This window comes from Rhodococcus sp. JVH1 (assembly GCF_000280725.2).
Taxonomy (GTDB): domain Bacteria; phylum Actinomycetota; class Actinomycetes; order Mycobacteriales; family Mycobacteriaceae; genus Rhodococcus_F; species Rhodococcus_F jostii_A.
This window is the reverse complement of the sequence record NZ_CP166289.1, coordinates 7287686-7345356: the sequence shown is the minus strand read 5'-3', so window position 1 is coordinate 7345356 and position 57671 is coordinate 7287686. Positions and strand designations below refer to the sequence as shown.

General features: G+C 65.9%; 47 protein-coding genes, 9 pseudogenes and 1 other annotated feature (2 of these 57 running past the window's edge). Of the genes and pseudogenes, 34 read left to right on the top strand and 22 right to left on the bottom strand.

What is annotated here, in order from left to right:
• Positions 1-305, bottom strand: partial view of a hypothetical protein gene (locus JVH1_RS34465; RefSeq protein ID WP_043777852.1) — the start only. 328 nt of this gene lie to the left of the window's left edge; the window shows 305 of its 633 coding nt (coding positions 1-305); it begins with the start codon at positions 303-305; its stop codon lies off the left edge, out of view.
• Positions 306-1613: 1308 nt separating this feature from the next.
• Here JVH1_RS34465 and JVH1_RS34460 point away from each other — a divergent pair.
• Positions 1614-3119 (top strand): diguanylate cyclase domain-containing protein, encoded by a 1506-nt coding sequence (locus JVH1_RS34460; RefSeq protein WP_009473313.1) that lies wholly within the window; start codon positions 1614-1616, stop codon positions 3117-3119.
• Positions 3120-3604: 485 nt separating this feature from the next.
• Here the strand turns inward: JVH1_RS34460 and JVH1_RS34455 are convergent, their stop codons facing one another.
• On the bottom strand, positions 3605-4405 hold the full coding sequence (locus tag JVH1_RS34455) for a GvpL/GvpF family gas vesicle protein (protein WP_009473315.1): 801 nt from the start codon (positions 4403-4405) through the stop codon (positions 3605-3607).
• Positions 4402-4767, bottom strand: coding sequence for a gas vesicle protein GvpJ (gene gvpJ, locus JVH1_RS34450; protein WP_009473316.1), 366 nt, complete (start codon positions 4765-4767; stop codon positions 4402-4404). Before gvpJ (JVH1_RS34450) ends, JVH1_RS34455 begins: the two co-directional genes overlap by 4 nt.
• A gap of 586 nt (positions 4768-5353) precedes the next feature.
• Between gvpJ (JVH1_RS34450) and JVH1_RS34445 the strand changes: the two genes are divergently transcribed.
• Positions 5354-6658 (top strand): serine/threonine-protein kinase, encoded by a 1305-nt coding sequence (locus JVH1_RS34445; protein WP_009473317.1) that lies wholly within the window; start codon positions 5354-5356, stop codon positions 6656-6658.
• 520 nt (positions 6659-7178) lie between these two features.
• Here JVH1_RS34445 and JVH1_RS34440 read toward each other — a convergent pair.
• Entirely contained in the window at positions 7179-7466 is a 288-nt protein-coding gene (locus JVH1_RS34440) for a hypothetical protein (protein ID WP_009473318.1), read from the bottom strand.
• A 188-nt stretch (positions 7467-7654) separates the two neighbouring features.
• Here JVH1_RS34440 and JVH1_RS34435 point away from each other — a divergent pair, with 188 nt between their 5' ends.
• On the top strand, positions 7655-7930 hold the full coding sequence (locus JVH1_RS34435) for a hypothetical protein (RefSeq protein ID WP_009473319.1): 276 nt from the start codon (positions 7655-7657) through the stop codon (positions 7928-7930).
• Between the two features lie 276 nt (positions 7931-8206).
• A complete protein-coding gene (locus JVH1_RS34430) occupies positions 8207-8683 on the top strand; it encodes a DUF4190 domain-containing protein (RefSeq protein ID WP_009473320.1) in 477 nt (158 codons plus the stop codon).
• Positions 8684-8757: 74 nt separating this feature from the next.
• On the opposite strand, the gene JVH1_RS34425 is transcribed toward JVH1_RS34430, so the two are convergent.
• The 3 genes and pseudogenes from JVH1_RS34425 to gvpJ (JVH1_RS34415) form a co-directional block, all read right to left on the bottom strand.
• On the bottom strand, positions 8758-9153 hold the full coding sequence (locus tag JVH1_RS34425; protein WP_009473321.1) for a hypothetical protein: 396 nt from the start codon (positions 9151-9153) through the stop codon (positions 8758-8760).
• Positions 9154-9296: 143 nt separating this feature from the next.
• Positions 9297-9677 (bottom strand): annotated as a pseudogene (locus JVH1_RS34420) (CHAD domain-containing protein); the annotation flags it as partial.
• A gap of 223 nt (positions 9678-9900) precedes the next feature.
• The gene (gene gvpJ / locus JVH1_RS34415; RefSeq protein ID WP_009473324.1) at positions 9901-10263 is read right to left on the bottom strand and encodes a gas vesicle protein GvpJ; all 363 of its coding nucleotides are present in this window, start codon (positions 10261-10263) and stop codon (positions 9901-9903) included.
• Between the two features lie 989 nt (positions 10264-11252).
• Between gvpJ (JVH1_RS34415) and JVH1_RS34410 the strand changes: the two genes are divergently transcribed.
• The 11 genes and pseudogenes from JVH1_RS34410 (at position 11253) to JVH1_RS34360 (ending at position 18054) form a co-directional block, all read left to right on the top strand.
• Positions 11253-11666, top strand: a complete 414-nt coding sequence (locus JVH1_RS34410) for a PAS domain-containing protein (protein WP_009473327.1) — start codon at positions 11253-11255, stop codon at positions 11664-11666.
• A gap of 169 nt (positions 11667-11835) precedes the next feature.
• Entirely contained in the window at positions 11836-12735 is a 900-nt protein-coding gene (locus JVH1_RS34405) for a hypothetical protein (RefSeq protein ID WP_371113063.1), read from the top strand.
• Positions 12736-13198: 463 nt separating this feature from the next.
• On the top strand, positions 13199-13927 hold the full coding sequence (locus JVH1_RS34400) for a hypothetical protein (protein ID WP_371113062.1): 729 nt from the start codon (positions 13199-13201) through the stop codon (positions 13925-13927).
• A gap of 5 nt (positions 13928-13932) precedes the next feature.
• Complete coding sequence (locus JVH1_RS34395; protein WP_371113061.1) at positions 13933-15168, top strand: SRPBCC family protein; 1236 nt, start codon at positions 13933-13935, stop codon at positions 15166-15168.
• Complete coding sequence (gene gvpJ, locus JVH1_RS34390) at positions 15165-15539, top strand: gas vesicle protein GvpJ (protein ID WP_009480807.1); 375 nt, start codon at positions 15165-15167, stop codon at positions 15537-15539. Before JVH1_RS34395 ends, gvpJ (JVH1_RS34390) begins: the two co-directional genes overlap by 4 nt.
• Positions 15539-16345, top strand: coding sequence for a GvpL/GvpF family gas vesicle protein (locus JVH1_RS34385; RefSeq protein ID WP_009480808.1), 807 nt, complete (start codon positions 15539-15541; stop codon positions 16343-16345). The genes gvpJ (JVH1_RS34390) and JVH1_RS34385 overlap by 1 nt, the downstream gene beginning before the upstream one ends.
• 4 nt (positions 16346-16349) lie before the next feature.
• Positions 16350-16601 carry a gas vesicle protein GvpG gene (locus tag JVH1_RS34380; protein ID WP_011593954.1) on the top strand — a complete coding sequence of 84 codons (252 nt, stop codon included), beginning with the start codon at positions 16350-16352 and terminating at the stop codon, positions 16599-16601.
• 7 nt (positions 16602-16608) lie between these two features.
• Positions 16609-16887, top strand: a complete 279-nt coding sequence (gene gvpO / locus JVH1_RS34375) for a gas vesicle protein GvpO (RefSeq protein ID WP_009473333.1) — start codon at positions 16609-16611, stop codon at positions 16885-16887.
• Positions 16884-17286 (top strand): annotated as a pseudogene (gene gvpJ, locus JVH1_RS34370) (gas vesicle protein GvpJ). Before gvpO ends, gvpJ (JVH1_RS34370) begins: the two are co-directional and overlap by 4 nt.
• A 218-nt stretch (positions 17287-17504) precedes the next feature.
• Positions 17505-17714, top strand: a complete 210-nt coding sequence (locus JVH1_RS34365; RefSeq protein WP_009473335.1) for a gas vesicle protein — start codon at positions 17505-17507, stop codon at positions 17712-17714.
• A 62-nt stretch (positions 17715-17776) separates the two neighbouring features.
• Positions 17777-18054 (top strand): annotated as a pseudogene (locus tag JVH1_RS34360) (gas vesicle protein K).
• 359 nt (positions 18055-18413) lie between these two features.
• Here the strand turns inward: JVH1_RS34360 and JVH1_RS34355 are convergent.
• Positions 18414-18689: a hypothetical protein gene (locus tag JVH1_RS34355; RefSeq protein WP_043777870.1), complete on the bottom strand. Its 276-nt coding sequence runs from the start codon at positions 18687-18689 to the stop codon at positions 18414-18416.
• A 771-nt stretch (positions 18690-19460) separates the two neighbouring features.
• Between JVH1_RS34355 and JVH1_RS34350 the strand changes: the two genes are divergently transcribed.
• Complete coding sequence (locus JVH1_RS34350; RefSeq protein WP_009473339.1) at positions 19461-20150, top strand: TetR/AcrR family transcriptional regulator; 690 nt, start codon at positions 19461-19463, stop codon at positions 20148-20150.
• Between the two features lie 109 nt (positions 20151-20259).
• On the opposite strand, the gene JVH1_RS34345 is transcribed toward JVH1_RS34350, so the two are convergent.
• Both JVH1_RS34345 and JVH1_RS34340 read right to left on the bottom strand, forming a co-directional pair.
• Positions 20260-20472 (bottom strand): hypothetical protein, encoded by a 213-nt coding sequence (locus JVH1_RS34345; RefSeq protein WP_009473340.1) that lies wholly within the window; start codon positions 20470-20472, stop codon positions 20260-20262.
• Positions 20473-20922: 450 nt separating this feature from the next.
• A pseudogene (locus tag JVH1_RS34340) lies at positions 20923-21359 on the bottom strand (aldolase/citrate lyase family protein); the annotation flags it as partial.
• 14 nt (positions 21360-21373) lie between these two features.
• Between JVH1_RS34340 and JVH1_RS34335 the strand changes: the two are divergent.
• The 5 genes and pseudogenes from JVH1_RS34335 (at position 21374) to JVH1_RS34315 (ending at position 27705) form a co-directional block, all read left to right on the top strand.
• Positions 21374-21502, top strand: coding sequence for an SDR family oxidoreductase (locus JVH1_RS34335; RefSeq protein WP_009473343.1), 129 nt, complete (start codon positions 21374-21376; stop codon positions 21500-21502).
• 709 nt (positions 21503-22211) lie between these two features.
• Entirely contained in the window at positions 22212-23462 is a 1251-nt protein-coding gene (locus tag JVH1_RS34330; RefSeq protein ID WP_009473345.1) for a CdaR family transcriptional regulator, read from the top strand.
• 125 nt (positions 23463-23587) lie between these two features.
• Complete coding sequence (locus tag JVH1_RS34325) at positions 23588-25597, top strand: fatty acid desaturase (RefSeq protein ID WP_009473346.1); 2010 nt, start codon at positions 23588-23590, stop codon at positions 25595-25597.
• 568 nt (positions 25598-26165) lie between these two features.
• A pseudogene (locus JVH1_RS34320) lies at positions 26166-26558 on the top strand (transposase); the annotation flags it as partial.
• Positions 26559-26652: 94 nt separating this feature from the next.
• Positions 26653-27705, top strand: a complete 1053-nt coding sequence (locus tag JVH1_RS34315) for a site-specific integrase (RefSeq protein WP_009473348.1) — start codon at positions 26653-26655, stop codon at positions 27703-27705.
• Between the two features lie 72 nt (positions 27706-27777).
• Here JVH1_RS34315 and JVH1_RS34310 read toward each other — a convergent pair whose 3' ends face one another.
• Positions 27778-29319, bottom strand: a complete 1542-nt coding sequence (locus tag JVH1_RS34310; protein WP_009473349.1) for an alpha/beta hydrolase — start codon at positions 29317-29319, stop codon at positions 27778-27780.
• Between the two features lie 324 nt (positions 29320-29643).
• Between JVH1_RS34310 and JVH1_RS34305 the strand changes: the two genes are divergently transcribed.
• Entirely contained in the window at positions 29644-29862 is a 219-nt protein-coding gene (locus JVH1_RS34305) for a hypothetical protein (RefSeq protein WP_009473350.1), read from the top strand.
• A gap of 385 nt (positions 29863-30247) precedes the next feature.
• Here the strand turns inward: JVH1_RS34305 and JVH1_RS34300 are convergent, their stop codons facing one another.
• Positions 30248-31369, bottom strand: a complete 1122-nt coding sequence (locus JVH1_RS34300) for a helix-turn-helix transcriptional regulator (RefSeq protein ID WP_009473351.1) — start codon at positions 31367-31369, stop codon at positions 30248-30250.
• Between the two features lie 107 nt (positions 31370-31476).
• Between JVH1_RS34300 and JVH1_RS34295 the strand changes: the two genes are divergently transcribed.
• The 3 genes and pseudogenes from JVH1_RS34295 to JVH1_RS34285 all read left to right on the top strand — a co-directional run.
• Positions 31477-32496 (top strand): methyltransferase, encoded by a 1020-nt coding sequence (locus JVH1_RS34295; protein ID WP_009473352.1) that lies wholly within the window; start codon positions 31477-31479, stop codon positions 32494-32496.
• Positions 32497-32523: 27 nt separating this feature from the next.
• Entirely contained in the window at positions 32524-33651 is a 1128-nt protein-coding gene (locus tag JVH1_RS34290; RefSeq protein ID WP_009473353.1) for an NAD(P)/FAD-dependent oxidoreductase, read from the top strand.
• Positions 33652-33793: 142 nt separating this feature from the next.
• Positions 33794-34069: pseudogene (locus tag JVH1_RS34285) on the top strand (recombinase family protein); the annotation flags it as partial.
• A 423-nt stretch (positions 34070-34492) separates the two neighbouring features.
• Here the strand turns inward: JVH1_RS34285 and JVH1_RS34280 are convergent.
• On the bottom strand, positions 34493-34738 hold the full coding sequence (locus tag JVH1_RS34280; protein ID WP_081437514.1) for a DUF2630 family protein: 246 nt from the start codon (positions 34736-34738) through the stop codon (positions 34493-34495).
• A 186-nt stretch (positions 34739-34924) separates the two neighbouring features.
• Positions 34925-35098: pseudogene (locus JVH1_RS34275) on the bottom strand (hypothetical protein); the annotation flags it as partial.
• A gap of 1519 nt (positions 35099-36617) precedes the next feature.
• On the opposite strand from JVH1_RS34275, the gene JVH1_RS34270 reads away from it, so the two are divergent.
• Positions 36618-37058, top strand: coding sequence for a VOC family protein (locus tag JVH1_RS34270; protein WP_043777887.1), 441 nt, complete (start codon positions 36618-36620; stop codon positions 37056-37058).
• Between the two features lie 101 nt (positions 37059-37159).
• Positions 37160-37345 (top strand): hypothetical protein, encoded by a 186-nt coding sequence (locus JVH1_RS34265; RefSeq protein ID WP_009473359.1) that lies wholly within the window; start codon positions 37160-37162, stop codon positions 37343-37345.
• Between the two features lie 27 nt (positions 37346-37372).
• Here the strand turns inward: JVH1_RS34265 and JVH1_RS34260 are convergent.
• Positions 37373-38535 (bottom strand): annotated as a pseudogene (locus tag JVH1_RS34260) (IS3 family transposase).
• Positions 38243-38372, bottom strand: a sequence feature (AL1L pseudoknot). (Overlaps the previous pseudogene by 130 nt.)
• A gap of 136 nt (positions 38536-38671) precedes the next feature.
• Here JVH1_RS34260 and JVH1_RS34255 point away from each other — a divergent pair.
• The 3 genes and pseudogenes from JVH1_RS34255 to JVH1_RS34245 all read left to right on the top strand — a co-directional run bounded on the left by JVH1_RS34255 (position 38672) and on the right by JVH1_RS34245 (position 40679).
• Positions 38672-39163: an SRPBCC family protein gene (locus JVH1_RS34255; RefSeq protein WP_009473362.1), complete on the top strand. Its 492-nt coding sequence runs from the start codon at positions 38672-38674 to the stop codon at positions 39161-39163.
• Between the two features lie 718 nt (positions 39164-39881).
• Positions 39882-40304: pseudogene (locus tag JVH1_RS34250) on the top strand (carotenoid oxygenase family protein); the annotation flags it as partial.
• A 6-nt stretch (positions 40305-40310) separates the two neighbouring features.
• A complete protein-coding gene (locus tag JVH1_RS34245) occupies positions 40311-40679 on the top strand; it encodes a carotenoid oxygenase family protein (RefSeq protein WP_083849709.1) in 369 nt (122 codons plus the stop codon).
• A gap of 307 nt (positions 40680-40986) precedes the next feature.
• Here JVH1_RS34245 and JVH1_RS34240 read toward each other — a convergent pair whose 3' ends face one another.
• Entirely contained in the window at positions 40987-42378 is a 1392-nt protein-coding gene (locus JVH1_RS34240) for a DUF2252 domain-containing protein (protein WP_051033649.1), read from the bottom strand.
• A 792-nt stretch (positions 42379-43170) separates the two neighbouring features.
• On the opposite strand from JVH1_RS34240, the gene JVH1_RS34235 reads away from it, so the two are divergent.
• The 4 genes from JVH1_RS34235 to JVH1_RS34220 all read left to right on the top strand — a co-directional run bounded on the left by JVH1_RS34235 (position 43171) and on the right by JVH1_RS34220 (position 50620).
• Positions 43171-43644, top strand: coding sequence for a nitroreductase/quinone reductase family protein (locus JVH1_RS34235; protein ID WP_009473370.1), 474 nt, complete (start codon positions 43171-43173; stop codon positions 43642-43644).
• A 536-nt stretch (positions 43645-44180) separates the two neighbouring features.
• Positions 44181-45887 carry an alpha/beta hydrolase gene (locus JVH1_RS34230; RefSeq protein WP_043777877.1) on the top strand — a complete coding sequence of 569 codons (1707 nt, stop codon included), beginning with the start codon at positions 44181-44183 and terminating at the stop codon, positions 45885-45887.
• A gap of 474 nt (positions 45888-46361) precedes the next feature.
• Positions 46362-47189 carry an alpha/beta fold hydrolase gene (locus JVH1_RS34225; protein WP_043777880.1) on the top strand — a complete coding sequence of 276 codons (828 nt, stop codon included), beginning with the start codon at positions 46362-46364 and terminating at the stop codon, positions 47187-47189.
• A gap of 167 nt (positions 47190-47356) precedes the next feature.
• Positions 47357-50620 carry a protein kinase gene (locus JVH1_RS34220; protein WP_009473374.1) on the top strand — a complete coding sequence of 1088 codons (3264 nt, stop codon included), beginning with the start codon at positions 47357-47359 and terminating at the stop codon, positions 50618-50620.
• A 432-nt stretch (positions 50621-51052) separates the two neighbouring features.
• Here the strand turns inward: JVH1_RS34220 and JVH1_RS34215 are convergent, their stop codons facing one another.
• The 6 genes from JVH1_RS34215 to JVH1_RS34190 form a co-directional block, all read right to left on the bottom strand.
• Positions 51053-51802, bottom strand: a complete 750-nt coding sequence (locus tag JVH1_RS34215) for an MBL fold metallo-hydrolase (protein WP_043777882.1) — start codon at positions 51800-51802, stop codon at positions 51053-51055.
• Positions 51799-51924: a hypothetical protein gene (locus JVH1_RS34210; RefSeq protein WP_272943921.1), complete on the bottom strand. Its 126-nt coding sequence runs from the start codon at positions 51922-51924 to the stop codon at positions 51799-51801. The genes JVH1_RS34215 and JVH1_RS34210 overlap by 4 nt, the downstream gene beginning before the upstream one ends.
• 517 nt (positions 51925-52441) lie before the next feature.
• Positions 52442-53661 (bottom strand): IS3 family transposase gene (locus JVH1_RS34205; RefSeq protein WP_085998427.1). Its coding sequence is split into 2 segments (ribosomal slippage): positions 52442-53409 and positions 53409-53661, totalling 1221 coding nucleotides; the frame shifts between segments, so codons are not numbered across the junction.
• A 688-nt stretch (positions 53662-54349) separates the two neighbouring features.
• Complete coding sequence (locus tag JVH1_RS34200; protein WP_009473377.1) at positions 54350-55513, bottom strand: acyl-CoA dehydrogenase family protein; 1164 nt, start codon at positions 55511-55513, stop codon at positions 54350-54352.
• Complete coding sequence (locus JVH1_RS34195) at positions 55510-57324, bottom strand: acyclic terpene utilization AtuA family protein (RefSeq protein WP_043777900.1); 1815 nt, start codon at positions 57322-57324, stop codon at positions 55510-55512. The genes JVH1_RS34200 and JVH1_RS34195 overlap by 4 nt, the downstream gene beginning before the upstream one ends.
• Positions 57321-57671: the 3' portion of a MaoC/PaaZ C-terminal domain-containing protein gene (locus JVH1_RS34190; RefSeq protein ID WP_009473379.1), read on the bottom strand. 60 nt of this gene lie beyond the right edge of the window; the window shows 351 of its 411 coding nt (coding positions 61-411); its start codon lies beyond the right edge, outside the window — the gene reads right to left on this strand; it ends in the stop codon at positions 57321-57323. The genes JVH1_RS34195 and JVH1_RS34190 overlap by 4 nt, the downstream gene beginning before the upstream one ends.

Genomic DNA, 57671 nt, shown 5'->3' with positions numbered 1-57671 from the left:
AGGTGGAGGTCTCCCCCGCCCGACTGCAACCGGGAGCTGAGCGAGTCGATGCGACGACTGGCCGCGGTCACCGCGGCGGTCTTCGCCGCCCTCATCAACTCCTTGCGGACCGTCTCGCCGAGCTTGGCGACCTCGGGTGAATTCGCGAGCAACTTTCCCCCCTGTCCGAGAACGCCCAGTGAGCCGGAAGGAAACCGACTGGATGCTCCGGCGCCCGCGAGCATCAACGCCAACTTCATCTTGTGCGAGCGGCCCAGCATGTACCCGGCACCCACGGCCAACGCCATCTGACCTTTGCCCGTCATCGCCCAACCCCTTGTTGTCGAGTAGGTGTGGTGCACCTCGGCGCCGGCGTCGGCGGAAAAGATGGGGGCCGTGGTCGGTGGGTGGTGCCTTCGTTCCCGCCGACTACCCCGGGCCGGTGACGCTCAATCTGCGCGAAGGCCTCGAGTTCCGTGAGGGCGGAGGCGAACTCGTCGTCGTGCTCGGCGAGCGGTTCGTTCGCCACCGCGTCACGATCGAACCGGACCGCACCGAAAGACCGCGGGCTCTGCCGGCCCTCGGGATACCTGTCGGCCGGCGGGGCGCCCCGTCCGCGCGCGGACCGAGGTCGAGTGCTCGCCCACCCCGTCTCGGCCCGCGCGCGGCCCCGACCTTTCGTAACCTCGTGGATCACGCAAATACACACGAGAAACAAATGCGCCGATTATTTTGAAGTTACCCATTCCTAAATCGATTTCCCGGGAACATTATGGGCGGTCGTTAATTTGCCCAGAACATTATGGGCGGTTGTTAATTTCATAATGTGAGAAATTCGCTTATTTGCGAAACACTCCCCGACCCCGAGCGCGATAGGCATCGTAAGCGGAGATCGACGATCCCGTGGATTCATCACCAGGAAAGGCGGAAATTCTGATGGGTTCTGCAGGAAGCTGAGCGCCGCCTTCGGCGGCCGCATCGGACTGAACTGACCGACCGAGTAATCCAGGACAGCGGTGGCCCGGCACACCTGGGGGCGGCCGGGCCACCGCCCTGATCAGCACGATCACCTCAGCACGATCACCGCCATGCCCCCTGTCCCTACCGCCATCCTCGGGCGGGAAGTGAGCTCGGCCTGCGGGTGCCCGGTCGGCGGGCGACCCCGCAGTCGAGTCGAAATTGTCACCCCGAAATCGGACCGGTCGACCCCGGAATAGCCTTGCGCGAAGCGCGGTTCGAGAATGTGGGGCGCCTCGCAATATGTACACGCGATTTTGCCGACACCGGATATCCGAGAGTCCCGTGTCTGCATATTCATCTCACCGCGCACGAGAGTGGCCGGTCTCGGAAATTCCCGGCCGCAGCATATACAAAGGACACCCCCACGGAAGCGACGCGGATGAACACCAGGTACGGCCTCGTCACCAACTCGTTAATCAGCGCGACTTGCCCGACCACGCCCCACACACCCGAGGATCGGCAGGGGACCCGCGGCGCGGGGCATCGGGACCCGGGAGATCTCCGCCCCGGCGTGTCACCGCGCCGCCGGGAGCCTTCTCGCGAAACGATAGCGGCAGCCGGTGCGACATACCTATTCACTGAAAGATGTTGGGCAAGAATGAAACCGACCAGTCGTGACTGAATTATTCGGACCGTACCGGGTGCCGGAGGGCGCCGCACAATCCGGGTCCCCCGAAGAGGTGACCCGATCCGAGACGGGATCGTTCCCGGGCGCGGCGATGTCCGCGCAACTGGCCGCCGCGCTGGAATGCGCACCGACCCCGGTGGGGCTGTGGGAGTTCGGCTCGGGCCGCCTCCGGTACCTCAACCCGGCCGCCGCCGCCCTGCTCGGGTTCGAGGACGGCGGCGAGGTGCCCGGGCGCACGGTCGCCGACGTCCGCACCGACACCGCGATGGCGCAGGCATCGGAGGTCTTCGCTGCCCTGACCGACCGGGGCCGGTGGTGTGGGCGAACCGAGCTGCGGCACCTGCGCACCGGGGCACCGATTCCGACGGTCCTGTCCGTCTTCGTCACCGAACGCGACGAGAACGGACGCCCGCTGCTGATCGGGGCGATCGCCCGGGAGCCGTCCACCGCGGGCGTGCGGGAGCACCCGCTGCTCGCCGCGTTGGCGGCGGCCGACCAGCGGTGCCGGGAACAACACGCGCTCGCCGAGCTGAGCCGACTCGCGGTCACCGCCGACCTCGACACTCTCCTGCCCGCCGCCACCGGGACGGTCACCGCGCTGCTGGGGACGCGGTGCGCGGCGGTGGCCCGGGTGCCGGGCGCCAGCGGGGCGGTGCTGCCGGTGCTCGGCTACCACGGACCCGGGCCGCGCCCGAGCACCGTCGCCGCCGGCCGCGGCTCGCTGACCGGGTACGCGGCCACCGAGACGGCGGTGGTGTGCTGCCCGGACCGCGCCGACGAACGCCGGTTCGCGACCGCGGACATGGCCGCGCACGGGCTGGGAAGCGGCATCGGCGTGCCGATCGGGCACGATCCGATCTGGGGGGTGCTGACCGCCCATTTCGCCGGACCACGGGTCGTCCGAGAGCACGAGGTGGCCCTCGTGCGTGCGGTGGCGGCGGTGCTGTCCACCGCGATCGGCCGGATCGAGGTGGAGGAGCGGTTGCGGCATCAGAGCCTGCACGACCCACTCACCGGGTTGCCGAACCGCACCCTGGCGCTGGAGCGGATCACCGCCGCCCTCGACCAGGCGGCACACACAGGCATTCGGGTCGCGGTGTTGGTGATCGACCTGGACAACTTCCGGCACCTCAACGCCCGGCTGGGGCACGCCGGCGGCGACGCCGCCCTGGTCCGACTCGCCGACCGTCTGCGGTCCCTGGTTCGGCCCACCGACACCGTGGCGCGCCTCGGCGGCGACGAATTCCTGATCCTGTGCCCGGCCGTCACCGGTCCCGCTGATGCGACCGCGATCGCCGACCGAATCGCCAACGTCGACCCGCACCCGGGGGCTGCACCCATCACGGCGAGTGTCGGTATCGCCGTCACCGGCGCCGCGGTCTCCCCGCACGAGCTGATTCATCACGCCGACCGGGCGATGTACCGGGCCAAGGCCACCGGGCCCGGCCGATACGCACTACACCATCCCGATCCCGCAGACCCAGGCCGCTGAGCCCTCACACACGACGCGACGTACAGCGACCTGATCGGCACGAAGGGTGTCCGAACTCGGAGGCAGCCGCACCGCTCGCGCCTCTTCATTCGCGGTAATTCCGGGTGCTCCTGTCCGAGGCTCAACGAGCCCGCCAAGGTATGCATCCATCTCCCGGCTTTCTGACGCTCGGAACACCGGCAACGGCGGGAACGCCCCGGGTAGCTACGTCTCACCGTGATGTCGTGCCTGTTGAACGTGTGACATCGGGCGGGTCCACCGCGACACCCGCCCTGGGGTGCGCCCCCTCCTGATACTGGCGGCCACCGCGGAGGCCGTCGACCGCTGTCGCCAGAACTCCCCGCGCACCGCATCCGCGAATGCTCCGACGTGCAGCGGCAGAACACGAATCATCGAGCACGAAAAAAGTCGAAAACTCATAGGGCGGGACCGAGCTCACTAATGAGCAAGGTTTCTTGAAACCTGAACCCCTACCAAATCTTTCGTCAGTCCTCCGGCTTCGGTCTCACCACGAAGTCGTAGGGCGCCATGGGGCCGAGGATGCGCATGGCGACCCGGTTGTCCCAGCGTTCGGCCAGGTCGCCGACCGTCTGCTCGAGTTCGTCTTGCCGGTCCACCTCGAGGAGGATCGCGATCTGGACGGCGTCCTCATCGTGGGTGGGATCGCGTACGGTGACGGTGTCGGTCAGCGGCGACAACGCCTCGAGAGTGATACGGGTGTCCGCGTCCCGCTTCGCCTCGAGGGTGTGGCCGATGATCTCGCCCAACGCAATCCGTGCATCGTGGGTGAGCTCCTCGGGCCGGCCCCGGATCGACTCGAGCAGGGCGGACGCCTTCGGGTTCTCGTCGACGATTTCCTGAACGATGCTCTCCTCGACGTAACGGCCCTTTATCATGTACTGGGCGAAGCCCTCGAGTTCGTCGAGGGCGGAGGCGAACTCGTCGTGATGTTCGGCGAGCAGTTCGTTGACAACGGCGTCGCGGTCGGACACGACGGCACCGAAGCGCAGCGGCAGCACCGGGGCGACGTGCGAGGTTCCGTCGAGGATATGGGCGTGGGCCTGCAGGTCCGCGGGGGTGCCGAGCCGGTCGTCGGGGTCGATCTCGCTCACCAATGCCGCTATGTCGCCATGGGTGACGATCTCGATGGGGGCGTCGTGGATGCCGGTGGCGTCCTCTTCCGGTTGAACGTCCGCCGGCACGATTGCGTACACGTACATCACGGATGCCGCAGCACCCTCGCCGTTGTCGTCGTCGTGGTCGCCGGTGTCGTTGGCGGAGGTCATTTCCGCCTCCGCCGCGGTGCCGGTTCGCGTTCGCTCGCGGATCCGCTGAGCAGCTCACCGAGCGTCTCCCCCACGCCTTCGAGGACGCCTTTGGTCTTGGACTTCGTGCTGCCGCTGCCCTTGACGTCGGAGACGAGGTCGGACAGGCCCTTGGGTTCGCTGCCGATCTCCAGTCTGTTCGCCGCCTCCGCGAAGCGCAGGTAGGTGTCGACGCTGGCGACGACAATGCGGGCGTCGATGGTGAGCAGTTCGATGCCGACCAGCGAGATCCGCACGTAGGCGTCGATGACCAGGCCCTTGTCCAAGATGGTGTCGATGACGTCGGCTAGGCTGCTCGAGCTCGGACCGCCCGCTGTGGTCATGGCATCGCTCCTCGCTCCCGCCCGCCCCGGGGACTTTCGTGTGCGGTCCGCTCGGCGCCCCGGCCGGGCTCGCCCCGCGCGGGCATACCCCGAAAACGGATGCCCGCACGTGAACTACCGGACTACCCGCAACGGCCGCAGTTCAATCCGCCAAAACCGCTGGAATCCCGGGCGATTCGGCCCGTGCGAAACGGTTCGACCCCACCCGAGACTGGTAGCCGTTGCCCGTGACTACACCGCCTGACGAGGTGTGGCGGTTGGAGGAAGTACCTCTTGAGGGTGTTTCAGGAGGTGGGGCGGTCGACGCCGCCGCGCCAGCCGCCGGTTTCGGTGCCACGCTCTTCGATGAACTTCGGGAACGTCTCGAACTGCGTCCACTGGTCGTAGGCGATCCGGACCGATTGTGCTCATGCGACCTCGCGTACCCGCCTCTCGCCGATCCCACACGGAAGACGAACCGGTCGCGAGCACTCGGCGGCCCTGGGTGGCCACGGGGTGCCCACAGGGTGTGGCGTGGCCAACGGGCGGGTACCGGTAGGTGGCGGCGTGGTTACCGGGCGGTGGCCGCGCCCATTAGCGTGAACGTATGTCGGTGTCGGTGGTTCTCGCAGGTCGGTACGAGCTGCGAGGGGTCCTGGGCCGGGGCGGACTGGCCGACGTGTACGACGGGTGGGATCAACGCCTGGCCCGGGCTGTCGCGGTGAAGGTGCTGCGCCCGGAGATGGCCTCGGAACCGCAGACCCGGCGGCGTTTCGAATCCGAGGCGCGCCTCGCCGCGACGCTGAATCACCCAAACGTCGTCGCCGTCCACGACAGCGGCGACGACCACGGTGCCCCGTACATCGTGATGGAACGCCTGCCCGGGCGGACCCTGCTCGACGACCTCCTCGCCGGCCCGCTCCCCGCCCCGCGAGCCCGGACCATCCTCACCCAGACCCTCGACGCCCTGGGGGCCGCACACGCGGCGGGAATCCTGCACCGGGACATCAAACCGGGCAACATCCTGTTCGACGCCCACGGCACCGTGAAGGTCACCGACTTTGGCATCGCCAAGAGCGCCGACACCACCCACACCACCGCCGGGGAGGTCCTCGGCACCGTCGCCTACCTGAGCCCCGACCGCATCACAGGAAAACCTGCCTCGGTGACCGACGACCTCTACGCCGTCGGTGTCGTCGGCTACGAAGCCCTCGCCGGCCACCGCCCCTACACCGGGGACACAATCCTGTCGCTGGCCCACGCGATCGTCCACGGACACCACGAGCCGCTCACCGCGGTACGCCCCGACCTCGCCCCGACACTGACCACCGTGATCGAGCGCGCCCTCAGCCGCGACCCCCAGCAACGGTTCGCCACCGCCGACCAGATGCGCAACGATCTCGCGAACCCGCGCAGGATGTCGCCGCCACCCCCGACCCGGGTGGTCACCCCTATCCCGTCCGTTGCGGTTCCCCCGCGTCCTCCCGCACCGCCGCGTCGGTCACCGGGTGCCGGGGTGATCCTCGGCGCGGTCGCGGCGGTCCTGGTGACCATCGCACTGCTCGTCCTGGCCGTCGCGTCGCAGGACGAGGGCAGCACCACCGGGTCGACCTCGGTGCCCCCGCCGACCGCTCCCGCCCCGAGCAGCTACCTCACCCCGGCAGCGTCGCCGCCGGCCACCATGATCAGCTCCGAACCGACCGCCCCGGCACCCCAGATCGTCGCGCCGAACGGCACCGCACCGGGCGCAGGCGTGGACACCGGCGGCGGGAACGGCAACCAGGGCGGCGGCAACCAAGGCAACGGTCAGGGCGGTCCGGGCAACGGGAACCAGGGAAACGGCAACGGAGGCAACGGAAACGGCAACGGTGGCAACAGTGGTGGCGGCCGCGGCAACGGCGGCGGGAACTGAACCGACCGCCCACGGTGCTTCGCCCACCTCACGAGGAAGGGAAACGCCGCTTCCTGGAGCGTCAGAGATGGTCGATGAATCCTCATCGTCACCCACGAGGTGACGCCGGACCTGACCCTGGCCACCGAATGGCACCGACGCTCGGGATCCACACGCTCACAGGCGATCCCCTCACGGTCGTCGCGCTGACCTCTCACCGTCCGCCGCCATCAATCATCCCCCAAAGGTTCGGGCACACCACGCTGCCACCGTCGAGGAGCAACGGTGGGGTCCTCGAATCTCGTCGATTTTCTACATCGGGCGGCAGACCACCCGGACCCGACGGACGCACTCGGTCGAGGTCACCAGTGGCCGAGATTGCCTTGCCAGAGTGCCACGATGATGTACAGCGCAACAGCCAGTGGGTAGTACAGATTGCTCATCGTCGATCACCTTCACGCGGGGCCTCTCGACATCGGCTTGCCCCACCCGGACCGGGTACCCGCGTCGATGCCGCAGTACGCCTGCCACGCCGGCCACCTCACGGGTCAATCCCGCCGCGGCGGGGCACGAGTTCGAACCACGCGCTCGCTCCGCCGCGCAGATGCGGCTCCGGGTAACACAGGGCGAGGCCTTGCGCATCGAACGCGGTGAACCACTCCTCCCAGGAGATGTGCTCGAGCTCGCCGGGGCGGACCGCGGCAAAGTCGATATGCAGGGCGGCTGCGGTGTCGGTGGTCGTCGCCGTTCGTGCCGGTACGCCGTGATGCGCCTGAATCCAACCGCGGATCTCGTCGTGATCGGTGGTGATGTGCCGGTGTGAGGTCATGTCGGATCGGTCCTGGTTTGGGGGCAGTCGTACGGGATGTGGGCTCGGGTTACCCGCGACAGCGCGACCTGAACCCACCATGCGAGCCGCAAGCCGACCCCCAGATTTCCGCGTCAACAGGCACCAGGCACAGCGATCCGGCTAAGATCCGCGGTGTTACGCTCGGCGGTCTCACGCTGCTGGTCGAGGTGATCGCGCAATCCCATCTCGACGAGCAGGCACACACTCGGCTCGTCTACGAGCGGTTCCTCATCGCCGGCGACCGCGCCGCCGCCTACCTGCTGGCCGACGAGAACGCGGCCCGCCGCGCCGACGCCCTGACTCGACACATCGCCGCCGTCCACCTGCTGATCGCCCGCGAGCACCAGCGGATCCGACACCGGGGCCTGATCCTGCTCGACGAGCAACGGGACCGCTTCTACGCGCGTCGCCACCACCGGCCGAACGGAATCGATCCCTCCTGAGCCACCTCTCATTCCGTAGGCTTGTCCGCGGTGGAAATGGTTCGACGCTCTCGCCACAGAGGACCGGATAGCGGCCGGCGTCTATTCGGGATCGGTAGTCGCCGCACGGTGGCCTCCTCCCGTGCCCGAGAAGATTCACCGCCGGCAGCGACGGACGCCCTGGGGCCGCTCCGGGTTGGAGCGCGCGTGAGCTGGGCATGCTTTGTGTGGTGGCACACCAAATCACGGGGTGTCCCGACAGAGCCGCACAAGGCGACCGCCGACACGGAGGTAACGATGAGCAAACCACTGACCGGCCCGGGACGCGACGGCGACCCGCGGCGCATGGAACCCGGAGTCGATAACCGCCCTGTCGACGACCGCCCCGTCGCCGTCGCCGTCGCCGTCGAGGAGCGGGTGGTGACCAAGCCGGCGCGCACCAGCGCGGCCGCGGCATTCGCGCTCGCATTCGGGGTGGCCGCGTTCGTGTGTGTGTTGATCGTGATCCTGTCCCCGGTCGGGCTGGTGCTGGGCATCATCGGGTTGATCCTCGGGGTGATCGGCCTGCGGGCGGCCCGCCGGGTGGGGATCACCGGCAAGGGTGTGGCGATCGCCGGCCTGGTGTTGAGCGGGCTGGCGATCGTCATCTCGATTGCCTTCGCCGCCGGGGTGGTCACCGTCCTCAACAACGACAGCGCCGTCGATCGGATCGAACAGGAAGTGGACAAGATGCGCGACACACTCCCCGACAACGTCGAGGTCCCGCAGCCCTGACACCGCCCACAGCATCGGGCGCCTCAAAAACAGTCCACCGATGAGTATGGGACTCATCCGCCCTCGATCCTCTTTTATTCGAACGCGCGTCGGCAGCGGTCGATCATGTCCTCGGCACGGCGCCGGAAATCGGTCACGTTCACGCCGTCGAGTAGTTCGCCGAGGACGTCGAGTTCGGTGAGCCACCAGCCCATCTCTTCGATGCCGTCCTGTCGGCTGGGGCAACAGTGACTGAACCGCAGAACCGACCGCGAGTGACCGTCACTGGTGATGTCCCACCGCAGCACGATCTCCCCGCAGGCGTACTCGAGCAGGTTGGGCGGCCGGGCACGGCACGCCATGCCCGTGCCGACGCATTCGGGATGCAGCCGGCGAAGGACCCGCCACACCTCGTCACAGTTGTGGTGCAGACGGCGCTCGAGATGCAGCCGGTAGCGCCCGTTCTCGGTGACGGTGACGATATCGGTCATCGGCGGACAACCTCCGGCGCCCCGACCTTCGGATCAAAGTTAATCTTTCGCCGCGACTACCCAGGTTTGCGCGCGCGTAACCGACTGCGCGGGCTGCGGGCCCACCCTTACACGCACGACCCGGGGTCCCACCCACGAATGGGCTAGCTGGTCAGTTGCGCGGCGTCTGCTCGCGCCTGCTGGGCTGCCTGTCGTTCGAGCCCGTAGAGCAGCCCGAACGCGAACCCGTTCTCGCCCGGTGTGGTGCCGGTCCGGGCACCGAGCGTGCGGAGGGTCTCGGCGGCCACGACGCTGTCCTGGTGCTCGCTCAGCACCGTCTGAATCTTCTTGTATTCGGCGGCCTTCTTTGTGGTCTTCTTCTTACCGAGGACCGGCCTGGCGAGTTCGGCGGCGTAGCGGGCCCGCTTGGCGGCCTTCCGCGCCCGATGCAGCGCCGCGTCATCGGTGTCGGCGACCGCGGCAATCAATCTCTTGTCCGCCTTGCGCCCGGCCTTGCGGGTCGCCTTGCGGATGGAACGGGAATCGGCGCAAAACCGTAGGGTCGGCGCACTCTGTCAGCGCTCTACAGAGCGAAGAATGCCGGGGTGCGGAGATGCCGCCATGTGCGACGATCCTGATCGGGGTGTCGCGGATGCCGGTGGCGCCGTCTTCGGGTTCCACGTCCGCGGGCTGATGCCTATGCGTTGATCCCGGCGGCCGGAGCAGCCTCGTTGTTGTCGTCGGGGGTGTCGGTGTGGTCTGTGGAGGTCACTTCCGCCTCCGGCGGCGTTCGGGTTCGCGTTCGCTTCCCGATCCGCTGAGCAGCTCACTGAGCGTTTCCCCGACGCCCTCGAGGACACCTTTGGTCTTGGACTTCGTGCTGCCGCTGCCCTTGATGTCGGAGACGACGTCGGTCAGGCCCTTGGGTTCGCTGCCGATCTCGAGCCGATTCACCGCCTCCGCGAAACGCAGATACGTGTCGACACTGGCCACGACGATGCGGGCGTCGATCGTCAACAGTTCGATCCCGACCAGCGAGACCCGCACGTACGCGTCGATGACCAGGCCCTTGTCCAAGATGGTGTCGATGACGTCGGCCAGGCTGCTCGAGCTCGGTCCGCCTGTGGTCATAGCTGCGCTCCTTGTTTCCGGCTCCCGGAGGTTTTCGGTTGGGCGCTGCGCTTGCGGGGTGGCTCGTCAATGCGCCTGCGAGGCGGTCGTTCCTCGGCTGCTCTGCCGTCTCGTTGCCCTCGTGCGAGTGCCGGTGCGGTCCACCCCCGACCGGACTACCCGTAACAGCTCATCTTCAACCGGTGAAAAACCGGAACTGACTGGGAAATTCGTACGTGTGGCGGATGGACGAACGGGCCGTCTGGTCGGTTCCCGGTGATCGTCAACCGGGTGCGAGCCGCGTTTAGGGGCTGGTGTCCGAGTTGAGCGGCACGGCACCGGTCGCCCTCGTCCTCCCCCTCGTTCTCGGGCTGTTGCTGGGCCCGCCGGGAGGTTGCGCCGTAGCGAAGTTCCGGGCACGAAACTAACGGGACAAAGGATTTAGTGACCCCCTGAACATCGACGTCGCCCTGCTCCTGCTTCTACTCCTCGGAGCACTCGCCGCCGCCGCGGCCACGCAGACCATCGTCAGGCAGACCAGCAAACGAGCGCCTGCTGGTCGACGGCGATCGCGCCGCCGCCCTCCTCGACGACGAGGCGCTGCGCCCGCGCCCGAGTGAGCATTATTCGTCGGCAACGACGCATGCAGCAGGACGCCCTCGCCTTCACGCAACAGCGGGCCCGGTTCGATCAAAAACGGCCCCCGTACCCGAACGGCATCCACCCGGCCTGAATTTCGCGGATGACCGCCGAAGATCGGTGTCACCGGCGGTCCACCGCATCGCGCGGAAAAGCCGAGGCGATCCGGTTCCGGTATTCCTCGGCCCCTCGAAGGAGACAGCAGTCGGCTCGGGGCCGGTAACCGCGCCGTCGCTGGCGGGGCGGTTGCCACCACGGGCGGTGACCAGCACCCGAAACCGACCAACGGGGTCACCCGGGATCTGCGCACTCTACGGTGGCCCCAGCGTCGGTCGATGTAACGGCACACGACGGAGGCCGATGATCGACATATGGACGAGAGACGACGCCCGGACCCGGACACCGCGCTGGGTTACCTCGAGCGGTTACCCGCTCTTGTTCTGCTCGAGCGGTTGCCGGTGCCCGTCCTCGCGGTGCAACACGACGGTGTCGTCGTGTACTCGAACCGGGCGTTCGGGCTGATGCTCGACTATCCACCGAACGAGGTCGATAGCCAGTTGATCGGTGATCTGATGCAGACGGCGTCCCCGGGCCCGTCGGCCGTGGCCGAGCTACGGGAGAGCGCCGGGAAACTCGTCGCGTTGACGCATCGAGACGGCTCGACCGTTCGCGCATTCGTCAGCGAGTCGGTGCTCGAGCGTCACGACGACCCCGTCACGCTCGTCTGCTTCCACGACGTCACCGAATTGCTGTGGGATGGTGCTCCCGCAAAGGATTTCGGTTGACGTTCCACACCAGCCACTCGGTCGTCCCAACAGTCCGGGACTCGGAGCCCGTCTCAGCCGAGAGCAGTTCCTGATCCAGTGGTCGAATAGCGACGGTGGTGTCGCGTCGGTGCAGTGTTCGGGCGCTGAATCCGGTTTCCGCGGATCGACCCGGGGGTACTTGCGATGTATGGCTGCACGAGCGAGAACGGGCGGCCGGACACCCTCGCACCGAGGCGGCACAGTCGGCCACGGCACGACCACCGGCGGCGACAACCCGACCACCACAACCAAGCCGAAGGCCCGAGCATCGACCACGGCGAAAAGGTTCGCGGCGACCGCCACAACCGAGGCGGGGCGGCTGCCGCGCAGGCGTCCGGCCGCCGCGACCTCGACCAGAGCCACCTCGCGGCGCAGCAGCCCACGGAGGGCGGAACCGACGCCACGACCGAGACGAACGGACGCCACCGCCGAATCGGCCTCGGGCACACCCCGTCGGCGGCGCGCCGACAGCGAGGCGTCCTCCGGGCGTGCGCCGGCGCGGGCCACCACCGCGAAGCCGGCGGCCCGCACGCATCCCCGAGGTGAGGGGCCGCGCACGTCCGCGCACCCGCGGTCCACCGCACCGACTCGCACCCGCCGACCGGACTCGTCAGCGAAGGACACCGACCGCGGGGGGCGCGCCGACACCACCCCGGGCCTGGTGTCGCGGTCGGTCGAGGCCGCCATCGAATGGCTCAAAACCCACCTTCACCGGCTGCTGGAGGCGGCGCGAGACCGCGGCGCCATGCTGACGGACAAAATCCAACAAAAGATCCAGGAGTGGATCAAAACCCTCGTCGACGAGGTCGCGCACGGCGGGGTGGGCATGCAAGCCGGACTCGAGGGCGTTCGGGCCGCCCTGACGGGTAAGAATCCGGTGTGGGCGGCGATCAAAGGGCTGGCCTCCGGATTGAGCACCAAGGCCAAGATCGCCCTGCTCCTCCTCCTGGCCCTCGGACTCCTCCTCGGGCCGGTACTGCTCGTGGTCCTGCTGCTGGCCCTGCTCGTCATGGCGATCGTCGCGGCGGTACGGGCCGCCGCAGGCTGACCTGATCGACGGGCCGGCAGTACCGATTTCGTGAGCAGGCGGCACACGACGCTCCACAAAAAATTCATCGCGACATTCCGCAACCATGTGATTCCCTCCAATCTTCCGTTTGCACAAGAACCCTCACGGAACGACCGGTAAGTACTTAATTCCCCTGCACAGCAACATATCCGAGAGGCAGTGCCATGCGCGGCCGCAACGGTTCGACACGGTCGCTGCAGGAGGCTCCGGGATCATCGACGGCCGGACTTTCTGCACGAGTGGATGCAGAAACGGGGCATCCGTGGAGTCGGCCGGTGTAGTGGTTGTGCTGGTGATTGAGCGTTGCTGGGTTGGGGTAGTCAAAAAACGCGCACCCCTACCGCGCACGGTCTTGCGGCACATCTCCGAAACGGTCCTGCGGCACATCTCCGAGGTTGGCGAGAGGTGCTAGGTGACCACTCGGCAAAAAAGGGGTTCCACGATGAACAACAAGACCCAGATGGCGGCCGCGATCGGTGCGGGTTATCTGCTGGGGCGCACCCGCCGGATGAAGCTGGCGCTGATGCTCGCCGGGGCGGGGACGGCCGGGCGCTTCCCCGGCGGGCCGCGGGAGCTGCTCTCGCTCGGCACCAAGATGCTCTCGAATTCCCCGGAGGTCGCCAAACTCGGCGACACGGTCCGGAGTGAACTAGTCAGCGCGGCGAAGGCGGCAGCGGTCACCGCTGCCAGCCAGCGCATCGACTCGCTGAGCAACCGGCTCCAATCGGGCAGCAAGGAGATCACGGGCACCGTCAGCGATGCCACGGACAACGTCACTGATGTCACCAAGGTGAGCAGATTCGGCCGCAAGAAGCGCACTCGCTCGCGGGACGACGAGCAGCCCAGCGCCGACGAACAGCCGGAGGACAACTCCGCCGCGGAGGAAGACGAGGCCGACGACTACGAGGAGCGCGGCGAAGACGAGACAGCGGCCGAGGACGAGGCAGGGGCCGAGGAGCCGGACGAAGACGAGGCCGACGAGGAACCGGCCCCACGTAAGCGGCCCACGCCGCGCCGCCGGGCCTCGGGCACCGGCAGCACCCGGCCCACCGCGAGCAGATCGCGGACCGCGAAGTCAGACGAAGACGACGAAGAGGCTCCTGCCCGCAAACGCAGGACACGGGCCAAGGCCACGACGGACTCCGCGCCCGTCCGACGGGCACGGAGGTGATGGCGATGACGAGCGCCGCGAAGAAACTACAAGAAGCCGCACCGGGTGACGGCAACGGATCGTCGAGCGTGCTGCAGGAAGCAATGCAGAAGCTGGTCGGCACGGTCGCCGAGAAGGCACTGTCCTCGGTCTCGGACAAGGTGGCGAACACCTCCGGGCGGCTCAGCGAGTACGCCGAGAACGGCGGCGAAGGAGGGCTGCTCGCCGCACTCACCGGTTCCGAGAAAACGGATGACGATGAGTCGGATGACGATGAGTCACCGGACGAGTCCGACACCGGTGGCGGCTGGTGGGAGGGCGCCAAGCAGACGGTCAAGGACAAGGCGTCCGACCTCAAGGACGCGGTCACCGGCGGTGGTGGTGGCGGTAGCGGAAAAGGCAAGAAGCTGAAGTTGACCAACATCGTCGAAACGATCGATGTCGGGGTCCCGGTTCAGCTGGCCTACAACCAATGGACCCAATTCGCCGACTTTCCGTCGTTCATGAAGAAAGTCGAACGGGTCGAGCAGGAAGCGGACGAGAAGCTCGAGTGGAAGGCGCAGATCTTCCTGTCGCACCGAACCTGGGAAGCGACGATCCTCGAGCAGGTTCCCGACGAGCGGATCGTGTGGCGCTCGAAGGGCGCCAAGGGTTTCATCGACGGTGCGGTGACGTTCCACGAGGTGACCCCGGATCTCACCCGCATCGTTCTGATTCTCGAGTATCACCCGAAGGGGTTGTTCGAGAAGACGGGAAACCTCTGGCGTGCGCAGGGACGCCGAGCACGGCTGGAATTGAAACACTTTGCACGCCACGTCATGACACAGTCGATTCTCCATCCCGACGACGTCGAGGGCTGGCGCGGAGAGATCCGGGACGGTCAGGTGGTCGAGCCCGAAGAGGACGAGGCGGAAACGGAAGACGAACAGGACGAAACCCAGCCGGACGAGGACGACGAGTACGAGGAGCCGGAGGAAACAGACGAGGCCGAGGACGAGGAGCCCGAGGCAGAGGAAGACGAGGCTGACGAGGACGAGGGTGAGGAAGCGGTCGACGAGGAGGCCGAGGAGGACGAGGCGCCCGCGCCGGCACGCCGCGGCCGTCCGCGCAAGACCGCGGCCGCGAGTGAACCGCCGAAACGCCGTGGCCGCCCACGCAAGACCGCGGCGTCGGGTGAAGACACTGCACCGGCACGCCGTGGCCGTCCACGCAAGACCGCGGCCACCAAGTCCGCCGCCTCGAAGCGAGGAGCCCGCCGATGACCACCGGTGGGCCCAGCTCGAGCAGCCTCGCCGACGTCATCGACACCATCCTGGACAAGGGTCTGGTCATCGACGCGTACGTGCGGGTCTCGCTGGTCGGGATCGAACTGTTGACGATCGACGCCCGCATCGTCGTGGCCAGTGTCGACACGTATCTGCGGTTCGCGGAGGCGGTGAATCGGCTCGAGATCGGCAGCGAACCCAAGGGCCTGACCGATCTGGTGGGGTCCGTGACCGAAGGTGGTGCCAAGTCGAAGACCAAGGGCGCGCTCGAGGCTGCCGGCGACAAACTCGGTGACCTCCTCGGCGGCGGAGAAGAGGAGCCCGAGCGCGAGCGGGTGTCACGTAAATCCAGCAGAGGGGACAAGTGATGTCCACGTCGAAGCAGGCCGATGCGTCGGACCAGGCTGCCGATGCGTCCGAAGAGCCGCGTACCACCGGCGTCTACGTCTACGGCATCGTGCCCGCGGATGTGGAGACCGAAGACGACGCGGTCGGCGTCGACGACTCGCGGGTGAGCACCATCAAACACGGCGACATCGCGGCGCTGGTCAGTGAAATTTCGGTGGACCGGCCGATCGGTAAACCCGCGGACCTCCAGGCCCACGCCCACCTGCTGGACGGTGTTGCGCGGGTGGCACCGGTACTGCCGCTGCGGTTCGGGGCGGTCCTGACCGACACCGACGCGGTGAAGGACGAACTGCTCACCGCGCACGCCGACGAGTTCGCCGCCGCCATGGAAGAACTCGAGGGTAAGGCCCAATACGTGGTGAAGGGCCGCTACGTCGAACACGCCATCCTGTGGGAGGTGATCGGCGAGAACGAGCGGGCCAGCGCCCTGCGCGACACGATCCGGGACCAGCCGGAGGCCGCCACCCGCGACGCCCGGATGGCCCTCGGCGAGATCGTGGCCAACGCCATCGTCGCGAAGCGGGAGGAAGATACGGCCACGGTGGTCGAGGCCCTCGACTCGCTCGCCGACTCGGTCAACGTCCGCGAACCCACCCACGAGGAGGATGCCGCCCAGGTGGCGGTCCTGGTCGAGGTTGCCCGGCAGGACGAGCTCGAGCAGGCGGTGGGAGCGTTGGCGGAGCAGTGGGACGGCCGGGTCGAGATGCGGCTACTCGGACCGCTCGCCGCCTACGACTTCGTGCTGTCCCCGACGCCGGAGGGCTGAGGCGATGGGACTGCTCTCGTTCATCGTCACCCTGCCGCTCGCGCCGGTGCGTGGCGTGATCTCGCTGGCCGAGTTGATTCAGCGGCAGGTCGAGGAGGAACTGCACGATCCCGCCAGCGCCCGCCGCGCGCTCGAGGAGTTGGACGAGGCCCGCGAGCGGGGTGAGATCTCCGCCGAGGAGGAAGAGCAGGCGCAGCAGGCCATCCTCGACCGAATGACCGGAACGGCTCAGCCCACCACTCCGGAGAGGGAGTGAGCAGGTCATGGCGCAGGAGCAGCCACCGACACTGCCGGCGCAGGACATCGCCGAGCTTGCGGTGCGGGACATCACCCAGCTGACGGGCAAGAAGCCGCTCGGTGCGACGTCGGTGATGCCGACCGACGACGGGTGGACGGTGGAAGTGGAAGTGGTCGAGGATCGGCGCATCCCGTCCTCGACCGACCTGCTCGCCCTGTACGAAGTGGTGTTGGATATGGACGGAGAGTTGTTGTCCTACCGCAGAACCCGCCGCTACAGCCGCGGCGCCGGTGACCAGTCATGACCCTGTCCGGCGGGAACTCCGGGCGCCTCCCGCAGAGCCCCGCCGGCGGGATGGGTGGCGGGCACCAGTCGACGAATCTCGGGGAAATCCTCGAGCGGGTACTCGACAAGGGCCTGGTGATCGCCGGGGATTCAGGTCAACCTCCTCGACATCGAACTGCTGACGATCAAGGTGCGGTTGGTCATCGCCTCGCTGGAGACGGCGAAGGAGGTCGGGATCAACTGGTGGGAGAACGATCCCTGGCTGACCGGCAAGAGCAGCGACCTCGAACTCGAGAACCGACAACTCAAGGAGCGCATTGCCGCACTCGAGTCCGACCGGTCGATGCGTCCCCAGGTGGAGTCGGGTACGCCGCTCGAGGTGGAGGGCAGGCGGCGAGACGACGATGACCGCGAGTGACGACGGGGGGTGGCCGTGCGGCATCACCTCCGACAGCGTCGACGATGCCCGACCGGCCGGGGTGACCGGAACCGGTTTCGCACCGACAAACTTGCCGACGAATTCGCCTCGGCCGTCGCGGCACTCGACACCAAACATGAGAGTGTGGCTCTGGAGATGATCGACCGTGGCCCCCGTACTCCTTCGCGGGGATTTGATCGGGCGAATCCATGAGCGACATGGTCCCCGCGGTCCCCGCGGACGACACTCGCCGCATTGCCCTCGTCGACCTGCTCGACCGGGTGCTCGGTGGCGGCGTCGTCATCACCGGCGAGATCACGCTGTCGCTGGCCGACGTGGACATGGTGCGGATCTCGCTGCGCACCCTCATCGCCTCGGTCAGCGCCCTGGAGCCGGCTCCGAAGGGGCCGGATACCACCGATGACTGATCCCGGACAGTTGGCGCAAGCCCCGCCGAGCTGGACGCCTAACCGGGGAGGGCCACCGTGTACTGCCGCAACGTATCGGGGCGCCGACCCGAATCGGTCGAACGTGGCCCGGTCACCCTGGTTCTCATCCTCGTCGAATTGCTGCGTCAGCTGATGGAGCGGGCAGGCCCTGCGCAGGGTCGAGCACGGAGATCTCAGCGACGAACAGATCGAGCGGATCGGGACGACACTGATGCTGCTCGAGGACCCGCATGGCCGAAGGGTGGGATCGGTTCGGGTTGACTCCGAGGACCTCAACATCGACCTCGGACCACTCGGGCCGCTGCTGTCCAACGAATAACCGAGATCACTCAATTTCTGTCCCACCACGGTGGCAGCTCCCGTCCGGACGCCGACCCGTGACACAGCTACCGTTGAGGGTGTCGCCGCGCCCAGACCGCGCGGTGGCCCAATACCCCGCCGGATGAACCCCCCGGCGGGGTCACGGAACGGCCGGAGCCGGCGAGGGCGCTGGCGGACTGAGACCGCGCCCGTCGGTGAGAGCACCGCGGACAGACACCTCGAAACCGCGTGAAGTAACCGATGCTGAACCCCGAGCTCACTGGACGTGATCCCCGTCGGCTGGGCGATGTGACGGTCGGGTGGACTGTGCGCCTTCCGATCTCGATCTTCAGGGGCGGTGTGGCCCAGTGCTGATCCTCATCCCACGATGATCAGCACACCGACGAACGCGACCACGATAAGAGAGGCGGCCACGCAGAGCGTCCACGCCCGTATCGCGACCCGGTGCCAATCCCGTCCGCCATGCCGTGACTCGACCGTGAGCACCCGCGACTCCGGGTCGGATGCAACCTGATCGGCTCGTTCCGGCCCCTGCCTGCGAGACGCCGCGTCAGCGGTGACCGCCGCGGCGAAAGATGCTGCGACCACGATCAGCGTGGCAGCTAGCACCGCGACCATCCAGAACAGGTTCATACCGAGCACTGAAAAACTTCCTTGGTTGCCGAGGGCGACGGTCGCTGACGCGATCGATCACCCAACCCCGCCCCGCCCATGTATCGCCACGACGGCCCATTGTGTTGCGCGGCGCCGAACGCGGAAGCAGATCCGGCACCCACGCCACACCGGATCGACCCACTCCCCTGGCCCTGATTTCCCCGGCTGATTTCGCACATTTTGATCACTCGTCCATTTCCTATTTTGATCACTCGCCCAAATGAATTTGGCCTTTCGTTCAGTTCGAAATCGTGTCTAATTTCGGTTTCGGTGAAACGCCGAGGGCACTTCCGGGCGATATGCAGGTAAGCGGGATCGATGATCTCGTAAACGACAACAGGCAAGAGGAGTGAAGAGTTCATGGGTTCTGCAGGTATTGACCTCTCGGTCGCCTTCGAGGCGTTCCTGAAGTGGCTCAGTGTGACATTCGGCGGCGGCATCGGAATCGGCTGATCGCCGCATACCCTGGAACGGCGGTGGCTCGGCTCACCAGGCGGGAGCCGAGCCACCACCATACGCAGCGACTTCGACACCCCATCGGGAATTACCCTTGAATAGCTCAACTGAGCGTATTCACCCACGGCACGGTTTGCGGCACTGTCATATAGAGAAGACATCGCCGCCGAAGGTGATCCCTTGAAGAAGGAGTGATCGTCATTCAACAACGGGCTCGCGTGACCCGGAATAGCGTATTGCAGCGTGCGGCCGAGGAATTCGACCGAAACGGGTATGTAAACACGACTTTTGGAGATGATCACCGGGCACTCGGGCGTCGGCAAGGGCGCCGTGTATCACCATTTCACGTCGAAACCGGCCCTCGCCGACGCGGTCATATCCGAGGGGATGCACCGCATGGGCCATCTTCGCTCGCAGCAGATCCGCCGCCATCCCCGTGCCGTCGAAGCGCTCATCGAGCTCTCCTACACCCTGGCGGATGCGGGTCGAAGGGAGGCGATGGTGCGGGCCGCGTTCCGGTTGGTCCGCGAGATCGGCGACAGCAGCGGCCACCTTCATACCTCGACCATCCACACCTGGACCGAAGCGTTTCGGGGCCTGGTGGAGCGGGCCATCGCGGAGGGAGATGTCCGGGCGGGCCTCGATCCGCAGGAGGTCGCCGAGGTACTCATCGCAGTTGCCTACGGGGCCCAGCTGCACGCCGCCGGGACCGGCATCCCCGACGCGGGGGCCCGCCAGGTGGATGAGAGTTGGCGGGTGCTGCTGCCCGCGCTCACCACCCCAGAAGATGGAACGTACTTCCTGCACTTCGCGCACCGCCGCACACCAGTCACCGCCGCGCCCACGGGCACGCCGATCGATCCTGATCCCGAACACCCGGTCCCACCGGCCGCATCCCATGTCGGTCCGTCGCGCGCCGGAGTATCCGGTGCGGTGCGACCCACGGTGCCCACGAATCTCCGACCGATGAGGTCGGCCCCATGAAGGCGCTGAAATGACCGCCCGGGCAGATGTCGAGGTGAGCGGCAAAAGGGGCGTCGGCCCCGTGTGGTGTCAGCGGCCGCCCGTGCCGGTGACTGGTTCGATGGTGAGGTCAGCGGTCGGCGAAGACCAGACGTCCATCGTCCAGCGCGACCGCCCATCGGTGCACGGGCGCCCAGTCGTGCCCGCGTTCGGCGGTGTCCGTCAGTTCGGAATAGTCCTCGACGATCGCGCCGGTCGCGGCGTGTCCGAACTGTCTCTGGACCAGCACCCGGGTACCCACGGTCAAGACTCGGGGCTCGGGTTTCTCGCTTTTCTCGGGCATGGGTGTCGAACCTTCTACTCGGCGGTGTTCCTACTCGGCGTGTTCGGCGAGCATAAGCATGAACCCTCTGTGTCCGTAGCGGTCGATGATGGGCAGACCCAGCCCGGCATGGGGACGATCCACGCCGACGACGAACCCTCCACCGTCGTTCCGACCACATATACGGGGTAATCCAGGGTCGAAGCCGCCGGGTTCAATGGCCCGCATCGCGGCACCCGGCACCGGTACTCCTCGCCGACACCTCGCCGGCACTCCCACATCACAAACCGGGGACATGTCATCACGCCAGGTCACAGCACCATCACAGACGAAACGGCCCCTCCCAGGGGGCGGGTGAGGGGCCGTGCACAAGGGGGCGATCTACACCGGCTGTGTCTCCGTCGGTGCGAGGTCCAGCCAGGGCCGATCGTCGCGGCGCTGGACGTAGTTCCCGCCGGACGGAGCACGCATCCCGGTCATTTCCATCGACAGTGTCGATGCCAAGGCCCGCGAGAGTTCTGGTTCTCCGGTAAGGCACGGTCCGTCGATCGGGCCGGAGATCCCTGCGGCTCGGCTTGCAACCACGAGCCGGCCGCGTGCGTAAGCGAGGGCTTCCGGCCGATTGGACGTGAGGGTGTCGCGACGAAAATCCCCGTACCGAATGCGAGTCGTGCTGTTGCACGAGCCGACGCGATATCGAATGCGTGCTCGACTCCCAGCGCTGATTCAACGAGTGCGACGACCGGTGTGCCGTGGAGGGCACTCGCAACGTAGTCCACGTGTGTGGCGGATTCGGTCTTCGCCACCATCACGCCGAGCAGTCCTGGCGCGTCGTGTAGTGCTACCAGATCCTTCTCGCACTGGGGCGTGGTGGCAGGGTTGACGCGTACCCAAGCGCTGTTCTTCTCGAGGAAGGTTCGCGTTGCTACAACCGGCTGAGGTTGCCGACTCACTGCTGTTCCTCTTGAGCCGGTCGGCTTCTGCGATCACCGGGCAGACGATCGTTCTCGACGGTGGCGTGCACGTCGCTTGGCGGTACCCAGAGCTCTGAGCATCTGTCCAATCACGCTGCATCGGGTCGGAGGCGGCCCGTCGCCATTCCGCACGGCGGACATTGCCTGGACCGCCGCGCGAATCGAACTCCAACTCCTGCGATGCTGCATGCCGGACAGGAAGGCTCGACCTTCGGCGCAGCCTTCGACGTGGCTGTGGCCCCTCCCGGCTCTGGTCGAGCCGCCATGGAAAACCGCGCCGCGGCCACAATCTCATCCACACCACGAGAGGACCGATAGAGTCCATGCTTCCGTCTGAGCCTTCAAGCACGATTCCCTACGAGCACGCTCGATCGTGGCTCCTGGTGTCTGCGGCAAAACCTGAAGCTTTCCCCGACGCAACCAGCAGTCAGGCTGACGTTGTAGTCCTTGACCTGGAGGACGGTGTCATCGCCGCGAAGAAGGACCCCAGCACGCGTACCGCCGGTGCGGCGGGTGTCGCTCTTGTCCTACGTATCTGGGTCATGCCGGTACGGATGTGGCCCGTTGACTGGGAATGGGTGAGGTCTCCGGTAGATGGTTTGGCTACCAAGACGAAACTGATCCCGGAGACTTCGTGACCAGCATAGATGGCCGGCGATTGTTGGTCGATCGGATTCTGATGGGTGGTCATGACCTCGCAATGCGCAGCCACGGAACAACAACTCCATTGCTGCGTCGGTCGTGAAGGGTCGGCCGTAGCAGTTCGGTCGAGGTTAGTGTGCAGATATGGAGGCGCTGGAGCCGGCTCACGGTGCGGAGGCTGGAAGGGGTATTGCTGCGTATTTGCTGGCGAATGTGTCCAGCCTGGCTGACGACATGCTGAGGTATATAGCCGAGCGAATACCGGAGGTCGGCGGGGATGCCGAGCTTCGCGGCCTGACCCTGGGATCGTGCTCGTCGAATCTCGAAGCGGTACTTTCGATGGTTCGTCATGGGATCGACGTAGCGGCTGCGGAGGCGCCGGTAACGGCGCTCGAACACGCGCGCGCAATGGCATCACGCGGGCACAGCGTCGATGTGATGCTGCGGTTCTATCGGTTGGGTCATGAGTACTTCACCGAGAAGCTTTCCGACTCACTCACTGACTGGATCGAGGACCCCGCTGTCGCGTTGAGGACGTTTATCGATCTCGAGCGCTTCGGATTTCGATACATCGACCGCATTTCCAGTCTGGTAGCTGCCGAGTACGTCGCTGAGCTCGACCGACGCCAGAACCAGGCAAGAGCGGAACGCGCCGATCTCGTGCGGGCGCTGCTCGCTGGGGAACGCGTCGAAATCGCTCGCGCCGAACGTGTGCTCAGCCACCGGTTCACCGGTCGGCAGATCGGTTTCGTGTGCTGGGTCGACGACCGCGGCGTCGACCTCGAGGGATTCGCTCGGCAGGTTGGAAGGTTCCTTGGGGCCGGTCACTCACTCGTCGTGGCGGACGGCCCACTCGCGGTGTGGGGATGGGCATCGATCACGGGGGACGTGAGAACTTCGCTCACGGGCATGGCGACTGAGTTTCCCGGCGAACGCGAAAACGTTCACATCGCGGTGGGCTCACCCCATCCGGGGGCAGCCGGTTTCCGCACCTCCCACCTCGAGGCTCTACGCACTCGCCGAATCATCGAACTATCCGGTCGCGCGGCGCCATCGATCACCAAGTTCAGCGATGTTGCGTTGGTGGACGCCATCTCGCGCGACCTGGATGCGGCGCGGGCCTTCGTCGCCGCTCAGCTCGGTGCTCTCGCACGGGACGACGCGAAAGAGCGCAGCGAGCGCGCCGCGCTCCTGGCTGTTCTCGACGCGCAGGGGAGTCTGGCGACCGCAGCGAGCACCTTGGGAATCCACCGGAACACGGTCCTGCAAAGGGTGCGTCGTGCCGAAGAGCGCAGGGGCCGGCCCGCAACGATCAACATCGCCGAACTACACGCAGCGCTGACCGTCTGCAATGTGCTGGGGGCCTCGGTGTTGCACGGGTCAGAGCCTCGCTGACCGGCGCCCGAGCACGGAGAATGTGCTGACAGCACACCGGAGAGGGCTGGGAAGGCCTTGTCGACCGATACCGGCCGGATCTAGGTTGTGAGGAATCTCATCCCGAAGCGCGAAGGAGGAGTCCGATGTCGACTACGACTCGAGCACCCCAACCCCCAGCAGCGGCCTCGGAGCACTCCTTGCCTGATCCGGGCGAGCAGGTTCCCACGCTGTCCTGGCCGATAGTCGGCATCGGCACATCTGCGCTTGCGCTCTTCGGCCTCTCGACCTGGGCCGCGCTCACCGACACGTTGCCTGCGATCGCCACCATCGCCGCGAGCTCCGCAGCAATCTTCGTCCTGTTCACCGTGCTGCACGACGCCTCGCATTACTCGATCAGCTCACATCGCTGGGTCAACGTCGCCTTCGGTCGCGTGGCAATGTTCTTCGTCTCGCCTCTGATTTCATTCAGATCTTTCGCGTTCATCCATATCGAGCACCATCGCAACACCAACGACGGTAAGTCCGATCCCGATCACTTCGTCAGCGCCTCACCCTGGTGGCAGCTGCCCATCCGCTTCCCCGCCATGGACCTGCCATACATCAGTTTCCTGGTACGCAACCTGCGTCGCCGACCACGCGCCGAGATTCTCGAAACGGCGTCGTTGATGACCCTTTCCGTGACCGTCATCGCCTCGGCCGCCTTCACCGGACATCTGTGGACGCTCGCGCTGATCTACCTGATCCCCGAACGGGTCGCGATGTTCGTGCTCGCCTGGTGGTTCGACTGGCTACCCCACCACGACCTCGAAGACACCCAACGCGAGAACCGCTACCGCGCGACCCGCAACCGCGTCGGCTCAGAATGGATCCTGACTCCCCTGCTCTTGTCGCAGAACTACCACCTGGTCCACCACTTACACCCCTCCATCCCCTTCTACCGCTACGTCGCGGCCTGGCAACGCAATGAGGCCGCCTACCTCGAGCGCGACTCGGCAATAAGCACCGTCTTTGGGCAACAGCTCGACGCCACGCAGTACCAGGAGTGGAAACGCCTCAACGGCACACTCGCTGCACTGCTCCCAGTCCGAATGCCGCCTGCCTCCGCGGCAAGCCATGCCAGCACCCACCCGATCCCTGTCAAAAGCGTCGAGCCGCTGACCCCAGACAGCGTCAAAGTCACTTTCGACGTCCCCGATCACCTCAGCGACCAGTTCCACTTCCAGGCCGGCCAACACCTGACCGTGCGACACCGCATCGGCGGACAGCAGGTGCGACGAAACTACTCGATCTGCACCTCCGCCACCTCGGGAGAACTGTCGATCGGAGTACGCCACATCCCCGGCGGGAAGTTCTCGAGCTTCGCGGTCGACACGCTGCGAGCCGGTGACGTCCTGGAACTGATGACCCCCACGGGTAGCTTCGGCGCACCCCTCGATCCACTCGCCCGGCACCACTATGTCGCGGTAGCCGCCGGGAGCGGCATCACGCCCATCCTGTCGATTCTGCGCACCACCATGGAGATCGAGACCGAGAGCCGCTTCACCCTCTTCTACGGCAACCGAACCGCAGAGTCGACCATGTTCGCCGCCGAACTCGACGAGCTCGAATCCCGGTACGCAGACCGGCTACGCATCTTCCACATCCGCTCAGCCCAGGCGCACCACCCCGCACCTCTTCGCGGCCGTATCGACCTGGCGATGGTTCACCGCCTCCTCGCCACCGACCTCACGTCGATCGATCGGTGGTACCTGTGCGGCCCGAGCGAACTCGCCACCACAATCCGCGATGACCTCGCAACCGAAAAGGTGCCGACCGAGCAGATACACCTCGAACTGTTCCGCGGCACGAACCGACCCACGCACGTCGACGACTTCCCCGCCTCCGAAGTGACCATCACGCTGTCCGGCGCGAACCACACCGTGCAACTCGCCCCCGGTGAGACCGTCCTCGAATCCGCGCTGAAAAACAACATCGACGCCCCCTATGCCTGCCTCGGCGGCGCGTGCGGCACCTGCAGAGCCCGAGTCACCACAGGAGCAGTATCGATGGAGCAAAATTTCGCACTTCACACAGCCGAGACCGAGGCCGGCTTCATACTGACCTGTCAATCCCACCCCACCACACCCACAGTCGCAGTCGAATACGACAGCTGAGCAAACACATACGCGAACACCGCGAGAAGGCCGCACGGGCCACCGGCGCCGCCGTCGCCAGGGCACCAGGTGGACCGTGGCCGGAAACTTCTGGCGGTTTGCCTCGGTCAGCGGCGGGGGTGACCGCCGGTGAATCCGGTTCACACATAGCGTCATCGACCCGGCAACGTCATATCGAGTGCGGCCCGCTCCCCTGGCGGGCCGCACTGTGACACTCGCATCGCAGTGCGCCAGCGTACGATGACAATCCCCGACCAGCGACATAACAATGACAGATCGCGGCCGATGATCTCGTCCGATCCTGCCCAGATCTTGGTCACTCGAGCATCCATCCCGCGCCTTACGCGAAGCTGGTCTTCGAATAGGGGCCACTTTCGTTGCCGGCTACTCCTTCGGTGTCGAGCGGGCACAAGTCCTCGCGAAGTACACCGAGCTGAACGACGCCTACGACGCCTACGACGCCTACGACGCCTACGACGCCTACGACGCCTACGACGGGACTGTCCGGCAATCGGTTGATCTGAGTCTGGCCGACACGCCGAGCTTTGCTTGGCGGGAAGGCGGAATCATGACCGAGACACTCGATCCTATGGATCAGACGAAGATCGATCACCAGAAGTTGGCGCAGCAACTGCTGGCGCAGGCCAAGGCTGACGGCGTGGAACTGGTCGGACCGAACGGACTACTCAACCAACTCACAGCGAACGTGCTCGAAACCGCTCTCGAAGCACAGATGGAGGAGCACCTCGGCTACGAGAAACACCAGATCGAAGGAAGAAATGGAGGGAACTCCCGCAACGGCAGACGAGCGAAAACGGTGCTGACGGAGATCGGACCGGTCGAAATCCAAGTACCCCGTGATACCGATGCCTCGTTCGATCCCCAGATCGTCAAGAAACGACAGAGACGGCTCACCGGTGTCGACGAGATCATCTTGTCGCTCTCATCGAAAGGCCTCACCAATTTCCCACTGATTGGCGTGTCGTTAATCTTCGAGGTATAAGCCCGCCAGTTAAGGTGTTACCGCCCAACGCTAGGTGCGAGGAAGGCGTGCGGTGGGTGACGAGCGACTGCGGGTGATCTCGGGCGACGTCGCACCGGGCGTGGCAACGCGAGATCCGCAGTGTTTCCAGGCCGAATGTGTGGAGGCGTTCGTCGCGTCGTGGACCGCGCGTGGATTCGCGGAATCGACGATCGCCAATGACGTCGGCGTGCTGGAGCGGATGCTGGCGGCGCTTGGTCGGCCGGTGTGGGAGGTGACCGCCGCCGACGTCGATAGGGTGGTGGGCGAGCTGGCCAGCTCGGGTCGATCGGTGTCGACGCGGCGGAACTATGTGCAGGTGTTCAAGGGCTTTCACCGGTTCCTCGAGGTTCGCAAAGCGGCGGAGATCGAGGCAGCGTTCGGGGTGCGGCTGGCCTGTCCGCTGGCCGAGTTCAATGCCGCCCGCCACGTCGGCGACGACTCGCCAACCGCGAACACGCCGCCGACGGCGGAGCGGGTGGCGGCATTCTTCGAGTTCCTCAAGGCGCGGATCGCGACCGCGCGCAAGTATGGCCCGGCCGCGCGGGACTACGCGTTGTTCCGCACGCTGTATCACGCCGGAGTGCGCGCCGAAGAGGTCGTGATGCTCGACCGCGGTGACGTGCACTTCGGGCGAGGCACATTCGGCAAGCTTCATGTGCGCTTCGGGAAGGGCGCCAAGGGATCCGGGCCCCGGCCACGGTGGGTGTCGATGTTGGACGGGCTGGATCTGGTGTTGCGCTGGTATCTCGATGACGTCCGTGGCCGGTTCCCGGACAGCTCGGTGCTGCTGTGTGACGAGTCCGGCGGCCGGATGGCCGCGGCCACGATCCGTAACCGGTTGCGGCACCTGATGGACGTGGAGGGTCGGCCCGAAGCGGAGTGGTTCAGCCCGCACGGTATGCGTCGCGCGTGCGCCACCCACAACTACGAGCGCGGCGTGGATCTGGTTGCCATCCAACAACTTCTAGGACACTGGACGGTCGCGTCGACCATGCGGTACGTGCGCCCGTCGGAAACGTTCATCGAAGACGCCTACCAACGCGCGATCTCGGCGACGCTGACCGAGTTGACCGGACAGGAGTGAGCATGCAGATCCCGCCAAGCACCGCCCGGCGCGACAACTCAGGGCCACCGACGGCGAACACCTCGGTCGTCATCAGCGTGGCGGGAGAATGTCGTATGCCGGCAGTTGCGTCGTGTCCGTGCAGGATATGTCCGGCCTCTCCGGATTGTCGAAAAACGACGCGATTACCTCGGCTCCGCACGGTGGCTCTGCATACACACCGTGTGCAGCTCCGGGCACTACCGCGACTATGGATTGCGAGAGATCCTTCGCGATGTAGTCGCCCCACACCGCTCCGGTCTGCCCGTCGTAGGTACCCGACAGCACCAGCGAAGGGATGTCACTGACGGTGATGTCTCGGATCGAGTCAGGGGCCCTCGGCACGTCCCACACCTGGCAGGCGTCGCGCAGGAACGGCAGCTGCGGCGCTTGGGCCCGAACGGACTCCGGGAGTTCAGGGAATTCCTTTTCCGCCTGTTGCATTGACTGCTCGACGGTCTCGAACGGGATCCATTCACGGCACCAAATGCTCAGGGTGAGGCCCCAATGGAGGACGCCCCTCTCCGGATGCCCCCACACCTCGGCCCAACGCGACGCAATGGGCTGCGCATTCCCGTTTGCGAGCTCATCGACCGTTGATGGGAATTCTGTCGGTAGATGGGTAGCCACGGGGACAAACCAGTTCAGTAGCATTCCGCCGTCGACGACAACCTTCGTGTCTCCTACACCCTCAACGTTGACCGTCGTGGTGATGGGCTTCGCTTCAAGCTCATTGACCAGCCGGATGAACGTTGCCCCCAGGTCGGGATAGCGCTCTTTGCATGCTGGCTGGTCCTCGCACGCCTTGACCATGTTGTCGAATGCTTGGCGAGCGCTGGCCCAGGTCCACCCCAGGGCACCAACCGATGGAGGCGTCACTCCGTCGAACACGATCGACTCGACAGCGTCGGCGTCTTGACGCATGTAGATCAGCGCAAGGTCGGTACCGTACGAGTGGGAGAACACATTCCACTTCTCGAGGCCGAGTGCCTTGCGTAAATCAATCAGGTCATAGGTGCTCTCGGTCGAATTGAACGCCGAGAGGTCAACGGTGGGAGCCAGGCGGTCGTGGCACTCCTTCACCGCTTCTACGTACGCATCCCGTGTGGACTCGGCGTTCCACGCCATTCCGATCCTGTGGGCGAAGAACTCGAAAATCTCCGGGCAGGGCAACGGCGAGCTGGACGTTATGTTGCCGCGCTGTCCCATCAGGATCAGATCGCGATCACGGTTCAGCGGCACGTCCGGGTTGACCGGGGGATCGGTGACCGCATCCTGACCGGGCCCGCCCATGAGAAAGACGATCGGAGCCTTGGCCGGCGGCTGCGTTTCCGACGGAACGATCGCAACTGCCAAGCGCAAGGATCCGCTGTCTTCTCTGGTGCGGTTCACCGGTACCGACAATTCCCCGCAGCGAGCATTCTCCAGCAGTGGGACCGGATTTGGCGTCTTCGCGCACGGACCCTCGACAAACTCCGCCGGCGGATGCGCCACAGTCGTCGGTGGCGCACCGGACGGATCGGAATTGCTGCTACACGCTGAGCTGACGAGAATCGAGACAAACGCTATCGCCGTTATCTGGTTCACAAACCGCATGTCAACCACCCTGAAATGGCGACCGCCCGAACCTTGTGTTCGGGCTCGGCCCGAGTATTTACTCGGATAAATCCTGGCACACCCATAGCAGTGGGAGCGCCGTTACCGGCGAAGCGGCCACAAAGGCCGCTGAAATCGCGAGGGCAGCATGCTACCCAGCCATCACCATGCCCCCCACCCTCGGTGCGACAATCGCCGCCCTCGTCGAAGTCGCCGCCCTCACCGGCGCCAACACAGGTCCCGACGAGCCGGCGACAGCTATGTCGACGTTCTCCACCCTCGGCGTCCCGACCCGAGACCACGCCGCGACCGCCCACGGTCCGAGTGCCCGAGCCACTCCCCCTGCGAGCGGCGCGGCTCATCGACAACACCCCCGACCTCGCACACCAAGACTGCCCACTACCACCAGAGGTCACCGAGGACGCCCGACCCCACCCACAGAAAGCACTGAGCGACGACGCCGAACAGCTCCGGGCACTGAACCCCGACACCGGCCGACGGACCGGCCCGGGCCTGTGGGCGGTTCCCGACGATCCATCGTGAACACACCGTGACTGTCGCGGGCCGCATTTGTGAGCTGCAGAAACGATCGTTTTCCGACACCCACTCTGACCCGCGGGTTTGGTTGTGACTCACGGCGATAAGTGGCATCGATTTCGCGGCTTTATATCGCGCTGCCTGCCGGACTCGCGGAGCCGCTGCTGGTCGTGTGAATTGGGATTGGGCTTGCAGGACGAACGGAGGGAATCGGGGCCACCTCCGTTCGCTGCGGCGGCGACAGATTGTGCGAGGGGCACCTTCCCGGTCGACGGCAAAGTATCGGTGAGCGCCAGCGTCGTGGAAGGAGAGATGGTTCGGGCGGTGAACCTTCTTGGTTGGCGCGCCACTGGCCGTGAAGCAGATACGCACAGCTGAGAGTTCGGCGAATTCAGTTGATGCCCTTCGCCCACCATCCGGATGGCGGGGATGCCGTCTCCCAGCGTGGCGCGTAGTGCTCGAGGAATATCTGCCCCACCAATTCCCCGCGGCTGCGCACCCCGGTCTTGTCGAAGATCGACTTCATGTGGTCTTGAATTGTGTAGACGGATAACGACATTGCGTGCGCCATCTCCCTTGTCGATCGCCCTTGGATGCACAGCGCAGTGAGATGGCATTCGCGTTGGGACAGTCCGTAGGCCATGGCAATGACGGGCGCGATCTCATGCGGCGTCGCGGGTTGGATGATGACGGCGGTGCGTCCGTCTTCGACGCCGGAAAGCCTGGTCCCGTACAGCAACAGCCAGGCGCCGGATCGCGTGCGTACCCGCGAGCGCGCGGCAAGTTCCAGCGGATCGGTGCCCGGATCGATCGCCCGCGCCCGGGCCGCGATGGCTTGCACGACCTTCGATTCGAACGGCGTCGACGGCGCCGGGACCTCGACAATTTCGTCGATCCAGCGTTCCGCGGCGGGTGAGACCGATTCCGGGTTGCCCGCGGCGTCGAAGACCACCACGCCGGGGCCGTAGTCCACGGTCGTCACGGCGGCCTCGACCTTGTGGAGCATCGAATGTCGCAGACCGGTCGCGAGCGCGGGCGCCAGCGCGGCGATTGCGCGGACGTGCTCGGCGGTGTACCACGGCGCGCCCGCATCGCGCAGGAATGCCGCTGCACCCCAATAGACCCCGTCCGACACCAGGGAGACCCGCAGCTCGTCGCCGATTCCGTACGCCTCGTGCGAACGGTGCCGTGCACTGCGGGACAAATCTCCGTGGGTATCCAGACTAAGTGCACCCGCCAGGCGGCCACTGTGCGCAAGAAACGCCCACTTGTCGACGTCCTCGACCTCGTATTCGTAGTGCGCCAACCAGGATCCGGAACACCCAACGTTCCGGTTGACGCTGCCGGTGAACAGGATGGTGCCCGGGTCGACGGTGTGCCAGCAGCAGCGGTCATGTGGGATCACCGCGCGCAGGGCCTCGCTCATTCGCGCGCTGTACCCCACCCAGTCCAGCTGGTCGGCGACGGCACGCGAGATTTGATCGCGGACGCGTGGCAGCAAGCTCTGCGCCATCTCCGAAGTGTATCGCAGCAGGTTAGGGCTGCCTACCCCAGAAATCTGGGTGAATTCCCCAGGATTCAGGGATATGACGCAGAACCCACAACGACGACGCTGGTTGCATGACGATGACAGCCCATACCTCCGCCGAAACCGACCACGACCTGCCTAACCCGGAGCCGATCATGCAGCTGGCGTCCGGGTTCATGGCCGCCAAACACCTCTTCGCCGCCAGCGAACTCGGTTTGTTCGAGGCGTTGGGCGAGGGCCCCACCGACCTGCATGGCCTGGCCGCCCGTAGCGGGCTTACTGCCCGAGCCACCCGGATCAGCGCCGACGCCATGGTCGCGATGGGTATGCTCGAACGCCGAGGCGAACAGTATGTCAATACCGAGACGGCGGCCGCGTTCCTCGCCGGCGGATCGCCCGCCGACCTGCGTCCGCTGCTGCGGTTCTGGGACAAGATCAGCTTCCCAGCGTGGGAAGACCTGGCCGGCGCACTCGCCCGCGGGCCGAAACGCCAGATCTTCGACCTCGACGCCGCCCTGCAACCCATCGCCTCGATCGGTATCGAGGCGTTTTCGGCCGGCCCCTCGCTCGCCCTGCCGGACACGGTCGATCTGTCCGGCAGTCATCGACTCCTCGACATCGGCGGCGGCACCGGCTCCTGGTCCATCGCGGTGGCGCGCCACTGCCCGCAACTGAGCGCGACCGTGTTCGAGCTGCCGGCGGTTGCCCAGACCGCGCAGGACCGCATCGCGTCGGTCGGGATGGAGGGGCGAATCGACGTATACGCCGGCGACGCGATGGCCGACCCGCTGCCCACCGGATACGACGCCTTCCTGGTCGCGAACCTGGTGCATTACTGGTCACCGGAGCAGAATCGTGCGCTGCTACAACGCATTCGCGACGTCGCCGCACCCGGCGCCACGCTGCTGATTGCCGACTTCTGGACCGACCCCACCCACACCCAGCCGGTCGCGGCCGCCCTGATGGCGGGCGAATTCGCGGTCCACCTCGAACACGGCGACATCTACAGCGTCGGAGAAGGCATCGCCTGGCTGCAGGACACTGGCTGGCGCTACCGCGACCATCGCTCGCTCACCGGCCCGATGAGCGTCATTGTCGCCGAAACCGCATGAAACAAGACAACACCCAAGGAGCACACGATGAGCGAGCATCAAGTCGCAATCGTCGGTGCCGGAACCTCCGGGGTCGCGGCGGCGGTGGCCCTCGCCGACCGTGGCATCAACCCGTTGCTGATCGACCGAGCCGACCAAGTCGGTTCGTCGTGGCACTCTCGTTATGACCGGCTGCGACTGAACACCGGCAGGCAGTTCTCCCACCTGCCGAACCGCCCCTACCCCAAGGGCACACCGACCTTTCCCACGCGGGAACAGGTGATCGAGCATCTCGAGCGGCACGCACGTGCGGACGGGATCGAGCTGCGCCTGGGCTGCCCGGTGGAACGGCTCGACCTAACGGACGGGCACTGGCGGTTGACCACCGCTTCCGGTTCGGTCGACGCTGCCGAGGTGGTGGTCGCGACCGGCTTCGATCATGAGCCCTTCGTCCCGGACTGGCCCGGACGCGGGGACTGGCGGGGTGCACTGGTTCATTCCTCGCAGTACCGGAATCCCTCGCAGTACAACGGGAAACGGGTCCTCGTGATGGGAGCGGGCTGCTCGGGCATGGAAATTGCCTACGACCTCGCCACCGGAGGCGCGGCAAAGGTCTGGCTTTCGGCTCGCACGCCGCCGAACATCATGCTCCGCCAGGGACCTGGTGGCATACCGGGAGACTTCATCGCGACGCCGCTCTACCATGCCCCGGTCCCTATCGCGGACGCAATCGCTCGGTTCGGCCGGGAGAGGAGCATCGGCGACCTGCGCGAGTTCGGATTACCGATCCCCGACGAGGGGATCTTCGCCTGCAGTGCCCGCCTCGGCGTGGCACCGGCGATCGTCGACAAGGAGCTCATCGCCGCGATCCGAGACAGGTCCATCGAGGTCGTTCGCGGAGTCGAGTCACTCGACGCGGACAGCGTGTGGCTGGTGGACGGTGTGCGAATCGACCCGGAGGCGATGGTCTGCGCGACGGGGTTCCGCCAGGAACTCGAAAAGCTGGTCGGGCACCTCGGCGTACTGGACGAGCGAGGTTGGCCGCACGCCACCGGTGAAAAGCCGGCCGCCGAGAGGTTGCGTTTCATCGGGTTCGTGCCCAGGCCGTCGCAGATCGGATTCGCGGCGAAGCAGGCTCGCCGCGCGGCCCGAGCGATCGCGCGGGAACTGCGGTGAGCGTCGGTAGTAGGATTCTCCCGCCCTGCCCCGGCGCTCGAACAATGGCGGGTCTGCGCGGAGATGGCCGACCGGTCAGATCCCCCCACACAAACGGTCGTTCATGAGACATCACTGACCGGTTGACGTTTACCCAGGTCGGATGCGTAAAGAACACCGTGTACGGAACAACGTCACGTTGTCGGGGGTACGCGATACATTCCCCGATGTGAGGATCAGGTACGGCCGAGTGTCGACGCGGGATCAGCGTCCCGAGTCGCAGCATGATGCGTTGACCGCCGCAGGGTGCGATGAGATTTTCATCGACAAGGCCTCCGGGAAACTTGCGCCGCGCCCGCAGCTGGACAAGGCGCTGCCGTCGGCCAACCGCCGGGGTGGTCAGGCTGTCGTCACCAAGCTCGACCGCCTCGGCCGGTCGCTGGAGCACTGTCCAAGCTGCGGTGACGGCGCACAGCCCACCAGCACCTTGCCCGCTCACACCACTTCACCATCACCCAGATCGACGACGCCGCCGATCCTGTCCGACCGGGAGTACCCACCGACCGTCCGCCCGAACAGGTCGCGGGACCCAGGCGGCGACGTCGTCGAGCAGCATCTGGTCGAAGTAGCGCAGTTTGATGCCGTGGCCGCCGGTTGATGCCGTGGCCGCCGGGCAGCCGGCGCCGATCCCAGTCTGACCGGTGTGGAACAGGGCGAGGACCCCAGCCGACTCACGGAACGGGCGACGCCGACGGCGCAGGCACCGCAACCGAACCCGGCCGATCTCGATGAGGCGATCGGATTCTGGACCTGTTCGATCAGGGACACGACCCGGTCGTCCGTAGCGGAAGGAGTCCTGAGCTCATTGCTGGTAGTTCTCGACTTCCGGGATCGGACGCGGGGCCGCACCGTCGGGGTCTTGCCCGGAGTCCTGGCGGGCGCGGCGCTGGCGGAGCAAGTCCCAGCACTGATCAAGTGCTACCTCGACCCGACGGAGTTGGTCGCGTTCCTCGCCGGGGGTCAGTTCGCCGGCCTGGACCCGGTCCCGCAACTCATGCTCGCGGGCGATGAGGGACTCGATCTGCGCGAGAGGGTCTGGCTGATTCATCACATCTCCGTCGTTTCGGTGGTTGCCGCAGTGATCGTCGAGTGCTGGAATCGGGATTCCCCGAAATGGACCAGCAAAATCTGTCAGCCGTTCGGTGGAACGAGGCACCGCGGGTGCGGCGACTGGGCCCGGCTTGACGTCCCGGTGCAGGATGGCCGCACGGTGCGCAGTCTCCAACGCCCCCGCCAACTTTACGCCGATCCGGACCACCTTGCCCCAGGCCATCGGACCCTGCCGACGCACAGCCGCGTCCAGAGAGCCCCGTTGATGATGCTGCATCACAATGAACGGGCGCCCCGTCGAGGTTGTGCCGATGCGCAGCACATTGACTATATTCGGATGCCCTGACAACTGACCCATCGCGCGCTACTCCCGCAGGAAACGGGCATAGCCCTCACTATCATGACCCGAACTCAGCACCTTGACCGCCACGGTCCGCTCGAGCGAAGGTTCCCGGCACCGATAGACACACCGAAGCCGCCATGGCCGATCTCGTCGACCTCCCTGAATCCCTCGGATTCGAGTTCCGCTTTGATCTTCGGGCTGACACCATGCAGCGGCGCGGGCCTGTCGCGGTCCGTCATCGATGACCCGCCCTCCCCTGTGGAGGGGTACGAACTCGGTCCATACTTTGCCGCCGATACCAACAATCTGCTCCGACGGCCGACCACTGTCAGCGCAGCAACTCGACTAATCAGTCTACCCGCGGCGTGGCTGCGAGAGGTTGTTCATTCGGACAGCGCGACGACATCGTCGGGCCGCAACTTGCGGTGCGGCCCTCCTCGACCGGCACACCACGCTCGCGATCAGTAGCAGCCACAAACCGGCGATCCCCGTATTCGTGTCGGAACTAACCGAGGCACCCAGGACTCCGAACCCACGATTCAGTACCCGTCGGTCGACCAGGTGCGTTCCCCCACTCAGCCAGGTGTGTTCGCGAGGAGGCGCGACAACACTAAGTGCCGCACCCATCGGCGGACGGTCGGGTGAGATGCCGCGGAATCCCTGTTCACACCCCATAAACCAGTCCTGCGCCGATTCGGCAATTCTTGCGGTGATGGTGGTGAGATCGACGTCGACCAGGGTTCCGAAACCATGGCTTCCTCCTTGTCCGGTCTCGAGCCCAATTGACCAGCCGCCATGGACTTTGGGCTCGTCGACTACAAGCCCGCTCATCTCGCCGAGGTAGCTCAGCTCCTCGTAGCAGCGCATGTCACGCCCCACGGCGTGACATGCGCCCCGAAGTGGGAGGTGCACCCAGCAGCGTTGTCCTCCTCACCACAGAGTTTCAGGTTCCATGATGGGGGGTCTCCAGCGGATGCAACGGGGGTCGTCGCGATTCTTTCGAGGCCATTTTTCACCCTCTCAATCGGCTGTCGATCGGTCAACGTCACCGCCCCGCTACCTGTCCCGAGTTGTGCGTCGGTGAGCGGACACCGATTCATCTCCGGGATCACTCTCAAAGAGATCGCAGATCTGAAGACCACGCTCGGCGAGGGACCAGCACAGGGATCACACATCCGGGCTTGGGAGGTCGGCCAGAAGATCGGGTCCATGGCAATGTGCCGAGATTACGAGCCACTTGTTCACAAGATGCCCACAGGTGAACCCGCGTTGCCGGTGACGGATCCACTATCGGGACTCACTCTTCTGCTCCGGCGGCACGGCCAGCGGCACGCACGGCACTGGCGGGATCGGGCCTGTGGACCGGTCGATTACGTGTCAGGACCGCACGCTGAGGATGTCGTCCCGCACGATCTTCCGAAACCCTGGGTTGATCGCAGGCTTGCGGCAAGAACATGTCGAGATCCCGGCACCGGCTCCGTCCCAGCATCGAATCGGCAAGACAACACAAGACAACAATTGGAGGATGGACCCCATGGCACACGTACAACGTTTCGACCACCTCGGCATCACCGTCGCGGACCTCGACTCGGCAACGGCGTTCTTCGTCGGACTGGGCCTCGAGGTGGAGGGCACCGGATCCGTCGAGGGCGAGTTCGTGGAGACCGTCTGCGGCATCCCCGGCGCGCATTGTGAGATCGCGATGCTGCGGCCGCCCGACGGAGGATCGCGGCTGGAGCTCGCGACCTTCGTCACGCCCGACCACGTGCCCGGATCGCCCACGGCGATGGCCAACGAGCTTGGGCTGCGCAACGTGTCCTTCGAGGTCGGCGACCTCCAGGCGGCCGTCGATGCGGTGGCTGCGGACGGGTACGGGCTCATCGGCGGCATCGGTGAGTACGAAAACAGCGTGCGGATGGCCTACGTACGTGGGCCCGAAGGGATCATAGTGTCCCTGTTCGAGCAGATCGGCTGACGCGCGTGAGCGTTGCCCGCGTGTGTCTATTCGAGGACCGTACGGGCGAAATCAGGAGCGGGTCGTGGGTTTGATCGAGATCGAACGCCAAGGAAAGGGATGTGAACGAGATGAGCTCGGACGTGACTGACGACCAGGTTCAAGCCCTGGCCGCGACCGCCAAGCCCTTTAGCCTGGTTCAGCTTCGATGGAGCTCGGACCGACATCAGGACGGAGCCGAGGCGGTTGAACTTGAACACAAACATCGCATGGTGTCGTTACACGCCGAAGGTGTGATCGCGATCTGAATCGCCCCGGCTTCTACGGAGGCTCGGTTATCTGGTTCCGGCCTCAGCGAGGACCGGTGTCTCACGGTAGTCGGCCGCCGTGTGATTCGACCAGTAGGCGGTCTCGTACTCTGCGGGTGGAACGTGGTCGATCTCGCCGTGCAAGCGGCGGTGATTGAACCAGTCGATGTGCTCGGCGACCGCCCACTCGACGTCTCCAACGCCTCGCCAGCCCCCGTGCGGGCGCATCACGGGATTGCGAATGCACTCGACCTTGAACAACGAGTTGAACGCCTCCGCCATCGCGTTGTCATACGAATCTCCCTTGGAACCAAAAGAAGACACTGCGTCACACTCGTCGAGGCGCTCGGTGTATCGCACCGCTCGATACTGCACGCCGCGGTCGCTATGGTGAATCAATCCGGCGACGTCCTGGCCGACCCGTCGGCGCGCCCACAACCCAATATCCAAGAGGGCCAGGTCGGTCCGCATCGACGTCGAGACCTGCCAACCGACGATCATCCGGGAGAACGCGTCGAGGATGAACGCGGCGTCCACCCACCCCGAATGCGTGCGAATGTAGGTCAGGTCCGCCACCCACAACGTGTTGGGCGCGTCGGCGACGAACTGACGCTGGACCCGATCCGCCGGCCGCGGAGTCTCGGCTCCGTCACTGTGCGTGATCTTCCGCCCTTTCGATCGTGGTATTCCCTGTAGCCCATCGGCTTTCATCAATCGTTCCACGGTGCACCGGGCCACCGACGTCCCCTCTCGTTTCAGACTGGCGTGCACTTTGCGGGCCCCATACACCCCGAGACTGTCGGCATGAACTCTCCGGATCTCGGACAGAACCTCGCGGTCACGTACGGCACGTGCCGATTCGGTTCGCTGGGGACTCAGGTGAGCTCGGACTGTGGACGGAGCGATCTGGGCGGCCGTACCGCGCAAGACCGCGCAGATCGGATCGACTCCGTGCTCGTCGCGGTGAGCAGCGACGAACTCCACGATCAGCGCTGTGGGCGGTCGATGTCCGCCGCAAAGAAAGGCGAGGCCGGCTTGACCCAAGTCCGTAACGCCTCGGGGTGCACACCGAGCTGATCGGCGATCCGCTTGATCGCTCCCGGCCGCGTCGCCGGATCCTGGCGGGCCTCGACCGCCATCCTCGTTGCTCGATCCTTCAGCTCAACGCTGTACTTCCGTAGTGCTGCCATGCTCTCCATCCTTCACAGGTTGGAGAGCCTCCGACAGACCCGGGGCGATTCAATCGTTGAACACGCCGTGACCTCATAATATGAAGCGAGGCTGCTGGCGTGGGCCTCTTTGCTCAGGACCCAGGAGCGCTCCGCCATGAAGAACACCGTCTCGATCGAGATCGCCCTGCCGCGGGAGACAGTGGCACAGCTGCTCGCCGACTCGGCACACCTGCCGAAGTGGCTGCGGGGTCTGGTGCTGCACGAGCCGCTGAGTGGGGTGCACGGACAGGTCGGTACCACATCGCGGGTCGTGATGCAGATGGGGAAGCAGGAGATCGAGTGCACCGAGACCATCACGCGTCGGGAACCGGAAGACCTGCGCGGGATCCCGAAAGGGAGCGTCGTTCACTTCGACCGCGAGATCGTCGGCGAGGGCATGTGGAGCGCCGTGCGCGACCGGCTGACCGAAGTCGGTCCGGAGATGACGCTCTGGGTGAGCGAGAGCGAATACCGGTTCAGCGGCTTGCTGATGCGGCTGGTGGGGCTCCTGATGCCCAGCGCCTTCCGCAAGCAGTCGCAACAGCACATGCAGGACTTCAAGGCGTTCGCCGAGCAGGGAAAGGACGTCCGCGAAGCGAAGGACTGATCTACGATCAGCGCTCGTCTCCCGAAGAGTGGGGAGAAGCCGGACGTGACGGCGGGCCGACCACTGTCGGGAACGTGCTCGGGGCGGGGTGGAGCGGCAAGGATGGATGTCGGAGCCTGTGTAACGAAGCCGAGCGTGAACGGCCCCCGCTGAGTATCGGCTTGTGTACGAGCACCCGCGCCCCTTACGCGCCCCACAGCTACCCGGAATCGAATTCAGTTGTGCCCCAATGCAGGTCAGCGCGGGTATTGCCCCTGAATTGCGAGTGCCTCCGGATTCACACCCTCACTCCACGTGAGCCGCACCCAAGCCCTGCTACGGGGACCGGCCGGCCGGGATGGGATGGACACCAGCACCGATGCCCGGCGCAGCCCTAGGCCAGCCCGGTCGCCTCTGCCTGCACTCGAAATGGCGTCCGTCTTGGTCGGCGCGTGTTCGCTTGGATCCTCACCACAGGAGAGTGGGCCACTGCCAGCACCCGGAACGAGAGTTTGCTGCCCGTGGACCCACGAAACACTCGGGGGTGGTCCGGCCGCAGGAGCGCCTTGACCGCCGCGTTGCCGCAGGAATTCAACGCAGTGAATGAACACGGGCCTCACTCTCCCTCGACGACGTGCGTCCATCTGGACGCGTGCAGTCGTCTTCTGAAACTGACAGGCTGAGCGCCGTTCTGCGGTGATCTGGTCCGTTCTAGCCATCGTCAGTTGGACAGCTACACAAAGATGCGACCGTTCCGCTCGATCACGCGCACATCCAGCATGACTTCGCCCTCACCGAGCACTACTACGTGTTCGTACTTGCGCCGATCATCCTCGACCCGGTCAAGGCGATGCTCGGTCTGAGCACAGCCGAAGCAGCAACGAGCTACCGGCCCGAGGTCGGCACCAAGATCATCCTTGTCCCCCGCGGCGGTGGTAAGCGACGCGAAATCGAACGCCCGCCGCTGATGTACGTCCACATCAACAATGCGTTCGAGGATCGTGGCGATGTTGTGGTCGACCTTGTCCGGTACGACGACTATCACGACTTCTTCGATCCCGCGCGCGACTTCCGCACTCCTGCCGTGATCGGCGGCTACGCGTCACGGCTTCGCGTCAGCAAAGGCAGCAAAGTCACTGTCGAGGACTTCAGCGGCCAGTGAACCGAACTGCCGCAACATGATTGGCGGTGCACCTCGCGAACCTACCGGTACGGCTATCACGGCACACTTGATTCACGCCCCGATGCCTCGAACCGTGTCGTCAAGATCGACACCGACACGGGGCGACATCTGGAGCACGTATTCGAACCGGGCGACGCGGTCGGCGAGCCGATCTTCGTGCCCCGCTCGGCCACCGCAGCCGAGGACGACGGCTGGCTGCTGACCGTCGTCTATCTCGCTGCCGAGCACCGCTCCGCCTTGGTGGTTCTCGACGCCCGCGACCCCTCCCGCGCACCCATCGCCGTCGCCAGGTTGGACCAGCACTTCTTCCCCGGATTCCACGGCAGCTTCACCAGTCGAGTGACGGCCTCATGATTTAGCCAGAATCGCGCGTGCGTTCTCTCCGTATGAGATTCCAACCCGTCGTGGAAACGAGCGCCCCGATTGCGGCTCCGAAAAGAGGGCCACCAACGACCAGTCCAATCATGTATCGGTCAACCGAGACCTTGTCGATCCGTATCGAATGGAACTCGTTCGGCTGGTAGCTGGCCGTGTAGATCGTGAACGGCTGGGAGGCGTACCACCACAAGACGGCAGCACCTACGAGTCCACACACTAGGCCGAAACCGGCGAAGACCCAGAGTGTGGCCGCCGCGAAGCCGGACGACAAATACACACCGATTCACGTCGGCGGCTCACACGGCAACTTCCCCCGCTTCACCGCGTCGACCAACGTCGCGTGGTCGCGTTCGGTCTGATCCGCGTACGCGTGCGCGAACCGGCTCAGTGCGACGTCGAGCGTGTCCGACTTTCCGACGTAGCCGCCGATCATCGACGCACCACTGGTCCGCGCGTGGCCCTTCGCGAGCAGGCGCCCGCAGATGCCGGCGTAGTCGGTCAGCGCTGCGGCGCTGAGGTGGTCGATCGGGACCGCGCCCTTCATGTTCCGGAACTGCCGCACGTAGTACTGCCGGCCCTCCACCGTGGTCCAGCCGAGTAACGGATCGCTGACGGTCTGCAGGGCCTGCTGATACTCGACCACGCGCCGGCCCTGGTGGTCGTGCCAGGCGGACTCGCCGTGAACGAAGCGTGCTACGACGGATCGACGTGCCTGCTTGAGCTGCAGGAACACCACGTCGTCGACACTGCTCCCTTCGCACAGCACGACGTAGGCACGTAATCCGACGCTGCCCACGCCGACCACTTTGTGCGCGACGTCGACGACGGTGTAGCCACTGAGCAGTCGTGCCCAGTGGCTGGGCAGCGTGGTGAGGTATTCGTCGAGCCCGGCGGCGATTTGCTCGGCCTCCGCCTCGGACACCCGGGTGATCAGCGGCGGCTCCTCCACGATGCGCCGGCCGGTTTCGTCCTGCTCGGTGAATCGGGGCAGCGCCCGGTCGCTGACCCGGCGCCGAGCCCGCTCCGCGGCGCGGGTGATCTCGTGGCGCAGCGACTCGTCCGACGCCGTCGTCTGCAGCCGGTCGAGGTCGAGTCGCTCGAACGAGCGCGCCAGCAATGGTTGTTCCGCGAGCCAGCGCACATGCTCGCGATAGGTGGCGACGCAGGACTGCACTGCACTCTCGCACTGCCCCTCGGTCGCCGAGTTCTGCCGGCCCGCCACCCAGATGCTCGCAGTCAGGCGGCGCAGGTCCCATTCCCAGCCGCCGGGATGCGCCTCGTCGAAGTCGTTAAGATCCAGCACCAGGTCGCGCTCCGGCGAGGCGTAGAACCCGAAGTTGCCCAGATGCGCGTCCCCGCAGATCACCGGCTGGATTCCGGTCGCCGGCAGCCCGGCGAGGTCCTGGGCCATCACGATCGCGGTGCCGCGCAGAAAACCGTACGGCGAGGCCGCCATCCGCCCCACCCTGACCGGTATGAGCGATTCCACCCGACCTTGGTGCGACACACCGATTTGATCCACCACATCGGGGCGATCGTCCGGTGCGCGCCACTCGCCGAGCGTGGACCGCGGTGCCTGCTTACGCAGGCGTTTGCCGAGCGCGTACCGCTCCGCCCTCGGCGTGGCCCGGCGGCGCAACGACGCGAACGACTGCCCGTCGATGGTCGGCAACACGATGTGCGCGTCCGCGGTTGCTGCGCGCCGACGTGGAGGATCGGGCCGACCACCACGGCGTGCAGCTTGTCGGGGTTGGCCACGTTGCGCATCAGACAACTCGATCACCGTCTCTTCGCTGTGAGCAGTAAGGATGCGTGCAGCATATCGACGGGTCCCTCGCCGAGATCGGCCCAACACCCGTAGAACTCCCTTGGTACCGCCAACGCGTGACGGACCGTCCGCGGTTGGTAGCGGTCGTTCAGGTAAGCCTTGCGAGTGACTGAATTGACTGTTCCCGCTGTCGTCGACGACACCGTGCGCGCGGACGCGCCTGGCTTGGTCGCCACACCGAGCCACAGCGCGTAGTCGCGAATCGCGGCCGATGTCGCACGCTGCCACGGCACGCCGACTATCCGAAGCCATCGCCAGCACCGACGTATATCGAAGGCGTAACTGCGCACGCTACCCGGCCGATTGCCGAGAGCCGAGAGCCGAGACCTCGACCAGATACCGACGGATCGGCTCGATCGCTCCGCCGACATCGTCCACCAACAGCCACGGAGAAGAACGAAAGCCTCGACCACCGAACCCCACCGCTCGAGTTCGAACCGTAAGCGATCCACCATCCACGCCGCGCTAGTTGTAAGCCCTGTCGATCAATTCGGACAGAGTGTTGCAGCGCCGTGCGCGTCGCAGTACAGTCCATGTTATCCGTATATCTGTCTAGCAAACTTTAAATACGTACGGCGGGAGCTTTGGTATATGGCCTCAACTGACGACACCCAGACGCGATCGCGCGTAGGTCCGACCATGAGTGAGCTGTATATCGGCGTGATGCGTCGGGTCGGTCACTACCGCTGGTTCTCCCTGTTCATGAACTACGTCGGCTCACGGGGAGACCGGGCACTGATCCGCGGGAGCCGAGGCCGGCCCTCCCTGAGCGGACCGCAGCTCACGACCCTGCTGCTGCTGACGACAGGCAGAAGAAGCAAAGATCGAACGGTTCCGCTGCACTATGTTCGCGATGGCAAGAATCTCGTCGCCGCTTGCGAGAACTTCAGGCTAGAAGCGGCCTCCAGTTGGCCGAAGAACCTGCTCGCCGACCAGGCACGTATCGAAATCGGTGGCACCGCTGCAAACTATCTGTCGCGACCCGCTACAGAGGATGAGGTCGCGCGCAACATGCCGAGGCGGCGCGGGATGTGGCCCGAGCATGACAACCACATGAAGCGAAATGGGGTGCGCCACGTGATCGTCTTCGAGCCGATGAATGCGGGGACTTGAGTGCCAGCCCAGTTACGTTGCGCTGCAACAGCAAATGACCACACCATGCCGCAGCATATGTATCTTTCTGTGTCCCAAATGATGACGAATATGCAAACAGGTAACCGAACGTTCGCCGTATTCGGGGTGTAAGCGCTGCCATAAGACAAGGTCGCCATCACCAATCTCGCCCGGCGACGCCTGGGCGCTGGATGATCCGCCGCCCGCACACCAACGAGACCTCACCGCCGGCGACCAGCTTCCAAGCACCACCCGAACTCCGCGACACACTCCACGTCCCCGACCAGCAAATCGATCAAGGTCCGACTGGCGCCGGACTCCCCCTCTCATCCTCGTCGACCGCTCCGAGGGAGCATTCGGAACGGCGGTCGACAGCGCATCACTCTCCGCCGCTGGAGCGTCGCCAAGACGTCCACCAACGCCACACCGGGCGGATGTCGATGACATTAGTCGCACGCCGGATCCACACCGTCCGCATCACTGTCCACCCATGTCTCGTCCGCACACCGTCTGACCGAACAACAAGGGGACCTACCATGATCGACACCATCGTCGCCGCCACCGAGGCCGAGGCCGAGGAGCTCGCCGCACCGCTGGACCTGCTGCTGACCGACTCGGTGTTCGGGATCGCCCGCCGGATGCTGCCCAACCGTTCCTGGTTGCGCCTGGGCGCCAGCCTGGCCGGAGCACCGCACTTTCTTCTCGGCCGTGGCCGCGGGCTGGCGGTGGAACTGGCGGACATCACGCGCGGCACCTCTACCCGGAGCCCAGCACGCGCGGACCAACGGTTCGCCGACCCGGCCTGGTCTGGAAACCCGTTGCTGCGCCGCATCATGCAGACCCACCTCGCCGTTGCCGAGACCGCGGGCAAACTGCTCATCGACGCCGACCTCGAGTGGAGAGATCGAGAGCGCCTGCAGTTCGTCCTCGACAACGCCGTCGAAGCCGCCGCGCCAAGTAACAACCCGCTGCTCAACCCGCTCGGCTACAAGGCGGTGATCGACACCGGCGGCACCAGCGTCGTGCGCGGGATGAGCAATCTGGTCCGCGACCTGGCCACCACACCACGGGTGCCAACTATGGTGGACCCCGACGCATTCATTGTCGGCGGCACCGTCGCCGCGACACCCGGGTCCGTGATCTTTCAGAACCGGATAATGGAGATCATCCAGTACGCTCCGCAGACCCCGACGGTGCGCGAGGTGCCGCTGCTGATAGTGCCCCCGGTGATCAACAAGTTCTACATCACCGACATCTCACCGGGCCGCAGCATGGTCGAGTACTTCCTCGGCCAGGGTCAGCAGGTGTTCAACATCTCCTGGCGCAACCCGAAGGCCCGCCACCGCACCTGGGGATTGGACACCTACGGGCAGGCCATCGTCGACGCCTTGGACGCGGTCGAAAATATCACCGGCAGTACGCGCACGCACCTGCACGGGAGCTGCTCGGGCGGGATGCTGGCCGCGATGACCGCCGCACATCTGACCCACATCGGTCAGGGCGACCGCCTCGCCGGCCTCACGCTGGCGGTCACCGTCCTCGACCAGAGCCGGGCCGGATTCGCGGCCGCCGCTCTCGACCCGACAACCGCCCAGGCCGCCATCCAGGTCTCGGCCGCGCGCGGATACCTCGACGGCCGGTCTCTGGCCGAGGTGTTCGCCTGGTTGCGCCCCACCGACCTGGTGTGGCGATACTGGGTGAACAACTACATCCAGGGCCGCACGCCGCCGCCGTTCGACGTACTGTTCTGGAACGCCGACACCACCCGCATGACGGCCACCCTCCACAAGGACATGGTGCAGATCGGCCTGAGCAACGCGCTGACCACCCCGGGCGCGGTGAGTATGCTCGGCACCCCCGTCGACCTGTCCAAGGTCATCGTGGACTCGTATGTGATCGCCGGCATCGCCGACCACATCAGCCCCTGGCAGGCGTGCTACCGCAGCGCCCGCCTACTCGGCAGCGAGAGTAGCCGGTTCGTCCTCTCCACCAGTGGACACATCGCCGCGATGGTCAACCCGCCCGGCAATCCTCGCGCGTCCTACCGGATGGCTTCACCGAGCACCGAGCACCCCGCCGAGTGGCTCGAGACCTCCCAGCAGCAGCAAGACTCCTGGTGGCCCGACTTTGCGGACTGGCTGAGCAAGCGCAGCGGACCCGACAAGGACGCACCAGCCATGCTCGGCGCCGTGGATCTCCCACCCCTGATGCCCGCGCCCGGCTCCTACGTCCGCGAACAATGACCCACCACCTCGCCGGCGAAGGACCACCATGACCACACACCTGACGCGCCCGGCCGAGCTCCTTGATCTCGTCGGCGAGCAGCTCGGCACCACCGACTGGTACCAGATCACCTACGAGCGGGTGAACCTGTTCGCCGACGCCACCGGCGACTACCGGCGGCTCCCTCACCCTCCACCGCGCACCGCGGCCGAATTCAAGAATGCCGTCGCCTCCGGCTATCTCACCCTCTCACTCCTCCCACGGGCCTTGGCGACCTGCTCACCATCGACAGTGCACCGGAGACCATCGATTACGGACTCAACAGGGTTCGCTTCCCCACACCCGACCGAGTGGGAACGAAGGTCCGCTGCACCGGCCGGATCCTTTCCGCGCAGCGATTCGAGGCCGGGCTCGAGGCCGTGTTCGGCGTCACCTTCGAGTCCGAGAAAGCAACATCACCCGTCTGAGTCGCCGAAACCAGTGATCGTCTACAGATGAACCGCCCTCCGGACCGGGCGGGCGAGTCCCGGATGGTGCGCGCCGGTGGCCAGCACCTGCGTGTACACATCCGGCGCGGCACCGGCGTGCCGCTGGTGCTGTGCAACGGGATCGGCGCCAGCCTCGAGGTACTCGACCCGCTGGTCGCACATCTCGGCGCACACCGCACCGTGATCCGGTTCGACGCCCCAGGCACCGGGGCGTCACCGACTTCTCCTGTGCCCTATGGGATCCCGTACCTTGCGTGGGTAACCGGACGAATGCTCGACACGCTCGGCTACGGCCGGGTCGACATGCTGGGGTACTCATGGGGCGGGGCCCTCGCCCAGCAGTTCGCGTTCCAGAACCCGCGCCGGTGTCGCCGCCTGGTCCTGGCCGCAACCGCAACCGGCGCCCTGATGGTGCCCGCCCGGCCCGCTGTCCTCGCGAAGATGCTCACCCCGCGCCGGTTCGTCGACCGCAACTACTTGGCCTCCATCGCCGCGACGATCTATGGCGGCAGCGTCGACTTCGGTAACGCCACCGTCACCCAGCTCGTCAGCCATCAACTCGCCGCCGGATCCCGCCGCGGCTACCTGCACCAGCTGCTCGCCGGGGCGGTGTGGTCGAGCCTGTTCGCCCTCCCGGCAATCCGCCAACCCACCCTCATCGTCGCGGGCACCGACGACCCGATCATCCCGATCATCAACGCGCACATCATGTACCGGCTGATGCCGAACGCCACCCTCGTCACACACCCCGGCGGCCACGTCGACCTCCTCACCAACGCCGCCACGCTCGGCCCCGTCATCGAGGACTTCCTACGGAGAGCACCGTCGGCCTGATGTGAGGCCGGCCCTCGGAGGGCTGCAGCGATTCCGTGTGCCCGGGGTGTCGGCGATATCCTTGAGAGGACGCCATCGAGAGGTGAGTCCACGGTTGTATTTCCGCTGGTCGTGCCGTCGGGACCAGCCCGCAGCCCCATGAGCCGACGGAGTGAGTAGACCGTCCGATGGGTGCAGGTGATCCGCTCGACACTCAGAGGTACCCGCCCTCCCCGGCGGCGGAGTTGGCAGGCACCGGCTTCGACGATGCCCAAGAGATCGGCCGCGGCGGTTTCGGCGTCGTCTACCGCTGCACCCAGGAAGACCTGGAGCGCACGGTAGCGGTGAAGGTCCTCACCGTCGAACTCGACGACGAGAACCGGGCACGATTCTTCCGGGAACAGCGGGCGATGGGGCGGCTGACCGGGCACCCGAACATCGTCAACATTCTGCAGGTCGGTGCCACCGACAGCGAACTTCCCTACATCGTGATGCCGTACCACCCGCAGGATTCCCTGGACGTGCGGATCCGCCGCCACGGTCCGGTGCCGGTGGAGGAGGCACTACGCCTAGGGGTGAGAATGGCCGGAGCGGTGGAGACTGCACACCGGCTCGGCATCCTGCATCGCGACATCAAACCCGCGAACATCCTGCTCACCGATTACGGCGAACCAGAACTGACCGATTTCGGCATCGCTCACATCAGCGGCGGCTTCGAGACCGCCACCGGCGCCGTCACCGGCTCCCCGGCGTACACCGCTCCAGAGGTGCTCGGCGGTGAACCACCGAGCCCGGCCGCCGACGTCTACGGCCTCGGCGCCACCCTGTTCAGTACCCTGACCGGCCACGCCGCATTCGAACGCCGCAGCGGTGAGCAGGTCGTAGCGCAATTCCTGCGGATCACCACGCAACCGGTCCCCGACCTGCGCGAGCACGGCATCCCCGACGACGTGTCCGCGGCGATCGCCCACGCGATGTCCCGCGAGCCCGACCAGCGCCCGGCTACCGCCGCCGACTTCGGAGAGGAGCTGCGAGCCCTGCAACGCGCCCACGGCTTCCCGGTCGACGAGATGGCCCTGCGCGCCGAACCGGGCGCCGAGGTCGGTGACCGAGCGCTAGCGTCAGGCGTTCGGCACCCCACAGAACCCGCCCCTCGGAGCACTACCGGAGCCCTTCCCCTGGAACTGACGAGTTTCGTCGGCCGCCGGCACGAGCTCACCGAGGCGAAGAACCTCCTGGCCGGGTCGCGGCTGGTGACGTTGACCGGGATCGGAGGTGTGGGCAAGACGCGGCTGGCGATGCGGATTTCGTCGGCTGTGCAGCGCGACTACGCCAACGGTGTGCGGCTGGTGGAGTTGGGTGAGCTGCACGACGCGTCGTCGTTGGTCGACGCCCTCGCCGGCGCACTGGGAGTCCGGGACCATTCGACGAGGCCCCTGCGGGATGTCCTGATCGAGTTCCTCGCCCCGCGCGAGGTGCTGTTGGTTCTCGACAATTGCGAGCACCTGGTAGACGCCGTGGCGGAACTGACCGAAACCCTGCTTCGGACGTGTCCGCGGTTGCGGACCCTCGCCACTAGCCGTGAGCCCCTCGGCATCGGCGGGGAAGCAGTGCTGCGGGTCCCCCCGCTGGCCGTCCCCGATCCCGAACGGAAGCTCTCCCTGCGCGGGTTACCCAAATACGATGCGGTGACGTTGTTTACCGAACGCGCCAATGCTGCCGTTCCGGGGTTCGCGCTCACCGACGACAATGCGGCGGAGGTGGCGGGGATCTGTCACCGCCTCGACGGGTTGCCGCTGCCGATCGAACTGGCGGCGGCGCGGCTGCGGGCGATGTCGCCCCAGCAGATCCTGGGGCGGCTGACCGACCGCTACACGCTGCTGACCCGCGGCAGCCGGGGTGCGCCGACGCGGCAGCAAACCCTGCGGTTGTGTATCGACTGGAGCTTCGAGTTGTGCACCGCCGATGAACAACTCGTGTGGGGGCGGGTGGCGGTGTTCGCGGGAAGTTTCGAACTCGATGCCGCGGAGCAGGTGTGCGGCGCGGGCCTGGCACCGGACGAGTTGCTCGACACGCTGACCTCCTTGGTGGAGAAGTCGATCCTGATCCGGGAGGAATCCGGGTCGGCGGTGCGTTTCCGGATGCTCGAGACCCTCCGCGAGTACGGCTACGAGAAAATCGAGCAGACCGGTGAGGCTGTGGCGTTGCGCCGCCGGCACCGGGACTGGTATGAGACGCTGGTGCTCGATGCGGAGGCCGACTGGATCAGCGCCCGCCAGCTCGACTGGATCGCCCGACTGAAGCGGGAACAGCCGAATCTGCGGGAGGCCCTCGAGTTCAGCATCGACGACGATCCCGCCGCCGGCCTGCGCACCGCCGCCGCACTGTACTGGTTCTGGAGTTCCCAAGGCCTCTACAACGCGGGCCGGCGGTGGCTCGACCACCTCCTCGACCGCCGCAGCGGTGCAACGACCCTCGAACGGGTTACGGCGCTCTGCTATGACAGCGTGATGGCCAATAGCCAGGGAGACCTCGAGGCCGGGGCGGCGCTCGTCGAGGCGGCGCGGACTCTCACCGCGCACACGAGCGACCCTGTGCTGCGGGCGTACAGCGACTGCGCCGACGGCATGCTGGCGCTATACAGCGGTGATCTCGCGCGAGCATGCTCTCACCTCGAATCCGCTCTCGCCGAGTTCAGTGCACGGAAAGATCGCACACTCGAAACCAGCCTCCTGTACCCGTTGGGAACGGCCTACGGTCTGTCCGGCCGGACAGACCGGGCGATCGAATGCCACGAACGTGCCCTCGCGATAACGGAGCGATACGGCGAGAAAATGTACCGGGCGCACTCTCTGTGGGCCATGGGCATCGACGTGTGGCGACAGGGCGATACCGATCGTGCGGTCCGGCTCCTCGAACAATCGCTCGAGCTGACCCGGCACGTGCACACCCCCCGCGTCGCGACAGCCTGCCTCGAGGCACTGGCCTGGATCACCCGCCAACAGGGCGACGCACTACGGGCCGCAACGCTGATGGGAGCCGCGGACGGGCTGGCGCAATCGGTGGGCAGCGCTGTGGTCATACATACCAATTTGCTTGTTTATCATCAGGACTGCGACCAGGAGTCCCGGAAGGAACTCGGAGACAAAGTTTTTGCGTCGGCCCACAGCAAGGGCCGAAGTCTCGGCTTCGATGCAGCGATCGCCTACGCTCTCCATGAGCAGCCGGCCAGCACCTCCACGCCCGACACAGATTCGTCGGTGCGACTGACCAAGAGGGAACACCAAGTCGCCGACCTGATCGCCGAAGGCCTGACCAACCAGGCCATCGCCGACCGCCTGGTGATCTCACCACGCACCGCGCAAGGCCACGTGGAGCACATCCTGGCCAAACTGAGTTTCGCCTCCCGCACACAGGTCGCGGCCTGGGTCGTGGAGCGGAAACGTCAGTAGCGGCATCGGCGCGGGCTGAGCGAGGTCGCTCACCCCGCGTCCTTGTGCCCGTACTACGACAGCCGCCTCCAACCGGGCCGGCTACCGGAGCGGTCTGCTTCCGCGCTGGAGGCCTCCGCCCGAGCCGCACCCTGCCGACACGCCTCGAGGAATGCGCACCGCCGTTCCGACCGAGGCAGATCGCGCTTGGGGCAGAGGGGCGATGGATCCGGTACTCCTCCTCGCCGAGCAACCAGTGCTGCAGCAGGGACGTGACGCGGCCGAGTTCGCCGCGGAATTGGAAGCTCAGCCGCTGCTGTTCTGGGACTGTGCTGCCGACGCGTACGCACCACGGCGGCCGCCGAACAGATCCGTCCGATACCTGCACGAGGCCGCCGGCTTCACCCCGGCAGGCTGCCAGGACGGGGCGCAGGCCCACGCGAGGGCCCGATCTCACAGGGTGAAGCCGGCACGCCCACGCGCGGTCGCGGCCGCTTCGGCGAGGGAACCGCGATGGATCGGCCCGTGGCCGGGCAGAAGTATGTCGGCGCCGAGCTCTCCGATGATGTCCAGTGACACGGCGGCCGTGCCGTAGTAGTGGTTGAGCCACTGCGGCAGTAGCTGGGGACCGGAGATGGGTGAGGTCGGATGCCCGGTGATCAAGGCGTCCCCGGAGATCACCACACCGTGATCGGGAAGGTGATAAACCGTGTGCCCGGAGGTATGCCCGGGCACGAGAACCGGAACGGGGGCACCCGGGCAGGTCAGCGCACCAAGTACGGGCATCGGGGTCGGGGAGTCGATGCCGTACTTGGCGGTGCCACCCAGACGCACCAGTTTCATTGCCCAGGACAGGACTCCGGGGCGCCCGATGTTGCTGAGCACGTCCCAGGGGGTCGCGACCTCATGGCATTCACGCCGGGCATGAGCTGCCTCGGCAGGGTGTACCAGTACAGGCGCCCCGTAAGTCTCGGCGAGATATTGTGCGCTCCCGATGTGGTCGACATGCGCGTGCGTGATGAGCACGGCCTCGATGCCGTGAGGATCCCGTCCGATAGCTCGGATCGATTCCTCCACCTCGCCACGCTGCCCCGGGTATCCGGTGTCGATCACAGTCACCGCGTCACCTTCGATGAGCAGCACCCAGTTGACCATCTCGGAGTGCACGAAGAACACGCCCTCGGCGATTTCGGCGGGCTTCATCGCGTGACCACTGCCAGCCTGCCGCAGGCGTTTCGCGTGTTCACTGTGACCTGCGCGCTCACCTGGCTGTAGCCCAGCGCGTTGTTGTCGACGAGCGTCTGGCCCTCTGACACGACCCTCATGTATCTCCTCCATTTTGCATTGTCCAACGGGCAACGTGCGTACGTGGTAAACATCGGTTTTCTTGTTGATCCGGTCGATCACCTGGTCGGCGAGGCGGTGTGGGTGGGCCATCTGCGCTGTTCTTGTGTTCACACGGTCAGGGTCGGTACGCCGCGTGGTGGGTGGTGCTGCCGGCTCCCCGGCATGTGAGACACCCCGCGGCGCCGCCCTGGTCTTGCCGTGTGGGTCCAGTTCGTACTTCCCGCCAGACGCCCGGCCCGTCGAGTTGGATTGCCACTTCGAATCGATCGGCGAATCCTGCACGTTCTTCGTCACCACCCTCGCCAGACAGACGGCGAGACGAGCGCCACCGACAAGCGCCACATCGGCCGACAGCGGGTCTTCGACGGGCGCCTTCAGCGACTCGACGACACCGGCGCGTGGCACCGATCCCCCCATGAGTACTCGCGGTCTTCAAACGGTTCAGGGTTCGTTGTCAGCGGTGTGAGGTTGCCCCTCGGGAGTGGACACCGGATTTCATGCGGCGACTGACAGCGTAGACGACGCGATGAGTCGTTGTTCGAACTCCACTGGGGTGAGGTATCCGAGGGCGGAGTGACGGCGACGTCGATTGAAGTACGAGAGCCACTCGAACAACTCCAGCCGTGCCTGCGACTTCGACGTCCAACTCCGTCCGTGCAGCCACTCCCTCTTGAGTCCTTGGAAGAACGACTCGGCGAGAGCATTATCGTAACTTGACCCGACCCGTCCTCGACTTTGCTGAATCCCATGACGGCGGCATACATCGACGAAAGCTGCTGCGGTGTACTGTGATCCGCGGTCGCTGTGGAAGATAACGCCACCGACGTCACCACCGCGGGTGCGCACCGCCATCTCGATCGCGTCCGTGACGAGATCGGTGCGCATGTGGTCAGCGATCGACCAGCCCACCACCCGGCGTGAGAAGATGTCGATCACCGTGGCCAAGAACAACCACGAGGATCCCACCGGGATGTAGGTTATGTCCCCACACCACTTGGTATCGACAGCCGTAGCGGTGAAGTCTCGCATCACCAGATCCGGCACCGACGGAGCCGACTTGTCCGCGATGGTCGTGCGCTTGCTGCGGCGCAGGTGCCTGCCCACCACGTGGTGGATTCGCATCAGCCGGGTCACCCGTTTGCGGTTGATCCTGCGCCCGCGGGAGCGGAGTTCGGCGTGAACCCGCGGAGCGCCGTAGGCGCTCCGGTGCTCGGTATGGATTGCGCGGATCTCGGCGACTGTCGCGGCTTCCTCGGCCTGGCGCTCGACACGGGCCGGCTCCGTGATCAGGTGCTTGTAGTAGGCGGAACGGGAGGTCCCGAGCACCCGGCACAGCCGCTGCACGCCGAACTCGGCGCGATGGTCGGAGATGAAGTCCCAGCGGCGGGTCTTCACTTCACCTCCTTTGCGAAATACGCGGCTGCCCGGCGCAGAATCTCGCGTTCGAGCTGCCATTCCTTTTCCGCACCGCGCAGCCGCGCATTCTCCGCGCGCAGCCGCGCGAGCTCGTCCGCCTCGGTCCCGTCGGCGCCGGTACTGCGGTCCTGCGAGCGCGCGTTACGGGCGGTGTCCTTGCGGACCCACGTCCGTAGCGTTTCGCCACTGACGCCCACATCCGCGGCCACCGCCGCGTACGTGCGTTTGCCGTCGGCCGCGCGATACAACGCGACCGCGTCTTTCCGGAATTCCTCCGTGTACAGAGACTGGCGTCCCACCTCGACATCCCTCCTGGCTCTCCTAGAACCATTGTCCGGGGTGTCCACTCAAAGGGTGCAGCCTCAGTGTGGTCGATAGCGCGCGTGCGCCCGCGTTCAGTGCCCGCCGAATCGTTCAGGTGGGCTTCGAGAAACCTGACGACCAGGTCGCACGAATGCCTGCCAGGTGGCACCATTCGCAATCCGGGAAAGTCGGTGATCTGCACGGGGAGTGTGTCTGGCGTTCCCGCTGCCACCACAACGACATCGACTCGTTCGAAGCGTGTGTGATGCCGTATCCCTGCCAGGACCGCGGCTGTAGTCCAGCTGGCAGGGTCCGCGCGAAGGAATACTACGACCTTTCCTGGTCCGCGATGCAGTGAGAGGATCTCATCGACGGATGTGATGAGTGCGCGCCCCTCGGACGCGTCGACCAGGAAGACCGTGTTCTCCGGTGCGCCGGAGGAGAACGTACGTTTCATCGATTTGAGGCGATCCCGATCCTCGTCGATCACGAGCGCCAAATGATTGCCGACGTTGAGATGATCTGTCACCAGCACCTCACCGTGCAATAGCGAATTCGACACTACTTCCCTCCTATCTTGCTTCCATCACGAGTCATTCGACTCGATCCGACTGTCCTATTCGTGATGCTTGTGAGTGTCCGAACGGAGCGAATGGCGGCATTCATCGCGTGTGGTGATCGGAGTCAGTAGGCGCGGGGAAGCTTCAGCGCCTGCGCGGAGATGTAGTTGAGGACCATCTCCTGTGAGAACGGTGCGTTGCGGAGCAGCCGCGCCTCCCGCCACAGCCGCTCCACGTGGTATTCCTTCGCGTAGGCGTAGCCACCGTGCGTGGACATGGCCCGGTCGCAGGCATCGAAGCCGGCCTCGGCGCCCAGATATTTGGTCGCGGCGGCCTCCTTGCCGCAGTCCTGGTGGTTGTCGTAGAGCTCGGCGGCGTGCATCGCCATCAGTCGAGCCGATTCCAGCCGGATCCAGGAATCCGCTAGTGGGTGGGCGATCGCCTGGTTCTGGCCGATGGGCCGGCCGAAGACCACGCGCTCTGTGGCGTATTTCGTCGCCAGCTCCAGTGCTGCCTGACCGATACCGACGCCTTCCAGCCCCACCACGATGCGCTCGGAGTTCAGCCCGTCGATCAGGTAGCTGAAGCCCCTACCTGCCTCACCGACGACTTCGTCGTCGCGGACCTCGAGGTTCTCGATGAAGAGTTCGTTGGAGTCGATCGCCGACCGGCCCAGTTTCTCGATCTCGCGGATCGTGATCCGGTCGCGGTCGAGGTCGGTGAAGAAGAGCGTCATCCCGTCCAGCGGTCTTTCCTCGTTGCGGGCAGACGTGCGCGCCAGCAGCAGGATCTTGTGGGCGTTCTGTGCGTTGGTGATCCAGACCTTCTGGCCGTTGACCACCCAGCCGCCGGCGACTTTCTCGGCCTTGGTTGTGATGCGCGAGGTGTCTACACCGGCGGTGGGCTCGGTGACGCCGAACGCCATGAGAATCTCGCCCCGGGCGAGCTTGGGCAGGAACTCCCGCTTCATCTCCTCCGAGCCGTGGCGGATGATCGGTGCGGGTGGGAACAGGTAGAAGTGGACCGCCGAGGCGCCACTCGCGCCGGCACCCGATGCGGCGATCTCCTGCATCATCACGCCGCACTCGGCGAGGCCCAACCCGAGGCCGCCGTACTCCTCGGGGATGAGCGCGCCGAGCCATCCGCCATCAGCAAACGCCCTGAGGAACTCCCACGGGTACTGGGCCAGTTTGTCTTTCGCTCGCCAATAGTCGTAGTCGAACTTGTGAGCCAGCTCTCGGGTTGCCTTGCTGACGACGTCGACGTTGCTCTCGTCGGGATCGCTCACCAGTGCGCTCCTGACGTGTTGAGCAGAGATCGCGGTACCTCGGTGTTGCGGGCGCGCAGCCACTCGCCGAGTGCCTTGGCTTGGGAGTCGAGCCGAAGTGTCGAGGTCGCACCGCTGCCGAGCATCCCCCGGACGAGGAAGTTGACCGCACCGAGTTTGGGCAGTTCATAACGCGAGATCACCAATTCGCGTGTTTCGGGGAGAAGGCGTCGGAGTTCGTCGACGGTGAGGGTCGACTGGAGCCACTGCCATGCTTCCCGGTCGCGTACCCAGACGCCGAGATTCGCGTCGCCGCCCTTGTCGCCGGAGCGGGCATGCACGATCTCACCCAGTGAGGCGATGACGAGTTGTTCGTCACTCCACGGCTCTTGCACCGACAGCGCGGGGAAGAGCTCGACCGGCGGGGGTGCCTCGAGACCCCCGTCGTGTGGAGTGCCGGGGGCGATGATCTCGGTGGTGCCGTCATGGTGGTGGACCATGTGGTCGAGCATTCGCTGGTCGAGCAGCGCGGGCCAGTAGACACCGAACGCGGACCCCGGTTGTGGAGGGCCGAGGGTGTACAACCCGGGGTAGCTGGACAGGGCCAGCTCGACCATCCGCGACGAAAAGGCGCGCCCGGCGGCCTCCTTGGTCCCCTGCACTGCGATCTGGAGCAGCGCGGTGCCCGCATTCTGACTGTCGGGATCGTGCCGAGCCTGACCGATCCGGGTGATCGCGACCGCGTCGAGCCCGTCCGCGGCCTCGATCTCGCGGCGAACGAATCGCTCGACGAGGGCCGCCTTCGCGTCGAGGTCGGTGCCGGTGAGCGCGAGGATCATGCTGTTCTCCCAGCCCCCCACCCCGGTGATCGCGACCTTGGTCGTCGCCGGTGGCGCCGAGCCCCGCACGCCGCGGATCCGGACGCGGTCGTCGCCGAGGCCGGTGAGCTCGGCGGTGTCCAAGTGGGCGATCACGTCGGGATTGAGGTAGGCGGGTTCGCCGATCTCGTACAGCAGTTGGGCTGTGACGGTGTCGCGGGTGACGGCGCCGCCGGTGCCCGGGTTCTTGGTGATCACCGAGGAGCCGTCGGCGTCGATTTCGGCGATCGGGAATCCCGGTTGCACGAGGTCGGCAATGGTGCGAAATCCGGAAAAGTTGCCGCCGGTCGCCTGGGGCCCGCATTCGATGACGTGTCCGGCCGCGACGGCGCCTGCGAGCGCGTCGGAGTCGTCAGGGGCCCAGTTCCACCACCAGGCGGCGGGACCGACGACCAACGCGGCGTCGGCGACGCGGCCGGTGATGACGATGTCGGCGCCGCGGGCCAGGGCGCGGGCGATACCGAATCCGCCGAGATACGCGTTGGCCGTCAGTGGGCGGTGCGGCCAAGACAACAGCGGCTCGCCGGTGGTCAGGTGTGGCAGCGAATGGCCGGCCTGCTGCAACATGCCGAGGCTGCCGAATACGTCGTCGCCTCCGATGTGCGAGACCTGCAGATCGTAACCGCGGCCGGCGATCAGGGCTCGGGTTGCGTCGGCCAGCCCGGCGGGGTTGAGTCCGCCGGCGTTGACGACGAGCCGGATCCCGTTCGCGACGAGGTGATCCAGTGCTGCGTCCACGTGTTGCAGGAAGGTGGTCGCATAGCCCTTGGTGCTGTCCTTGGCGCGCGACTTGCCGAGGATCAGCATCGTGACCTCGGCGAGGTAGTCACCGGTGAGAACGTCGATGCCGCCGGCTCGGGCCATGTCGGCCATCGCCGACGCACGGTCACCGTAGAAGCCGGAGCCATTCCCCACGCGGATCGGACGTTTCCCTCGTCCCGCTGCTGATGTCATGTCGTCGCTCCCGTTGTCTTGTTGACCCACGCCGTCCCCTCGAAGCCCACCTCACCGGAGGAGTGCTGCTCGATGAGCTCGAGGGTCAACCTGTCATCTTCGGCCGCCGTCACCCGGGCGGTGTAGGTCAGGTCCGCCGGTGCATAGACGGGCCTGCGCAGGCGGTAGGCGACCCTCGCGACATGCCATTTCGGGCCGAGGCCCTCCGTGACGCACCGCAAGGCGAGCGCCGCCCGGAGGTGGGAATGCAACACGACACCGTCATGGCCCTCCTCGCGTGCATAGGACTCGTCGAAGTGGATGCGATGAGGGTTCCAGGTGACCGCGCTGTAGCGGAACAACTGAAA

Bases quoted from the DNA above. Each gene is read 5' to 3' on its own strand.
- JVH1_RS34215 (WP_043777882.1), bottom strand. From the start codon at position 51,802: ATGAAGCCCGCCGAAATCGCCGAGGGCGTGTTCTTCGTGCACTCCGAG.
- JVH1_RS34225 (WP_043777880.1), top strand. From the start codon at position 46,362: ATGAACCGCCCTCCGGACCGGGCGGGCGAGTCCCGGATGGTGCGCGCC.
- JVH1_RS34235 (WP_009473370.1), top strand. From the start codon at position 43,171: ATGAGTGAGCTGTATATCGGCGTGATGCGTCGGGTCGGTCACTACCGC.
- JVH1_RS34325 (WP_009473346.1), top strand. From the start codon at position 23,588: ATGTCGACTACGACTCGAGCACCCCAACCCCCAGCAGCGGCCTCGGAG.
- gvpJ (WP_009473324.1), bottom strand. From the start codon at position 10,263: ATGACCACAGGCGGACCGAGCTCGAGCAGCCTGGCCGACGTCATCGAC.
- JVH1_RS34445 (WP_009473317.1), top strand. From the start codon at position 5,354: ATGTCGGTGTCGGTGGTTCTCGCAGGTCGGTACGAGCTGCGAGGGGTC.
- gvpO (WP_009473333.1), top strand. From the start codon at position 16,609: ATGGCGCAGGAGCAGCCACCGACACTGCCGGCGCAGGACATCGCCGAG.
- JVH1_RS34195 (WP_043777900.1), bottom strand. From the start codon at position 57,324: ATGACATCAGCAGCGGGACGAGGGAAACGTCCGATCCGCGTGGGGAAT.
- JVH1_RS34210 (WP_272943921.1), bottom strand. From the start codon at position 51,924: ATGAGGGTCGTGTCAGAGGGCCAGACGCTCGTCGACAACAACGCGCTG.
- JVH1_RS34345 (WP_009473340.1), bottom strand. From the start codon at position 20,472: ATGCCCGAGAAAAGCGAGAAACCCGAGCCCCGAGTCTTGACCGTGGGT.
- JVH1_RS34270 (WP_043777887.1), top strand. From the start codon at position 36,618: ATGGCACACGTACAACGTTTCGACCACCTCGGCATCACCGTCGCGGAC.
- JVH1_RS34295 (WP_009473352.1), top strand. From the start codon at position 31,477: ATGACGATGACAGCCCATACCTCCGCCGAAACCGACCACGACCTGCCT.
- JVH1_RS34355 (WP_043777870.1), bottom strand. From the start codon at position 18,689: ATGAACCTGTTCTGGATGGTCGCGGTGCTAGCTGCCACGCTGATCGTG.
- gvpJ (WP_009473316.1), bottom strand. From the start codon at position 4,767: ATGACCACAGCGGGCGGTCCGAGCTCGAGCAGCCTAGCCGACGTCATC.
- JVH1_RS34380 (WP_011593954.1), top strand. From the start codon at position 16,350: ATGGGACTGCTCTCGTTCATCGTCACCCTGCCGCTCGCGCCGGTGCGT.
- JVH1_RS34385 (WP_009480808.1), top strand. From the start codon at position 15,539: ATGTCCACGTCGAAGCAGGCCGATGCGTCGGACCAGGCTGCCGATGCG.
- JVH1_RS34230 (WP_043777877.1), top strand. From the start codon at position 44,181: ATGATCGACACCATCGTCGCCGCCACCGAGGCCGAGGCCGAGGAGCTC.
- JVH1_RS34405 (WP_371113063.1), top strand. From the start codon at position 11,836: ATGGCTGCACGAGCGAGAACGGGCGGCCGGACACCCTCGCACCGAGGC.
- JVH1_RS34455 (WP_009473315.1), bottom strand. From the start codon at position 4,405: ATGACCTCCGCCAACGACACCGGCGACCACGACGACGACAACGGCGAG.
- JVH1_RS34330 (WP_009473345.1), top strand. From the start codon at position 22,212: ATGGAGGCGCTGGAGCCGGCTCACGGTGCGGAGGCTGGAAGGGGTATT.
- JVH1_RS34310 (WP_009473349.1), bottom strand. From the start codon at position 29,319: ATGCGGTTTGTGAACCAGATAACGGCGATAGCGTTTGTCTCGATTCTC.
- JVH1_RS34220 (WP_009473374.1), top strand. From the start codon at position 47,357: ATGGGTGCAGGTGATCCGCTCGACACTCAGAGGTACCCGCCCTCCCCG.
- JVH1_RS34430 (WP_009473320.1), top strand. From the start codon at position 8,207: ATGAGCAAACCACTGACCGGCCCGGGACGCGACGGCGACCCGCGGCGC.
- gvpJ (WP_009480807.1), top strand. From the start codon at position 15,165: ATGACCACCGGTGGGCCCAGCTCGAGCAGCCTCGCCGACGTCATCGAC.
- JVH1_RS34280 (WP_081437514.1), bottom strand. From the start codon at position 34,738: ATGAATCAGCCAGACCCTCTCGCGCAGATCGAGTCCCTCATCGCCCGC.
- JVH1_RS34400 (WP_371113062.1), top strand. From the start codon at position 13,199: ATGAACAACAAGACCCAGATGGCGGCCGCGATCGGTGCGGGTTATCTG.
- JVH1_RS34300 (WP_009473351.1), bottom strand. From the start codon at position 31,369: ATGGCGCAGAGCTTGCTGCCACGCGTCCGCGATCAAATCTCGCGTGCC.
- JVH1_RS34440 (WP_009473318.1), bottom strand. From the start codon at position 7,466: ATGACCTCACACCGGCACATCACCACCGATCACGACGAGATCCGCGGT.
- JVH1_RS34410 (WP_009473327.1), top strand. From the start codon at position 11,253: ATGGACGAGAGACGACGCCCGGACCCGGACACCGCGCTGGGTTACCTC.
- JVH1_RS34425 (WP_009473321.1), bottom strand. From the start codon at position 9,153: ATGACCGATATCGTCACCGTCACCGAGAACGGGCGCTACCGGCTGCAT.
- JVH1_RS34395 (WP_371113061.1), top strand. From the start codon at position 13,933: ATGACGAGCGCCGCGAAGAAACTACAAGAAGCCGCACCGGGTGACGGC.
- JVH1_RS34350 (WP_009473339.1), top strand. From the start codon at position 19,461: ATGATCACCGGGCACTCGGGCGTCGGCAAGGGCGCCGTGTATCACCAT.
- JVH1_RS34255 (WP_009473362.1), top strand. From the start codon at position 38,672: ATGAAGAACACCGTCTCGATCGAGATCGCCCTGCCGCGGGAGACAGTG.
- JVH1_RS34290 (WP_009473353.1), top strand. From the start codon at position 32,524: ATGAGCGAGCATCAAGTCGCAATCGTCGGTGCCGGAACCTCCGGGGTC.
- JVH1_RS34365 (WP_009473335.1), top strand. From the start codon at position 17,505: ATGGTCCCCGCGGTCCCCGCGGACGACACTCGCCGCATTGCCCTCGTC.